The sequence below is a fragment of the Brachyspira pilosicoli genome, assembly GCF_008016535.1.
Taxonomy (GTDB): Bacteria; Spirochaetota; Brachyspiria; order Brachyspirales; family Brachyspiraceae; genus Brachyspira; species Brachyspira pilosicoli_A.
The window spans coordinates 57,672-115,342 of record NZ_SAXY01000030.1 but is presented as its reverse complement, the minus strand read 5'-3'; the positions used below and the strand labels follow the sequence as shown (position 1 = coordinate 115,342).

Here is a 57,671-nt window from a genome sequence, read left to right as displayed (position 1 = left end):
TTATCATAAGAAGTAATATTTTTTTAAAAAAAGTGCATATTTTTTGTAAAATTACATAGTTATTTAAGACATCTAACAATCTTTCCGTCAGACATTTCATATACATTTTTAGCATGTGCTGCTATATTATGGGCATGCGTTACCATAATGATTGTAGTTCCTTGATTATTGATAGTAGTTAATATTTCCATTAGTAAAGTAGTTGTTTCTGGGTCTAAATCGCTTGTGGGTTCATCTGCTATTAGACATTTACATCCATAGGCTAAAGCTCTTAGTATAGCTACTTTTTTCATTTCACCGCCTGATAGATGTGCTGCTTTTAGGTGCATTTTATCTTTTAGTCCGAATAGTTCTATATTTTCTTTGGTTTGATTTATTTTTTCATCTGTAATTTTATGTTTAAAAGCTAAAGGTATTAAAATATTATCTAGTACATTGATTGTAGGTATAATAACAGGGTATTGAAATATATAAGAAAAATATTCTCTTCTAAAGCTTGATAATACTTCTTCTGAAGGGTTATCAATTTTGTATGAGTCATAATATATAGAACCGCTTGTAGGCTTTAATATACCGCCTATAATACTTAATAGAGTGCTTTTACCACTTCCAGTATGCCCCACAAAACTTATAAAATCGCCTTGATTAATATCTAAACTAATATCTTTACAAGCATCTAATTTATTTACACCTATAGAAAAGGTTTTAGAAATGTTAATAATTTTTATATTCATAGTGTTCCTCTCAAATCTTCATAAGGGTCTCTTTTTAGAAGTACAGCATTAGTAATAAAAGCACCAAACATAAATATTAAAAACAATACTACATTAGCACAAAATATAGTAAAAGCATTATTTAAGACTTCAGCTGTGTTTATAATAGTTAAGATATAAGAGCGGTATCTAATATAAATAATAATAATTTCTAAACTTGAAATGATGTAAGAGATAAGAGGGTATAAAAAGCTTAAAGATAAAGAAAGCCTTTTTAAAGATAATTTAGCAGCCCCAAAGATTCTCAAAGTAGAAAACATACGGCTGTTTTTTGAGAATATATATATAATAGTGATAATAGCAATTAAAAGCACTACGATAAATAACACAATAAGAAGCGAATATATAGAGAAAGCCCTAAAGAAAGGAATATTTTCGTTTAGTAGTATTTCATATTTCCACATGAGTGCGAAAATAGAAGTAATAGTCATTAATTGCGACATTGCTATAAAGATGATAATAGAAAATAAGATATTACCTTTAATAATTTTAAGAGCATAGCCTACTACAGAATTATACACAAGAACACCTCTATAAGATAATAATTATAAAACTATTAATATATATTATAGTAAAACTTATCGATATAATAATTTATTACTTTAGTAAATTTGTATCTTATATATAGTATAAATTGACAATTATAAAGTTTTGATTTAATATTATTTATAAATTATGTAAAGTTTAGGTTTTATATGATTGATGAAGATTTAATAAATAAGAAAAAAAAGAAATTCAAAATTAGATATTTAACTCTTAAAGATTTAGATGATTTCAATAATTTATTAAGATACGCTTTTCAAGTGAGCAATAATGAGCTTATTACTTTAGGCTATGAGGTTGATGAAATAAAGCAGGCAAAATCGGCAGTATTAAGCAAGGCAAAAGTTTTAGGATGGTTTGACGGACAAAAACTCGCTTCTCAAATAGCAGTATACCCTATAAAAATGAATATACATGGCGTTATTTACAAAATGGCAGGTGTTACAGGAGTTGCCACATACCCAGAATATTCTAATCTTGGACTTATGAATGATTTGATGATAAAAAGTATTGAAAATATGAAAAAATAGGGTCAGACTATATCTGTATTATATCCCTACTCTATTCCTTTTTACAGGCGAAAAGGATGGGAAATAATATCCGACAAAATGAGCTTTACTATAAAAGACACTCAGCTTCCTAAAACTATGACAAGCGAAGGGAGAGTGGAGAGAGTTTCTACAGACAGTGAAGATTTGAAAGAGCTTTATAATAAATTTTCTTATGCTAGGCATGGTGCTTTAATTAGGGGCGATTTGGAGTGGGAAGAGTATTGGAGATGGGAAGTTGATGACACTATAGTTGCTTTATATTATAATGATAAAAATGAGGCTGAAGGTTATTTGGTTTATGTTATTGAAAATGATGTGTTTCATGTAAAGGAGATGGTTTATATTAATTTTGAGGCTAGGCTTGGGCTTTGGAATTATATATCTGCACATTTTTCTATGGTTGATGAGGTTAAAGGATATAACTATACAAATGAACCTATAGCATTCCTCCTTGAAGACAGCGAAATAAAAGAAACTATAAGACCATATATTATGGCAAGAATTACAGATGTTAAAGGGTTTATTAATAATTATCCTTTCTTAAGAAAACCTAAAAACAAAAAAATTAATTTAATAATTAAAGATGATATGGCTAAATGGAATAATGCGAGTTTTATGATTTATTGGAATAATAGTAATGAGGATAAAAAAACAGTATGTAAAAGAATAGCAAAAGAATATAAAAGAAACTCTAAAGACAGATATATTATAAAAATGGACATAAAAACTCTAACTGCTATGCTTATGAGTTATAAAAGCCCTTCATACCTTTATAAAATTGGAAGAATAGAAGCAACAGCTAAAGCAATTAAATTATTAGAAAGCATCATACCTAAAGAACAAGTTTATTTCTCTGATTATTTTTAATTAAATCAAAAAAATGTTGTTTAAAAAAAGCGAGAGGACTAAGCATGTTACTCAATCCTCTCTATAATGGTATTTTTTATATATATTGTGTTTTTATATATACTAAGTTTAATAAAAATAATTATAAGCAATATTGTATGAAACAATATAGATAATATACAATATTTAATATAAAAAAGCAATATAAAAGTGGTATTTACATAATAGTTTTGCAAAAATTATATTAAAATTATTATAATATACTTCTTATACATAATTTTATTTGATAAAACTAAATAAATATAATATACTATTTTTTAATAAAAAAACTAATGGATTTAATAAAAAATATGCAGGAAACTTTTTTTTCATCAGAAGAATCATCAGAAAATTTAAACAAAGAAGAAAAGCTCACACCAATGATGAGGCAATATAAAGAGATTAAAAATAAATATAGCGATAGTATATTATTGTTTAGAATGGGAGATTTTTACGAAGTATTTTTTGAAGATGCTAAGATAGTTTCAGATCTTTTGGGGCTTACCCTTACAAAGAGGGCAAATGTTCCGATGGCAGGTGTTCCATATCATGCCATAGATAATTACTTGTCAAAACTAGTAAAAAGCGGCAGAAAAATAGCAATATGCGACCAAATGGAAGACCCTAAAACGGCAAAAGGAATAGTAAAAAGAGAAGTTACTCAAGTGATAACACCGGGTACTATTGCAGAAAATAAATATTTGGAATCAAAGAGCAATAATTATTTAGTTTCTATAATAGTTTCTAAAAGTGAGAATAATATTGCTATTGGTATATGCGATATATCTACTGGTGAATTGTGTGTTACAGAAATTGAGAATAATAACAACAACATAAAAGACTTTTTGGGTGAAATATGCGAAGAAATTATAAGGTTTTCTCCAAAAGAGATAATGACTATAGAATCTGTAAAAGAAAGTAGGATAATAAAAGAAATACAAAACAGATTTTCAAATATATTTTTCAGCACTACCCCAAATTATACAGCAGAATATTCTTATGCATATAAATTATTAACTAATCATTTTAAGACAATATCATTAAAAAGTTTCGGCATAGAAGATAAGCATTTAATTATTTCACTTTTAGGCTCTTTAATATATTATTTACAAGAATTATCAAAAACATCATTAGAGCATATATCAAACATAAAACTCTACAACAGAAAAGACTCTATGACATTAGATTATGCTACAATATCTAGTTTAGAGATTTTGGAAACTATAAGAAATGACAATAATAAAATGACATTATTCGACACCATAGACAAAACAAAAACATCTATGGGGGCAAGATATTTAAAGCGAATAATAGTAGAGCCTTTGCTTAATATTGATGAGATAAATAAAAGGCTTAATAATGTTGAATATTTTTATAAGAATCAGAAGTTTATGTATATAATAATGGATATGCTTTCTGATGTTGGAGATATAGAGAGGCTTGCTTCAAAATTAGCACTTGGAAGAATTAATCCTAAAGAATTAGTATCTTTAAAGAGATTTTTATTTTCTTCTTTAGAGATAATTACAGAACTTGTGCTTAATAATTTTGATGATGTAAACTTTGAAGAGATAAACGATATAAAAATTATTACAGATTTAATTGAAAGAGCCATATTAGAAGATCCTAAAATTGTTTTAAACGAAGGCGACATTATAAAAGATGATTATGATGAAAAGCTAAAAAAATATAATGAAGCAAGGCGAGAGGGAAGAACTTGGATAAGTGAATTAGAAAATGAATATAAATCAATTACTACAATAAACAATCTTAAAATAAGATACAATAATGTTATAGGATATTATATAGAGATAACAAAATCTAATATATCATTAGTGCCGAAAGATTTTATAAAAAGACAAACATTGGTAGGAAGCGAGAGATACACAACAAGCAAATTAATGGAATATGAGAAGACTATAAACGAAGCCAATGAAAAAAGTTATGCTTTAGAATATGAGATATTTATAGAAGTTCGTAATAAGGTTAATGAATATTTAGCCTCTATATTAAAAATGGCAAAGATAATATCAGTAATAGATGTTTATGCTTCTTTAGCTTGCCTTGCTGCAGAAGAAAACTACACAAAACCTATTATAACCGATGATGGAATAATAGACATAAAAGAAGGAAGACACCCTGTAGTTGAAGCGAATTTAAAAAACGAAAGCTTTATAGCAAATGATACATATTTAGATAATAAAAATGAGCATTTGTTAATAATTACAGGACCTAACATGAGCGGTAAAAGTACATATTTGAGGCAAACTGCTTTAATAGTTCTTCTTGCACAGATTGGTTCATTTGTGCCTGCTAAGAGTGCTAAAATATCTATAGTTGATAGAATATTTACGAGGGTTGGGGCGAGTGATAATATAGCGAAGGGTGAGAGTACATTTTTGGTAGAGATGAATGAAACTGCTTATATACTCAATCATTGTACTGATAAAAGTCTTGTTATAATGGATGAAATAGGGCGAGGTACTTCCACTTATGATGGGCTTTCTATTGCTTGGGCTATAGTTGAGTATTTAGTAAATGAAGAGAATAAAAAATCAAAAACATTATTTGCTACGCATTATCATGAACTTACTATGCTTGAAGATTTGGAGGGTGTTAAGAATTATAAAGTATTAGTTGAAGAGTATAAAGATGAAATAATATTTATGAAAAAAGTTATTGAAGGGGCTGCTGAATCTAGTTATGGTATATATGCAGCAAAAATTGCAGGTACTCCGAATAAGGTTATACAAAGAGCTTCAGAGATATTAAAAAAGCTTGAAAATGAAGCGGGTATACAAGTTGAAAATATAGAGATAAACAATAAAAAATCTCCAGACATTCTTCCTTTTAATGCTAAATTTGATGAGAAAAAAGAAGAGAAAATAAACTCTGAAGAAAAAATAGAAAGCGAAATAGAAAAAGAAATTAAAGACTTAAATATTAATGATATCACTCCAATAGAGGCACTTAATTTAATTAACAAATGGAAGAGAGATTTAAATTAATTAATAATTTTTATGAATAAAAAACAGATTTTAGAGATAATATTAGCATCTTTGCTTGCCTTATTTTTGGCAGGCTTTATTAGAGTATTTTTCTTTGATACTTATATAGTAAGCAACAAGTCTATGGAGCCTACTTTTTATGAAGGCGATCAGATTTTACTTTTAAAAAACAATTTTCTTTTTAATAAGATTAAAAACTTTGATGTTATTGTTTTTAGAAGGGGGACTAATAATTTAGTGAAGCGTGTTATAGGAAAAGAAGGTGATAAAGTAGAGATTTTTGAAGGTGGGCTATATTTAAATGATGAGCTTATAAGGCATAAATATTATATATTTAGTGAAGAAGATAATGCAGTATATAATATAGGCAAAGGAGAATATTTTGTTTTGGGGGATAATATAGCTTCAAGCGAAGACAGTAGGCATTTTGGACTTATAAATAAAAAAGATATAGTAGGGCATATCATATTAATATTTAGCCCAAAAAGAAGATTTAAACTATTTAATAATTTTAAATCTCTTTCCAATTATTAATATTATCTAATCTCGGACTATAAACTTTATTATATAATGTTGTAATTATATTGTTATATTCATCTTTTGATTTTATTTCTCTGTTTGTCATGATTTGCATTTTCATTGTATCTTTTTTGCCGTCTTTTATACAAGGCATATCATAATCATAATCTGATAATATAAGTCCGAATCTTTTATACCAATCAATTCTTCTTTTTGCTATATCATTCAAATCATAAGGCTCTACTTCTATAACGATTAATTTATCATTATGCATATTAAATATTTTAGTTAATACTTCTGAGCCGTAATTTTTGCCTCTCAGGTTTTTATCTATAGCAAGATACTCTCCGTAATAAAACTCTTCAAAATTCCAAATCATAGTTAAGCCTATTGGTTTATCATCATTAAAAATAGAATAAAATTTATAACTTGAGTTGTTTTTGTTTTCAAGTATCATATCAAAGTTCCATCTCTCTTCTATTGGGAATGCTTCATTAAAAATTTGATGATATTTGTTTTTATTTTTTATATCATTTTTCATTTCTATTAATTTGATAATCATAGGCTTAATCCTTATATGGAATTAGTACGATTATATACTATTTTTAAAAATTAGCAAATTCATAAATTAATTATAAATTATGTAAAAAAATAGTTTCTTAAAATAGAAACAATCCATGCAAACAATTAAAACAAAAAAAGTTAAAAATTTGTAGTATATAGTAAAACAATTATTCTATATCAATTTTTTGTTGTTCTTTTTCCCGCGTAAGAGCTGTACCACCTTTCCGCACGGTAATGCTATGCTTTAATTATAACTTCTTAGTCGTGCGGGGGAGTGCATTTTAATGTACAATTAAATTATAAAATTTATAATAAAAATGCAGTTCTTTTGGTTCTTTCATACCAATAAAAGAAATAGGGGTATAGGAGCAAAGCCAGCACAAACCAAAAAATTTTTAGTATAATAAAAAATTATATTCCAAATCGCTTCATTATCACATCAATATTTCTCAAATAATATGCATAGTCAAAACAGTCATCAATTTCTTTAGAGCTTAAATATTTTGTTATATCTTCATCTTTGTGAACATTCTCTCTAAAGTCTTCATTGTTTAGCCATTTTTTCATAGCATTTCTCTGCACCCATCTGTAAGCATTATCTCTATCTATGCCTTTATTAACTAAACTTATTAATATTCTTTGGCTGAAAATTAAACCGCCTGTTTTTTCAATATTAGCTTTCATAGCGTCAGGGTAAATTAAAAGTTTGTCCACTATATCAATAAATTTATTAATAGCATAATCTACAGCAATTGTAGAATCTGGAAGTATAACGCGTTCTACTGATGAATGACTAATATCTCTCTCATGCCAAAGAGTGATGTCTTCCATAGAAGCTAATGCATTTCCTCTTACAAGTCTAGCTAAACCAGATATTCTCTCGCAAGTGATAGGGTTTCTTTTATGAGGCATAGCAGATGAGCCTTTTTGTTTTTCGCTGAAATACTCTTCTGCTTCTCTAATGTCAGTTCTTTGAAGGTTTCTAATTTCTGTAGCAAATTTCTCTAATGAACTAGCAACTATTGCCAAAGTGGTAAGATATTGTGCATGTCTATCTCTTTGTATTATTTGAGTGGAAACTCTGTCAGCTTCTATTCCCAATTTTTTGCAAACTATCTCTTCTATGCGAGGGTCAATGTTGCTGTATGTTCCAACCGCACCAGAAAGCTTACCAACGGATACTTGTTTTTTTGCTTCTTCTACTCTTTTAATATTTCTTTCATTTTCATCATACCATAAAATGAATTTTAAACCTAATGTCATAGGCTCAGCATGTATACCGTGAGTTCTTCCTATACAAGGAGTATATTTATGCTCTTTAGCTCTTCTTAATAATACTTCTGATAATCTTTTTAAATCATCTAATATAATTTCAGCAGATTTTTTCATCATCACAGCTAATGCAGTGTCTTTTACATCACTTGAAGTTAAACCTTTATGTATATACTGTCCGCCTTCGCCTACATTTTCTTGAACAGCTGTTACAAATGATATTATATCATGATTAGTTTCTTTTTCTATTTCAGCAATTCTTTCAACTGTGAAAGTAGCTTTTTCTTTAATATTTTTTACAGCTTCCTGAGGTATCTCTCCAATTTCAGCCATAGCCTCGCAAGCTGCTATCTCTACATCAAGCATTACTTGAAACTCATTTTGTAAGCTCCAAAGTTCTCCCATCTCTTTTCTAGTGTATCTTTTAATCATTTTATAATCCTAATATTTTGTTATTAAAATATTATATAAATTTTTAATTATAATTTCAATATAATTATTTATGCAATTAAAATAAAACTTATTATATAAAAATATTTTGACAATTTTGTTATTAGGTTATAAAATACAATATTGTATTTATAAGTTTATGAGGAAAATGATGAGTAAGATAGTTAAAGTTGGAAATATATTAATAGGCGGCGGAAATCCTGTTAGTGTGCAGTCTATGACAAATACAGACACTAGAAATATTAAAGAAACTGTACTTCAATTAAAGTCTTTAGAAGAGGCTGGCGTTGATATTGTGAGGCTTGCTGTACTTGATATTGAGGCTGCTAAAGCTATAAAAGAGATAAAAAAACAAACTAAAGTTCCTTTAATCGCAGATATACATTTTGATTATAGGCTTGCTTTAGAGAGTATGAAAAGCGGTATTGATGCTTTGAGGCTTAATCCCGGTAATATAAAAGATAAAGATAAAGTAAAAGAGGTTATAAAAGAGGCAAAAGACAGAAATTTAACTATAAGGGTTGGTGTTAATGGCGGAAGTTTAGATAGAGCTATATACAAAGAAGTAAATGCTCAAAATATGGTAAAAAGTGCATCTGACCATATAAAACTAATGGAAGACTTAAACTTTACAAACATAAAAGTATCATTAAAAGCATCTGATATAAAAACAACAATAGAAGCAAATACATTATTTAGAGAGAAATTTGATTATCCTATACATTTAGGTGTTACAGAGGCAGGTACATTAAGAAGTTCTTTAATTAAGAGTACAAGTGCTTTATCATATTTGCTTATGCAAGGGATTGGGGATACTATAAGATATTCTATTACTGGGGACCCTGTTGAGGAAGTGATGGCAGGAAAGATGCTTCTTAAGTTTTTGGGTTTAAGAAAAGAGTCTTCTGTTGAGATAATATCATGCCCTACTTGCGGAAGATGTCAGGTGAATGTGGAGGAGGTTGCTAGTTTTATAGAAAAGCATGTACAAAATATAAAGAAAAATATCACTATTGCTATAATGGGTTGTGTAGTTAATGGTCCGGGAGAGGCTAAGCATGCAGATTTTGGTGTGGCAGGAAGTACAGACGGAAACTTTATATATTTTGAAAAAGACAATGAGCCTATAAAAGTATCAAAAGAAAATATTATAAGTTTTATTACAAAGAAGATAGAAGAGTTTTAGTATAAATTTATTTTATTCAACTTTTTCCCGTAGCAAAAAGTTGCAAAAAGTACAAATACTAGATTTTTACATATTATCAATATATTTTAATAAAAAACAATATTTATATTTAGACTAAAATGCAGTTCTTTTGCTTCTTTTATACCAATAAAAGAAGTGGGGGTGCTGCACGGTGTGTGCTTCGCAAGGGGCTAGTCCCCGTAAATATCTAAAAATAAAAAATTTATTTTTGACAAAACATGGTTGTTTAACTATATTATAATTTAATAAGTTTATTAAAAAGAATAATTAGCATAGAGAGAAGATTTTATGACATCAAAGAAAAAATATTATCTATTAATTTTAGTTGCAGCAGCGGCATTAATTGTTACACTTTTTATTTATAGAAATAAAGAAAAATATATATCTACAACAATAGCAATAAGCGACACCATATTAAACATCACAGCTCAAACTACAGAAAAAAAAATGTATGATTTGGTTGCTTCTATAACAAATGAAATTAACAGAATGGATAATATATTAAATCCGTATAATGAAAAGAGTGAAATAGCAATTATCAATAAAAAAAGTTTAGAAAATAAAGAAGATGTTCTCAAAGTAGAAGTTTCTGAGGATATGGCACATTTATTTGAAACGGGGTTGAGATATTCTAAAATAAATCCTTCTTTTGATATAAGTGTGAGGCCGTTAATTGAACTTTGGGGTTTTGGTGTTAAAGAAAATCAGACTGTACCAAAGAGAGAAGAGATTGAAAGTGCATTAAAAAAAATAGATTATTCTAAAGTGAGCATTATAACTAACAACGGTAAAAAGTTTATAGAGCTTAGGGATAATTTAACTTTTGATTTTGGCTCCTACGGAAAAGGTTATATTGTTACAAAGCTAATAGATATATTTAAAAATTACAATATAAAAAACTATTTAATAGATTATGGCGGAGATACTTATGCTAATGGAGTAAACTCTAAGGGCAATCCTTGGGTGATAGCAATAAGGAATCCAAGAAATGATGAAGATGGATATTTAGCTTTAATACAGGCAACAAATTATACTATAGTAACAAGCGGCGATTATGAGAGATTTTTTACAGAAAACGGCACTAATTATCATCATATAATAGATGCTAAAATAGGCTCCCCTACTTATAATGCAATATCAGCTACCATTGTACACACCAATGCAGAGGAGGCTGATGCTTTATCTACAACTGCTTTTCTTATGGGCACTAATTTTTTCACTAATGAGAATTATAATTACAGAGAAGCCTATATAGTTGATTCTAATGGTGATTTATATATAGCAACTAACGAAAGTTTTTGATAATTTTGTAAATTAATATATCTGCGGGGCTTTATCTCCTGCGAAGCGTGCCCTTAGGGTACACACCCCCACTTCTTTTGTTGGCACAAAGAAGCAAAAGAACTGCAATTTTATATACTAAAATTATACTTAAAATTATATAACTAATTTTATTAAGCTCTTCTGAAATAAGTCTAATAAAAAGCCCTCCCTAATAAATATTAAGACAGGCTTTTATTAATATATTATTGTGCTTTTGCTAATGTTCCTTCATAAGTAGCTGAATATAATTGCACTTGATTATCCAGAGTAAATACTTCCCTAGTCCATACTAAAGTATCTTTAGGAGCATTATTATCTGTAAAATCAACTTTATGTTTTAAAGTCATTATTGTTCTACCTTTTACTCTTTTAGAAGTAAATTGAAATACATTATCAGATACTTTATTAATTTTATCTAAAGTTATTGTTTGTTGAGTATCGTTATCTTTTATACTGCCGTCTGCATTAATTGTAAACTCTGATCTAGTTGATTCTGGCATAATAGCATCACCGCTTATTTTTACTAATTCTCCCCTCCATGTTCCTTGAAACTTAACTTCTTCTTTTGTTGGCGGTGTAGGTGTAGGTTTAGGTGTAGGTGTACCTGATCCGTCTGTAGTGCCTGAGTTGTTTCCTCCTGTTCCTGTAGAATTCTCATTACTACAACTTACGCCGAATAATGATAAAGCCATTATCATTACAAATATTGATAAAATCTTTTTGTTCATATAGAACTCTCATTATTTATTTTTTTATTATAAACATTATTGCTAATGCTTATTGCAAAACTTGAAAAAGCAAACAAAATTGCTTTAGTGTGAATAATTGTCTTAATAGAATTGATTAACCTAGCAAAAGATTGCAATACAAAATATAAAAGTGTATTTAATAATTGATAATATTTTTTTAGAGAATTATGCTGTGAGCTGTGAGCTGTGAGCTGTGAGCTGTGAGCTGTGAGCTGTGAGCTGTGAGCTGTGAGCTGTGAGCTGTGAGAGTTAAGCTCATTGATGAAATACTAAATAATTTACTCTTAATCATATAGAAAATTATAGCAAATCTATAATTTTATGTCAATACCTTATATTAAAGAAGCAGGAGAAAAGGTACAAATAGATGTTCGCTGTGCGGACTTCGTCAAAGTTTTTACCCTATGGGTACGCTTCGAAGGGTGGGGCTAGTCCCCGTAAGTATTAAAAATAAAAAATTAAGTTTTTGATAAAATATAATCACTTTAGTAAATATTAAATCATTTGACTATATTCAAATTTTTAGAGTTTTAATTTATAATTGAACATATAGCTTTTTATTATAAAACATATTATGAAAGATTTTTTAGGTAAATTAAAAACTATAATAGTTAAAAAGAAAGATACTATATTCGCAGTAATAGTTGCATTTATACTTCATATATTTTTATGGAGTTTGGTAAATACTTATATAATGGAATCTTTGTTTGCGTATAATGATGAATTAAAAAAGATTTTAGAAGAAGAGAAAAATAAAAAAGATGATTATATGTTTTTAGTAGAAACTCCAGATGTAGAAGAAGAGGAAAACAACGAAGATACTCCATTTGCTTCAGACAAGTCATTAGTATCAAGAGGGGAAGTAAATGTAACACCTTCAAAAGTATTTTCAGATGCTTCAGTGTTTTCTTTTTTGGGGGACGGAGCTAACAGCCCAATAGTTGAAAGACGAGATAATATAACTCCAAATAATAATAACAATTTACAAAAACAAAATGATTTAGGTAATGATATAAGCAGAGAAGATATAGTTCCTTACAAGCCCAAAAATCCCGGTCTTAAAGGCGATACAAAGATACCTGCATCATTTGAAGATGGAGCAGACAGGGCGGTAGTATTATCCAGTGAAACAGGAAGCATACAACTCGGCACAAAGGCACAAGAATATTTTTGGTATTTTTATACTTTAGTTGGCTCTATAAGAGATTCTTGGTATTTAACTATTCCAAATCAGGCACATTTTTTGGGTCTTTTAAGAAGCGATGAAGTGGAAGTGCTTATATCAATAGATTTGGACGGAAATATTATTTTTGAGAAGTTTTTAAGTAATTCAAAATTGGGTCAAAGCAGTTTAGACAATTCATGCTCAAAGGCTATAGAATATGCTAAGAAATTAAAACCGCCTCCACAGGGTTTGGTACGTGATTATGCAGAAAACGGTAAAATATATATACCTTTTAAGTTTATATACCAAAATTTCAGCAGAGAGTGATAATTTTTTTAAAATTTATTTCTAAATAAATATTTATATTGTTTTAATATTTAGTATGTAAAATATAGTTAGTATTACTTTCTTAACTTGCACTTTTTGGTTCTTTTTGCTGTGGGAAAAAGAATAATAAGATTTTTATCTTTTTTATTGTTTGCAGGGCTTTGCCCCGCACCCCACTTCTTTTGGTGACCCAAAGAAGCAAAAAGACTACATTTTTATGAAGTATAGCTAAAAATATATGGTATTATTCATATATATTTTAAATACTTGCACTTTCGCGAAATGTATACGAATAAGCGAAATAATTTGTACTTTTTGCAACTTTTTGCTACGGGAAAAAGTTGATAAAATAACCTTTGAATTTTATTCACATTCCCGCCCTTTATTTTTTATGCTTTTTTTGAAATTATAATTTTATTAATATTTAAAATTATAATTTTATCTTAGCTTCCCCACCCAAGTTTTTATTAGTTTTAAAATCTGTTTAACGCACGGTTAATGCATATTTACTATCTAATAAAATTAGAATTGTAAATTTATTTATGTTGTTAATTTAATTCTGCGTGCGGTGAGTAAAAATTATTTTAACTCTAAAATTTATTCAACTACTCCAATATAAGGCAAGTTCCTGTATTTCTGAGCATAGTCAATGCCGTATCCTACAACAAACTCATCTTTTATATCAAAGCCGTTGTAATCAATTTTTATATCAACTTTTCTTCTTGACGGCTTATTAAGAAGTGTGCATATTTTTAATGAAGCCACATTTCTTGTTTTTAAAATTTCGCAAATCTTCTCTAAAGTATAACCAGTATCAATAATATCTTCTACTATAATAACATCTTTACCTGTAAGAGGTATGTCAACATCTTTAAGTATTTTAATTTCAGAACCTATCTTATCATTTCCATAACTAGATACTATCATAAAATCAACTTCTATATTTGTTTCAATTTCTCTTGCTAAATCTGCAATAAATACAAAAGAACCCTTAAGAAGCCCTATTAAACAAGGTGTTTTATCTCTATAGTCATTATTTATTTTTTGTGCTAATTCTTTAACTTTTTTATTTATATTTTCTTCAGATATAAGTACCTTTGATATATTTTCCTCTTTTTTCATAAATTATTCCTTAACTTATTTTAATAATTTTTTATTATATATTATCGTATATAAATAATGATTAAATTAAATTTCATTGTCTTTTATATAATTAAAAATTTTTTATAATATTTAGAAAGTTTTTTAATAAAATTGGGAATACAAAATTAATTATATTATTAAAAAAATAGCCAATAGATAAAAATATGTTCTATCTATTGGCTTTATTTTTTAATTAAAAGTTAAATTGAATTAATTAGCTTTTTTAGCTTCTATTGCTTTTGCTATCTCTTCAGCTAATAGAGGAAGTACTTTATTAACATCACCTACTATACCTAAATCAGCGATTCCAAACATAGGAGCATCTTTATCTTTGTTTATAGCAATAATGTATTCAGATTCTTCCATACCAGCCATGTGCTGAATAGCACCAGATATACCGCAAGCGAAATATATATTAGGTCTTACAGTTTTACCAGTTTGTCCAACTTGTCTAGATTGTTCTATAAATCCAGCATCAACAGCAGCTCTTGAACCAGAAACTATAGCACCTATTTTAGAAGCAACAGCCTCAAGATTTTTGAAGTTTTCTTTAGAACCAACACCTCTACCGCCAGATACCAATATCTTAGCTTCAGTGATGTCAATTTTTTTAGCAGTTTCTTTTACTACATCTAGGATTTTCACTTTAATTTTAGAAGCATCTATTGTTACAGGTAATACTTCAACTTCTCCTTTTTTACCTTCTTCTTTAGGCAGTTTTTGCATTACACCAGGTCTTACAGTAGCCATTTGAGGTCTATGGTCAGGACAAACAATAGTAGCCATCAAGTTTCCACCGAATGCAGGTCTTGTCATTCCGAAAACTTTTGTTTCGTCATCTATGTCTAGTTTAGTACAGTCAGCAGTAAGTCCTGTAGCAAGTCTTGAAGATACCCTAGGAGCTAAATCTCTTCCTAAAGTAGTAGCACCTAATAATACTATTTCAGGTTTTTTAGCATCTATTATTGCTTTTAAAGCTTGAGCATAAGCTTCAGTATCATATTGCTTTAAAAGTTCATTGTCAACAACTACTACTTTATCAGCACCATATTCAACTAAAGTTTGAGCTAAAGCTTCTATTTTATTTCCTATTAAAGCTGCTGTTACAGATACATTTAATTTAGCAGCAAGTTTTTTTGCTTCGCCGATTAATTCTAAACCTACGTTTTGAATTACACCGTCTCTTTGCTCTGCAAATACTAATATTCCTTTATAATCACTTAAATTCATTATCTATCTCCTTTTCTAAGGTTCTTTTGTTAATTAAAAATTAAAAATTAAATAACAAATTTTTCTTTTAATTTTTCAATTATGATATTAACAGCTTCTTTTGTATCCACTTCAAATACTTTACCAGCTTGTTTAGCTCCTTTAGTAAATGATTTTTTAACTTTTGTAGGAGAACCAGTAAGACCTATTAAAGAAGGGTCAATTTTTATAGTTTCTGAAGACCAGATTTCAATTTCTTTATCATAAGCTTCAACTATTCCTTTAACTCTCATATATCTAGGGCTGTTAGCTTCTGATAATACTGTTACTAATGCAGGTAATTGAACGTTTAATAAATAATATCCGTCTTCTATTACTCTTTTTATAGTTAATGATTTATCAGCATCATTATATTGAATTTCTTTAGCATAAGAAACTTGAGGTATTTGTAAATGTTCAGCTATTTGCGGACCAACTTGAGCAGTATCACCGTCTATAGCTTGTCTTCCTGAAATAATAATATCATATTCTAAAGATTTCAAAGCAACAGCTAATGTATTAGAAGTAGCTAAAGTATCAGCACCGCCGAATTTTCTATCTGTTATAAGGATAGCTCTGTCTGCTCCCATAGCATAAGCTTCTCTTAATATAGCTTCAGCTTGAGGAGGTCCCATAGTTATTACAGTTACATGGGCACCGTATTTATCTTTTAATTTTAGAGCTTCTTCTAATCCGCCTTTATCATCAGGGTTCATTATACTAGGAACTCCATCTCTTATTAATGTACCTTTTACAGGGTCTAGTTTAATTTCAGTTGTATCTGGAACCTGTTTTATACAAACTACTATTTTCATTTCTATTCCTCCATAAATATTTTATTTACTAATTGGCTTATCTTAAAAGGTTTCCTGCTATTACCATTCTTTGAACTTCTGATGTACCTTCATAGATTTCAGTAATTTTAGCATCTCTCATCATTCTTTCAACAGGATATTCTCTAGTATATCCGTATCCGCCGTGAAGCTGAACAGCTTTAGTAGTTACTTCCATTGCAGTTTCTGCAGCAAATAATTTAGCTCTTGCAGCATCTACAGAATATGGAAGATGGTTGCTTTCTCTCCATGCTGCTTTGTAAACTAAAAGTCTTGCAGCTTCCACTTTTACTTCAAGGTTAGCTAATTGGAATTGAGTGTTTTGGAAATTAGCTATAGATCTTCCAAACTGTTTTCTTTCTTTTACATAAGAAACAGTTTCATCAAGAGCTCCTTGTGCAAGTCCTAATGCCTGAGAAGCAATTCCTATTCTTCCTCCGTCAAGAGTCATCATAGCAATTTTAAAACCTTTTCCTAATTCGCCTAATAAATTATCTTTTGGTATTCTTGCATTTTCAAATATTAATTCGCAAGTTGCAGAACCTCTAATACCTAATTTTTTCTCTTTTTTACCAACAGTAAATCCTGGAGTTCCTTTTTCTATTATGAAAGCAGAAATACCTTTTAGTCCTTGTGATTTGTCTGTCATAGCAAATATTACATATACATCAGCATATCCTGAATTTGTTATGAAGATTTTAGAACCATTGATAACCCATTCTTGAGCAGCTTCATCTAATACAGCTACTGTTTGCTGACCTGCAGCATCTGTACCGGCATTAGGTTCAGTAAGTCCGAATGCACCAAGCCATTCACCGCTAGCCAATTTAGGTACATATTTTTGTTTTTGAGCATCTGTACCGAATTGTAATATAGGCCAAGTTCCAAGAGAAGTGTGAGCAGAAAGAATAACGCCAGTAGTACCGCAAACTCTTGATAATTCTTCAACAGCCATAGCGTACATTAAATTATCTCCGCCAGCTCCGCCATATTCTTTAGGAATAGGTATGCCCATAAGTCCAATTTCAGCCATTTTCTTAACAGTTTCAACAGGGAATCTTTCTTCCTCGTCAAGCTCTGTTGCTAAAGGTTTTACCTCTTTTTCAGCAAATTCTCTGATCATTTGTCTGAAAAGTTCATGTGTTTTAGACAAACTAAATTCCATTTCTAATCCTCCTGATAATTACTTTATCAATTTTTTTTATTTATTATAAATTATTTTTGTTATTTTTTCATTATAGTAGCTTTTCCGCTTAAAACAACTTTTCCATCTTGATTTGTACAAGTAGTAGAAAGAATTACTCTGTTTTTTTCAGGGATAAGTTCTATGATTTCAGCAGTAGCTGTAATCGTATCTCCAAAATATACAGGAGCTGTAAATTTCAACTCTTGCCCCATATAAATACTTCCTTCACCTGGAAGTTTTGTTCCTAATACAGCAGATACAAGTCCTGCAGTAAGCATTCCGTGAGCTATTCTATGTTTGAACATAGTTTGCTGTGCATGAGTTTCATTTAAGTGAGCTGGATTTGTATCAAGTGTAATTCCTGCATATAGGATTACGTCGGTTTCAGTTATAGTTTTAGCAACTTCAGCCTTCATTCCAACTTTTAAATCTTCAAATTTCATGATTATTTCTCCTATAAAAATATTATATGATATATTATACAACATAAATATAAAAATATAAATTAAATTTTAAATATTTGGCAAAATTTCTTTTCAGATATATTGCCAAATATTTAATGTTTTTTTATATATTAAATTATAATATATTATATATTCTATTTTTTAATCATACAACACCAAAGCTAGCAAGTACAATACAAATTGCAACAGTTATTACAGGAATTATGGCTGTACACACTGCAATATCACCATAAGATTCTCTGTGAGTCATTCCAGTAACAGCAAGAACAGTAATAACCGCACCGTTGTGAGGCATAGTATCGAGACCTCCGCAAGCCATAGAAGCTATTCTGTGAAGAACCTGAGGGTCTATGTTAGCAGCTAAAGCATCTTTCAAATATGTATCAGCAAGAGCTTCAAGTGCTATACTTAATCCGCCAGATGCTGAACCTGTTATACCAGCAAGAGCAGATACAGAAACTGCTTCTGATACAAGAGGGTTAGAAGAAAGTCCTAATAAAGCACCTTTTACAACAGCAAATGCTGCCATAGAAGCTATAACGTTTCCATAACCAACCTCAGAAGCTGTGTTCATTACAGCAAGGAATGAACCAGATACACCTTCAGTAAGAGTTTTAATAACATTATCCATTCTTTTGAAGTTAACAATAATTGCCACTACTATAGAAACTACTAATGCTATGATTAAGCTCCAGTTTCCTAAAACTTTACCAGCAGTAGTACCGTAACTTTCAAGATAAGAGAAATCTAATTTAGGGAATATTAATTTAGAAGTAACAAGACCTACAACTAAAACTAATATTATAGGAAGAATAGCAATTCCGAATGGGGGTATATTTTGTAAATTTTCATTATTTATTGTTGGCTCATTTTGATGTACTCCATATCCTTCACCTTTAGCCATAGCTTTTTTTGCTCTTCTTTGTAACCACATAATTCCGCTTGTTCCCATTATTATAGAACCAATTATACCAAGAACTGGAGCGGCATAAGCGTCAGTTCCAAAATATTGCATAGGAATAGCATTTTGAATTTGAGGTGATCCAGGCAAACCAGTCATTGTGAAAGTGAAAGCTCCGCAAGCGATTGCTCCAGGAATGAATCTTTTAGGGATTCTTGATTCTCTAAATAAAGCTGCTGCAACAGGATAAATAGCAAAAGATACAACGAATAAAGATACTCCGCCGTAAGTAAGTACAGCACAAGCAAGAACTATAGCAAGTATAGCTTTTTCTTTACCGAACTTATCACAAATAAAATATGAAATACTTTTTGCTGAACCTGTATGGTCCATTACCTTACCGAATATAGCTCCTAGTAAGAAAATAGGGAAATAATTTCTTACATATCCAGCTAAACTACTCATAAAAGTTTCTGTGTAGGTAGCTAAAATGTGGATACTTCCGCTATCAATACCGCTCATTATTGCTGCAAAACAAGCAAGAATAGGTGCTATAATTAAAACCGAAATTCCCCTATACGCTAAATACATTAAAAGTATTAGCGATAATATAATACCAATTGTTCCAAATACCATATGGATACTCCTTTTTTATTTTTTATTAAAATACTAATCCCATTTTCTTATCAATAAATATTTTTGAATCCATTTTCTTCAAGTCTTTAGGCACTATAGGCTTGAATTCCATTTGATCCAACACATCTTTTTGAAGATCTACGCCCGGAGCTATTTCTACAAGTTTTAATCCTTCTTTAACAAGAGTGAAAACAGCTCTTTCAGTTATATAGGTAACTTTTTTATTGTTTTTATTAGCAATATTACCGCTGAATGTAACTTGTTCTACATCTTTTACAAATTTCTTAACTTTTCCTTCCTGAAGAATTCTAAGTTCGCCATTTTCAACACCTATTTTTAATCCTCCAGTTGTGAAAGTTCCTAAAAATACTACTTCTTTTGCATTTTGAGTGATATTAATAAATCCTCCGCATCCTGCAATTTTTGGTCCAAATTTAGAAACGTTTATATTTCCATATTGGTCGCATTGTGCAAGTCCCAAAAATGCCATATCCAAACCGCCGCCGTCATAGAAATCAAATTGATATGGCTGATCAACTATTGCTGTTGCATTAAATGTTGCTCCGAAGCTAAGTCCTCCCATAGGAGTACCTCCAATTGCTCCTGGCTCAACAGTAGGTGTGAAATATTGTTCCTGACCTTCTTCATTAATTACCATTGCTATAACTTCTGGCATTCCTATACCATAATTAAGTATTTTTTTGCTCTTATCTAGAAGCATTGCACATCTTCTTGAAATAATTTTTCTCTCATCGAGTTTTACTTCTTTAAGGCTTCCTTCTACAACGAAGTTGTTTTTTACATATCCTTCATTAAAATATTCACCAAATGTCTGCATATGGTTATCAGGATTTTCAGCTACAACTACATAGTCTACCAAAATGCCAGGTATTTTTACTTCTTTTGGAGGAATAGTTCCTCTTTTTAGTTTTCTTTTAACTTGTACAAAAACTTTTCCCCCATTATTTTTAGTGGCAGTTGCTACGGATAAAGCTTCAAGTGTAAGTGCTTCTTCTTCAAAAGATATGTTTCCATCTTCATCAGCAGAAGTACCTCTTAATATAGCATAATCTAGTTTTGGAGCATGATAGAATAATAAATCTTTACCGCTAAATTTACATCTTTCAACAATATCTTCAGTTGTTACACTATTAAGTTTTCCACCTTGAAGTTCAGGATCAATAAAAGTTCCAAGACCTACATGTGAAAGAGCTCCAGGTTTTCCTGCTGCCATTTCTCTAAACATTTGGGAAATAACACCTTGAGGAAGATTATAAGCTTCGATTTCATTGTTGTTTGCTAATTCGCCAAGACTTGGAGCTAATCCCCAGTGTCCTGCAACAACTCTTTTTACAAGACCTTTATGACCAAAATGTCCTGCTCCTCTTCCTTTACTATCCCCAATTCCAGCAGCAAAAATGATGCTTAAATTATTAGGGCTTCCTTTTTCTAAAAAGGATTTTTCAATTTGAGTTAAAATTTCTTCAGCAGAGCCGATACCAACAAATCCGCATAACCCTATGAAAGAGTTATTAGCAATCAGTTCACCAACTTGATTTGCTTTTATAAATTTTACATTATCCATAATCATCACCTTCTAAAAATAATTGAACTAGTTCTCATTTGATTATAATACATTTTTTTATAAAAATCAATTCATAATGTGAGAAAAATAACTTTTTGTTTAACTTATAAATTAAAAATGTATTTCAAAAAAATATATTGTATTCAATAATTACTTATTTCTTCTATAATATGTAGTATATTATGCAATGCTATAATTTATATGTATGTATAAATACCATATTAAATAAGTTCCATAGATAATACAGATAATTATATTTTTTGTATTTTGCTTGCATTTTTTTTCATAATTGATTACAATAGTCAAATATCGTAAATGTTTATAATTACATAATTTATAAGTTAAGGAGATATCATGGCTGAAGATAAAAAACTTGACTCTCTTCTAGAACGTATATATCAAGACGGTGTTGAAAAATCTAATAAGAAAGCTGATGAAATAATTTCTAACGCTAAAAATGAAGCTGACAGAATTATAAAAGAAGCAGAATCAAAATCAGAAGAAATTATTAAAGAAGCACAAAGAAAATCAGAAGAGCTTAATAAGAACACTATAACTGATGTTCGTATGGCAGGTGAGCAGTCAATAAGTGCTTTAAAGCAAAGAGTAAAAGAATTGGTTACCTCTAAAGTATTGGAAGAAGGATTAAAGGGAGCTTTTGCTGATACTGCATTTTTAAAAGATTTAATTTTAGAGGTAGTAAAAAAATGGGATATAGCTTCAGGTAACTCTGATGTAACAGTATATTTCCCAGAATCAAAGAAAGCAGATATAGATGCAGCATTTGAGAAATCTATAAAATCTGCTATTAATAATGCTAGTATTAACTTTGATAAGAAATTATCAAATGGATTTAAAATAGTACCAAATAATGGCAATTATCAACTACAATTTACAGATGAGGATTTTGTAGAGTTTTTCAGTGATTATATCAAAGCTAAAACAGAAGAAGTAATATTTAGTAAATAAAAGGGGCGAGTATGGGATCATATTATTATCTTATCTCAGGTCTTCCAGAAGTTAAATTATCTGATGCTAAGGCTAAGTATGATATTAATGAAATTACTCAAAGTATATTATCTAGTTTAAGTGCTAAAGATGCTAAGTTTTTTAAATATCTTATTTATCAAAATGACAATAAAAATTTAGTAAATGCTATAGCAAAACAAAAGGGATTATTCAGCCCTTATACAAAGCATTTAGAGCCTTGTATATTTAGTAAAGAGGAGATACAAAAATACAATAATATATCTAATTTACCAACATATATGAGCAAATTTTTAGAAGATAATAAGAATGTTGAATGGGAAAGTGTTAGACATATAGAAAACAGTTTATTGAATTTGTATTATGAAGAGATGATAAATAGCGGTAATAATTTTATAAAGAATTATGCATTATTTATGAGAGATATGAAGAATGTTTTAGCAGCTTTAAATTGCAGGGCTTTAGGTTTTAATAGTGATAAGATAGCTAAAGAGCTTATAGGCGATTATTCTTTAATATCTGCATTAAGCAAATCTACAGCTTCCGATTTTGGTGTAGGTAGAGAGATACCTTATATTAACACTATTATAGAGACATTTAACTCATCAGATAAGGCTGATCCATATAATATGGAAAATATAGAATGTTCTTTGGTAGGGGAGTTTTTGGATAAGTTAACATCTATAAAATCTTTCACAACAGATAATATTTTTGCTTATTATATAAATCTTAACTATGCCGTTAGTATCAACGGAAGAGATGAAGAGGAAGGTAAGAAACATTTAGAGACGCTTGTAGAAACATTAAAAAGCAAAGCGTCATTATAAAATGTAAATTAATTAGGAGATAGAAATGACTAAAGGTAAAGTAACTGCTATTATATCAAACCTAATTTCAATAGAGGTAGACGGACCCGTTTCACAGAACGAGATATGTTTTGTATCTTGTGGGGAAGCCAAACTAATGGCAGAGGTTATTAAAATATCAGGTACTAGTGCTAGTGCTCAGGTATTTGAATCTACAAGGGGAATGAAATTAGGCGATGCCGTAGAGTTTACTGGTTCAATGTTAGAGATTGAATTAGGACCTGGACTTTTAGGTAAAAACTTTGACGGACTTCAAAATGACCTTGATAAATTAAAGGGTGTATTCTTAGAGAGAGGTAAATATAACAATCTTACTGAAGATAAAGATGCGAGATACGACTTTACACCTATAGCTAAAGTTGGTGAAGAAGTTGAGGCAGGAGATTGGATTGGTGCTGTTAAAGAGGGTTGGATTGACCACAAAATAATGGTTCCTTTCAAATTTGAAGGTAAAGGTGTTGTTGAAAGCGTAGTTTCTGCTGGAAATTATGGTTTAGAGGATGCACTTGCTGTTATAAAAGATTCTAAAGGCGAAAAAGTTAATGTAACAATGGTTCAAACTTGGCCTGTAAAACTTACTATTAAAGCTTACAAAGAAAAGCCAAGACCATTCAAATTGTTAGAGACTGGTGTCAGAACTATAGATACATTTAACCCTATTACTGAAGGCGGTACAGGATTTATTCCGGGACCATTCGGTGCAGGTAAAACAGTATTGCAGCACGCTTTGGCTACTAACGCTAATGCTGACTTGATTATAATGACAGCTTGCGGTGAAAGGGCTAATGAGGTAGTAGAAATATTTACAGAATTTCCAGAGCTTATTGACCCAAGAACTGGAAGAAGCTTGATGGAAAGAACTACAATCATCTGTAACACTTCAAACATGCCTGTTGCTGCCCGTGAAGCTTCAGTTTATGTAGGTATGACAGTAGCTGAATATTATAGGTCAATGGGACTTAAAGTACTTCTTCTTGCTGACTCTACTTCTCGTTGGGCACAAGCTTTAAGAGAGATGTCTAACAGACTTGAAGAGCTGCCAGGACCGGATGCATTCCCTATCGACTTGCCTGCTATTATTTCTAGTTTCTATGCTAGAGCAGGTTTCGTATACTTAAATAATGGAGAAACAGGTTCTATTACATTCATAGGTACAGTATCACCTGCAGGCGGTAACTTGAAAGAGCCTGTAACAGAATCTACTCGTAAAGCAGCTAGATGTTTCTACGCATTATCACAAAAACGTGCTGACAGTAAAAGATATCCTGCTGTTGACCCATTAGATTCTTATTCTAAATATATAGAATATCCAGAGTTTGTAGAGTTTTCAGATACTTATATAGAAAAAGGTTGGGCTGATAAAGTTATTAGAGCGAAAGATATTGCTAGGAGAGGTCAGGAAGCTAATGACCAAATAAGCATTTTAGGTGATGACGCAGTACCTCTTGAATATCATCAACGTTTATGGAAGGCGGAACTTATAGACTTTGTATTATTACAGCAAGATGCTTTCGATAAAGTAGATAAAAACTGTCCAATAGAGAGACAAAAAGAATTATTAAATCAAGTTATGAAAGTTGTAGAAGCTGATTACAGATTTGATGATTACAGTGAAGTAGGTACTTATTTCAAAAGACTTATTAACGCATTTAAACAGATGAATTATTCTATATATAAGTCTGAAGAACATAAAAAATACACAGCTGAGATGGAATCAATATTTGCTGAAAGGAGTATAACACATGCCTAAAGCATTTCAAAAAGTATATACAAAATTAGTACAAATTACTAAAGCAACTGTATCTTTAAGAGCAGAAAATGTTGGTAACGATGAGATGGCTCTAGTAGCCGGCAGACCTGCTCAGGTTGTAAAAATGATTGGAGATATTGTTACGCTTCAGGTTTTCCAAGGTACTGAAGGTATACCTACAAACGCTGAAGTTGTATTTTTAGGCAGACCTCCTATACTTAAAGTAAGCGAACTTCTTGCAGGAAGATTTTTTAATGCTTATGGCGAGCCTATAGACGGAGGTGCTGAAGTTGAAGGTAAAGAGGTAGAAATCGGAGGACCTTCAGTAAACCCTGTTAGAAGAAAACAGCCTTCTGAACTTATTGCTACTGGTATTGCCGGAATTGACCTTAACAACACACTTGTAACAGGACAAAAAATCCCATTCTTCGCAGACCCAGACCAGCCTTATAACGCAGTACTTGCACAGGTTGCTTTGAGAGCTGAAGCTGACAAGATTATCCTTGGCGGTATGGGACTTTCTAACGATGACTATTTATCATTTAAAAATACATTTACTGAAGCTGGAGCATTAGATAAAATTATATGTTTCATCAACACTACTGATGACCCTCCAGTAGAAAGACTTTTGATACCTGATATGGCTTGTACAGCTGCAGAATATTTCGCAGTTGAGCATAAGCAAAAAGTTCTTGTACTTCTTACAGACATGACTCTTTATGCTGACGCTTTAGCTATAGTATCAAACAAAATGGACCAGATTCCTTCTAAAGACTCTATGCCAGGTTCATTATATTCTGACCTTGCTAAAATCTACGAAAAAGCAGCTCAGTTCCCTGACGGCGGTTCTATTACTATTATCGCTGTTACTACTCTTAACGAAGGTGATATTACTCATGCTGTACCAGACAACACTGGTTACATCACTGAAGGTCAGCTTTACTTAAGACGTGACTCTGACATAGGTAAAACAATCATTGACCCATTCAGAAGTCTTTCACGTTTGAAACAGTTGGTTATAGGTAAGAAAACTAGAGAAGACCACCCTGCTGTAATGAACACTTTAGTTCGTCTTTATTCAGATGCTGCTAATGCTAAAATGAAGAAAGAAAACGGTTTCGACTTAACTGAATATGATGAAAGATGTTTGAAATATGCTGCTGAATATTCTGAAAGATTACTTGCAATAGACATTAACATTAAAATTGATGAGATGTTAGAAACAGGCTGGGAATTAATGTCCAAATACTTTAGTAAAGCAGAAGTTGGTATAAAAGAATCCTTAGTAGAGCAATACGGTAAATGGACAAATAATTAATTTTTAAAAGTAGGTTAAAAAATATGGCATTAAAGTTTCAATACAATAAAACGGCTCTTCAAAACCTAAGACGCCAGCTTTCCATTCGTGAGAAAGCTTTGCCTACTTTGAAAAGTAAAGAGGCAGCACTTCGTCTTGAGGTGAGAAAGATTACCGCTGAGATTGAATTACTTAAAGAAGAATATCAAGCCCTTGTGAAACAAAATCAAAACTATAATGGTTTTTGGACTGAGTTTCCTGAGATTGTTAAGATTAGAAATGTAAACTCTGAGAAAAAAAATATTGCGGGTGTTAAGGTTTCTATATTAACAGGAATAGACTTTGATATTGAAAATGTCAGCATGTTTAATATGCCTTCTTGGATTAGGCTTGCCATTAATATGTTTGAGCTGCTTATGACATTACAAATAAAAATTGAAATGACAGAAAATAGGCTTAATGCTTTGGCTTATGCTAGGAAAAAAACTACTCAGAAAGTTAACCTTTATGAGAAAGTACAAATTCCTGAGTATAAAACAGCTATAATCAAAATTAAAAGGTATATGGAAGATGAAGAAAATTTAAGTAAGTCTTCTCAAAAGATAGTAAAAGAAAGAAACAGAGCTAAGGAGGCGTCTTTATGATTAGAAAAATGAAGAAACTCTCTCTCTTTGTCTTTCATGAGGATAGGGAAAAAACTCTAAATGATTTAGCTTCTCTTGGAGTTGTGCATATAGAAATTGCTAACGGCGTTTCATCTGAAAATATAGAAAATATTGCCGCTCAAAAAAATGATGCTAATAGAGCTAAAACTATTATAAATAATGCTTTATCTGATGCTAAAAAAGCTAAAAAAGATATATCTAGCCTAAAAGCAGCTGATACTAATAAAAAAGCATCTGATGTAATAGACAATATTTTACAGTTATCTCAATCTTCTGATAAATTAAAAGCTGAAAGAGATAATCTTAAAAAAGAATTATCTATTATAGCTCCTTTTGGAAGTTTTAGCTTTGATAAGATTAACAACTTAAAAGAAAAAACTTCTTATGATATATCATTTTTTAATGCTCCTATAAAAGAGTATGAAGCTTATAATTTTGGCGGCATATTTACTTATGCTATAAAAGAAGAGGCTGGTAAGGTTTATTTTGTTGCTTTTAAAAAAGAGGGCAGCGAAGAGGCAATTGCTTTTGACATTATTAATATGCCTAATAAATCTTATGATGAATTAAAAACTCAAATATCTGAACTTGATAAAAAAATAGAAGATATTGAAAATGATATAATAAAAAATCAGGTATATATAGAAGCTATTAATAAAGAAGTTGATAGTCTTAATTTGCAGAATCATTTTGAAGAGGCTAAAGAGAGTTTTGTAGCTAGTGAGGTTACTGAAGGCAAGATACTTTATGTTGAAGCTTATGTACCTAAAGATAAAGAGAGCGAAGTTAAAACTTTACTCGACAGCAAAAAAATAGCTTACATAATGGAAGAGCCTACAAAAGATGATAATGTACCTGTTGAGCTTAAAAACAATAAGTATTCTTCTGCTTATGAGCTTATTACAAAGTTGTTCCAATTGCCTAATTATTTCGAGATAGATTTAACTCCTATGATAGCAGTTTTCTATCCGTTATTTTTCGCTTATTGTTTTGGGGACTCTGGTTATGGTTTAGTATTAACTATAGTAGCTTTAGTAGGATTATTTACTGTGTTAAAGGGACAATTAAGAGGTATTGGTATACTTGCTTTAACACTTGGAATATGTACTACTATTATGGGTATTATAAATGGAGGTAGTTTCTTTGGTGTGAGCATACCTTCTAATACTCAAATACCTTTATTTGCTACTTTAAGTAAGTATTTAATAATTACAGACATAAAAGAAAATTGGTTCTTAACTCCATTTAATACAGCATTACTTATAGGGGTACTTCATATATGTTTTGCTTTAGTAGTTGGTGTTATAGATAGAATTAAAACTAGTTCTATAGGTGATATATTTGGAGCTATTGGTAAACTTTTATTTATACCAAGCCTTGTTTTATGGTTCTTGGGTGATATGCAGAAAATGCAAGTTATCAAACAATTCAGCTCTATATATTATATAGCTATGATTGTTGGTTTGGTATTCTTAGTAATACTTTCTAATGTTGGTAAAAAGCCAGATGTATTAAACTCTATACTTGGTGTTTATTTTGCGGCAACTGGTATAATGGGGGACACACTTTCTTATATTCGTTTGTTTGCTTTAGGTGCTTCTGGTTCTATATTGGCATTAGTAATAAACCAAATAGGCATGAGTTTCAAAGCTATACCGGGTGTTGGTGCTGTTATAATGGTTGTATTCCTAGTATTTGGACACATAGCAATATTCGCATTAAACATACTTGGTGCTTTGGTACACCCTTTGAGATTAACATTTGTAGAGTTCTACAATAATGTTGGTTTTGAGGGCGGCGGAAAAGAGTATAAGCCACTTAAAAAGGTAGCTTAATTAGTTTTTTATATATAAATATTTAATAATTAAAAAAGAAAATAATCTAAAAAGGAGATTTTAACTATGGGTTTTACAATGAACACAGCACTTTTATTAGGATATATAGGAGCGGGTATAATGGTAGGTATGTCTGGTATTGGTAGTGCGGTTGGTACTTCTATTTCTGCTATGACTACTGTTGGAGCTTTGAAAAAAAATAAAGATGCATTTGGTAGCTGTCTTGTTTTAAGTGCTTTGCCTGGTACACAAGGTCTTTATGGTTTTGCTGCTTTCTTCATTATGCAGCCTTATTTGACTGCTGACATCACTATCTTCCAAGGTGCTGCTATATTGGGTGCTGGTATTGCTGTTGGTTTAGCTTGTATGGTTTCAGCTATATTCCAAGGTAAAGTTTGTGCTAATGGTGTTGAGGCTATAGGTAATGGTTATGATGTATTTGGTAACACTATCATCGTTGCTGTATTCCCAGAACTTTACGCTATCGTTTCTTTCGCTACAGCATTCTTAATCAGTGGTGTTTTAGGTGCTTAATATTAATTAATAAAAGTGAATAAATAAAATCCGTAGGAGTTATATACAAGCTCTTGCGGATTTTTTATTACACAAGAGTGAGTTATTATTGTATTTAAATACTACTTAATTTCTTAAAGTATAATGTATTCGTTTGTAATTGAAAAAAATCATCATATTTTTTATTTCAAATTAAATTTCTTTAAAGTTAATTCTTGATTGCAAAAGTTATAAAATTCTTTTTGGTCTTGTCTTTGTCTGCTTTATACTACAACTTATAACAAAGTGAAGCCACTGGAATATAAACTCTTTAATATAATTTTTATATATTTTTTGTATTATTTTTAGGTTTTTTGGTTTTATTTTTTATTTTACCTATTTCTTTTAATTGTTTCTTACATTAAGAATAATTTTTAATACCGATATTAAATTTTAAATCTTATAGTTTTTTATTTTTTACTATATTAATAATTAATATTAGCTTTTTTATGATTTATAGTACATTATTTTATAGATATTAATTTTTGTTTATTTCTAGTAATTTAAATTATAAGGAATATCTACTTTTTTAAACTAAAAAACGTGCAATATCTGTGGCTCCTAAACATATTATATTATTTTTTGTTATTGACAAAGTTAATATTTTGTAGTAGAATCAGTTACTATAAAAAGAAAGTAGGAAAATGATGAATAAATTTAAGAAACAAAATAAACCTCTTATCGTTTGGGAGTGTTAAATTATTTATTCATTATTCGTGGTTTAGCAATTTAAAAGCTCCCTTAAATATAGGGGGCTTTTTTATTTGAATGTAATATATAAAAAAATAGGAGTTACTCAAAAAATGGAACATTACGGTTTATTTGGTATTATACCGCCGCTTTTGGCTATAATACTCGCCCTTCTTACAAAAGAGGTAATAATCTCTTTAACGGTTGGTATACTTTCTGGTACTTTAATACTTTCACATGGAAACATATTTACTGCTATCACTATATTTACCGATAAAGTTGCTGCTATGACTGGGGATTCTTGGAATGTGAGAATACTTTTATTTTGTGCTTTGCTTGGTGCATTTGTTAGCATGCTTTCAAAAACAGGTGCTACTAAGGCTTTTGGTTTATGGGCTAGCAAATACCTTAAAACTAAAAAGAGTGTATTAATATTTACTTGGTTTTTTGGGCTTATTATATTTATAGATGATTATTTTAATAGTCTTTCTGTGGGTACTGTAATGCGTCCTGCTTTCGATGAAAAAAAGATTTCTAGGGCTAAACTTGCTTATATATTAGATTCTACTGCTGCTCCTGTTTGTATACTTGCCCCTATATCTACTTGGGTTGTAACGGTGATGAGTTATATTAGAGATTCTAATGGGTTTGAATCTTTGAATATGAGTGAGTTTATATTCTTTATAAAGATGATACCTTATTCTGTTTATCCTCTTTTAGCTTTGGCTTTTGTAGTTCTTATATCTTTGTTTTTTAAAGATTTCGGCCCTATGAAAAGAAGTGAAGATGATGCGGCTAACGGCAAATTATTTAATGAGGATTTGTATGGTTCTTGTCCTGGTAATTTAGAGACTATTTCAGGCGACAGTGCTAAGTGGTATGATATGGTTATAGCTATATTGGTATTAATATTGGCTTGTATAGCAATGTTCCCTATTACTACATATATGGGTTTAATTGGCTCTGACGGTATAGAAACTTTATCTCAAGCTTTTAACAGCACTACTGTTACAAATGCTTTTATACAAACAGATGCTTCTAAGGCTTTATTTTATGGAGCAGTTATTTCGCTTATGATAATGTATATTTATTATGTTGCAAGAAAACTTTTAAGTGTTCGTTCTGCTGGTAATGCCATAATGGAAGGTATAAAATCTATGGTGCCTGCTTTGGTTGTATTAGCTTTGGCTTGGACTATTGGTAATGTTATAAAATCATCACCAGAAGAAGGCGGTTTAGGATTAGCTTCTTTCTTATCTGAGGTGGTTAAAGGTGGCGGTTTCCCGCTTTGGCTGCTTCCTGCTATTGGTTATTTGCTTGGATGTGTTATAGCTTTCTCTACTGGAACAAGCTGGGGTACTTTTGCTATACTTATTCCTATAGTGATACCTATTGCTACAGGTCTTGCTAATGCTAATGGTTATACAGGAGATCAGCTTTTGAATGTACTACTCATTAGTGTAGGTTCTTTAGTTTCTGGTGCTGTATTTGGCGACCACTGTTCTCCTATATCTGATACTACAATACTTTCTTCTACTGGAAGTAACTGCCCTTTACTTGAACATGTTAGCACACAGCTTCCTTATGCAAGTTTGGTAGCTATTGCTTCATTTGTGGGAGTTATAGTTGGAGGTATCACTTTAAATCCTTTCTTCTCTTTGTTAACAGGTTTTGTAATAATGTGTATAATGGCAATATTAGCTCCTAAATTTTATAATAAAAAAATGTCTAATGCATTAAAAAAATAACTATTTTTAAATATTAAAAAATTTTAGAATCCTTTGATATTTATTATTATGGGGTTCTTTTATTATATTATGAAAATATATCATATTGAATTTTTTTTAGTAAATCTATATAATTACATTTGAAGTATAAACTAATTATTTAGTTTTAATAATTCAATTTTAGTATTAAATTGGAGGATTTTTAATGAGTTCTATAGAAGAATTAGAAAAAAAAGCAAAAAAATGCAGACAAATATTTCTTCAAATGGTGTATGATGCAAAAGGTGTTGCACATATAGGCGGATCTTTATCTGCTATGGATATGGCTGTTGCTGTATATGACAAATATATTAATTTTAAAGAAAGCGGCAGATCTCGTTTTGTATTATCTAAAGGACATGTTGTTGTTATGCAATATGCTATATTAGCTAATCTAGGAATTATACCTATGGAAGAGCTAAAAACATTAAAGCATATTAACAGTCATCTTCAAGGACACCCAGATATCAATAAGATACCAGAAACAGAGATGAATACTGGTCTTTTAGGTCAGGGGTTAGCTGTGGCTATGGGTATGGCTTATGCTAGAAAGTTTAACAATAACCCTAATAAGATATTTGCTTTATGTGGTGATGCTGAACTTCATGAAGGACAAATTTGGGAAACTACCCAACAAGCTGCTCATTTTAAATTAGACAATTTAGTTGCTATTATAGATAATAATGGACTATCTTCACATGACCCTGTTAATGAAGTTATTAATTTAGGCTCTTTAGAAGATAAATTCAAAAGCTTTAATTGGAATGTTATAACAGTAAAAGACGGAAACAATATGAAAGATGTTGTTGAAGCATTAGACAAATTAGATACATTAAGCGGAAAACCTGTTGCTATTATAATGAAAACTGTAAAAGGTAAAGGTGTTTCTTTCTTGGAAAATAACCCTAATTGCCATTCTTTAACTATAAATGATAAAGATTTTGAGCAAGCAAAAAAAGATTTAGATATGTAATAAAAAAGGGGAATAATATTTATGATAAACATAGAAAAAACTTCTGCTCCTAGAGCGGTAATAGGTAAACATTTAACTAGTTTAATAGAAAAAAATAATAAGATAATTGTAATAGATAATGATTTAGGTACATCAACATCTGCTTATGATGTAACTAAAACTTTTCCAAAAAATTATTGGGAATTGGGTATTGGTGAGCAAAGTTCTTTAAGTGCTGCTACTGGTTTAGCATTGGAAGGAATGTATCCTGTATATGTTAATTTTGCTATATTTGCAAGCGGTACTGTATGGACTCAAATTAGACAGGCTGCCTACACTAAAGCTAATCTTAAAATTATAGCTACTCACCCAGGTTTAGATGCTGGTCCTGACGGTGCAAGCCACCAAGCTACACAGGATATGGCTATAATACGTTGTATACCAAATATGAATGTACTTCTTCCTCTTGATGAAAATGATGTTAAATCTGCTATTAATTATGCTTTCAATAATAAAGGGCTTTATTATATAAGAGTATCAAGAGAGCCTGTACCTATTATTTATAACTCTCCTGAAGAGGCTAATTTTGATATTACAAATAAAGAAATAGCTAAAACTGGTGATGATGTTGCATTATTTTTTGATGGTTCTTCTTTTGAACAGGCAGTGGATGCTGTTAATTTATTAGAGAAAAATAACATCACTTATCGTTTAATACATGTTCGTTCTTTAAAACCTTTAGACACTAAAAATATAGTAGAAAATGCTAAACAAGTTAAATGTGTTGTAACTTTAGAGAATCATAGCGTTATAGGTGGTTTGGGAAGTGCTGTAGCTGAGGTGCTTGCTGAGTATAAAGATGCTGCTCCTTTAAAAATAGTTGGATGCAGAGACACTTTCACTGAATCTGGTAAATCTACAGAATTAAAAGTAAAATATGGTGTATCTGGAGAAAATGTTTTAAGCAGAGTAAAAGAAGTAATTAAATAATTATTCTTAAATTTTATGTAAAATAAAAAAGAGCATCATATAATATTATTATTATTGATGCTTTTTTTGTATTTTTTACTATATTTATTAAGGATTTGTTTTTTATAAGATACAAAAAATTGATGTATATTAGCTTGCAAAGTTAATTATATCATAGTATTATATTAAAAAAATATTATGTTAATTGGTGTATAATGATTAGTAAAGATAAAACTATAAAAAAGAAAAAATCAAAACTTAAAAAATTTTTAATAAGCATATTCATTGTTGTACTTTTAATCTCTGCTGTTGGCGGCATAATAGTTAGTTTGTATGTAGGAAATATTTATAAAGATTGGGGTTCTAAAAGAGATCAAAGTATGGCTATGCTTGAGGAATATTACAATATAATAGTAATAAGAGGAAATGAAAAGAGAATAAGATATTTTAATCCTCTAAACCCTTTTGGTGATTCTCCTCCTACAAAGATTTATGATAAAAACAATATACTCATAGGGGAATATATGCCTCCTGCTTATGAGGTTGTAAATGTTGATGATATTAATCCACTATTAGAAAAAACACTTCTTTTAATGGAAGACCAAAAATTTTATTCGCATAAGGGTATAAACTATTTTAGGTCTGCATATTTAGCAATACAGACTATTCTAACGAGAAAGATAGTTGGAGGAGGTTCTACTCTCACACAGCAATTAGCAAAATTATTATTTACAAAAAGTGAAAGAACAATAGAGAGAAAATTATTTGAAATGTTTGCGGCAAGAGAAATAGAGGCTAAATATACAAAAAAAGAAATACTTGCTATGTATTTTAATACTGTTTATTTGGGAGATGGAAATTATGGTTTTGAGGCAGCTGCTAATTATTATTTTCAGAAACCTTTAAGGCAATGCAGATTATTAGAATTTGCCATAATGGTTGGTATGCTTCCAAACCCTACATATTATTCTATAGTAAATAATCCAGACAACAGCAGAAAAAAAGTTGAACAAATTTTATCAAGACTCGTTAAAAATAAAGTGATAGATGAAAACACTAAAAATGCAGAATTAGAATTATTCGACCAAAAATATACAAACATTAGCAAACAGGTAAAAGGTGCTCAGTGGAAAATGACTGTAAACAGAACACCCTATGCTAATGAATATGTTAGGCAAGAGCTTTTAAATTATTTTAACAAAGATGAGCTTGCTTTATCTGGGCTTAAAATATATACAACAATAAATGAAAGATATTACAGAGTGGCAGATGCTGTGATGAAAGAAAAAATAAGAAATCTTCAAGCATCTGCTTCAAACAGAAGCTATCAAGGTGCAATGGTTTCTATAGACCCTAAAACAGGCGGTGTACTTGTAATGATAGGAGGGGACGGATACACTTTGCAAAACCAGTTTAATAGGGCAGTGCAGGCAAAAAGACAAATAGGAAGTGTAATAAAGCCTTTTATATATTTGTATGCATTTGAAGGAGGTGCTCAGCCTTTTTCTACTATGCTTGATACAAATTACAGTTACCCGCAAGGACCGGGTAAGCCTGCATATTCTCCTAGAAACTTTAATAGAAGATATATGGGCGAAATTACTTTAGAAACTGCTTTAACAAAATCTATAAACACTGTTGCTGTTAAATTATTAAATGATATTGGGCTTACTTATTTTGTTGATCATGCGAGAGAGTTTTTTGGAGATGATGCATATATACCAAATGCATTGTCTATTGGATTAGGTACTATAGAGATGAGTCCTTTAGATTTAGCTACTGCTTATGGGGGGCTTGCTAATAATGGCGTAAGATACAATAACTATATAGTAGATAAAGTAATAGATATAGATGGAAATGAATTAAGTGTAACAGCTCTTGCAGATAGAACTCTAAAAAAAATAAGCTCAACTTCACAAGCATCATATTATTTTTTAAACTCCACTCTTCAAAAAGTAATAGCTCCCGGAGGCACAGCATATAGAAGTGCTAGTACATATGGTTTTCAAAGTCCTTCATATTCTGCTAAAACAGGTACTACAAGTGAGCATAGAGATAACTGGTTTGTTGCCTATAATGATGAGATTGTAACTGTTGCTTGGATTGGAAGCGATAGAAATGATGTTCTTCCTAATAATGTTACAGGAGGAGCTACTACTGCTTTGGCTACATTTCAATATTTAGATGCTATTACGCCTCTAGATAAAAGAGAGTTTCATTGGAAAGTGCCAGAAGATGTTTTTATTGTAGAGATTTGTCAGGATTCTGGACTTCCTAGAAATCATACTTGTATTAATACTACTCCTCTTACTGTTGGAGGAAATATTGACCTTAGCACTCAATGTAATATTGACCATATAAGAAGCGGTACTAGAAGAAATAATAATAATGATATAACTAATATGGCAGATGAAGAAGAAGATTATTATTATGCTCCGTTAGATGAAAATAATGTTTATACAAATGAAAGAAATAATCAAAATAACAATATATATACTCTTCCAGAAGAAGTAATATACGACCCTACTGTTGGCAATATAAGAAGTTAATATTTCTAAAAATTTAAAAATTTGTAGAAAGCTAGTTTTTTAATATTGTTTTATTAACCAATATATGTGTATATAAGAAGTATATGTAAAGTGCAACAAAAAGTAGATTGTATATATATAATCTGCATAAGTTAATAAAATGATTTGTGTATAAATTAAATATTATAACTTGAATGTATTGATATATATTCTTGACTTATATCTGTAAAATAATAATAGTCTTCAAACTTTGTATTATATCCGCACTCTAATATAATATGATGTTCGTTTTTATCTTTATTTAAACTATTATTTAATATTTTTAATTCATCTTGATTTTCATTTATTTTACCATTTTTACAAATATTAATATTATCTACTGTTATAGACATTTTATCTATATTAACGTTCATATTACCTATAGTTGATAATAGCTTACGATAATCTATTTCATTTGATATAAATAAAATTTTTACAAGATTAGAATTTGATATTTGTCTTGCTATTTCCAAAGCATCTTTTTGAGTTTTAGCCTTTTTTACAGATACCATAATAGTTTTACTCATTCCCTCACCATCTAATAGTATCATCTTAGATATAACGGCACATATCTCTTCTAATTTTTGCTGTAATTCCAAAAATAGCTTTTTGTTTTTTTCATTAATAGCTTTATTTTCTAATGCTCCGTTTGCCATTATTAAAGCCATATCATTAGTTGATGTTTCTCCGTCTATTGATATTCTATTTAATGTATGCTCTACTGCATATTTAAAAGCTTTATTTAAACTCTTCTTCTCTATATTCAAATCTGTAAATATAAACAATAACACAGTAGCCATATTAGGATGAACTATTGAACTTCCTTTAGCTATTGCTAAAAAATTTGCAGTTTTATCTTCTATTTGAAGTTGTGTTTTATATACTTTATCTATTCTATCTCTAGTTTGAATTGCTTTTATGATGTTTTCATCAAAGCCTGTATTTAATATAGCATTACTAATAGCATTTTTTATCTTTTCTACTTCCAAAGGAATGCCTATAATACCAGTGGAAGCCATCATCATATTTTCTTTTTTACACTTAAAAATATTACTAGAATGTTTAGCAATATCTAAAACATCTTGATAGCCTTTTTTACCAGTGAGAGAATTAGCGGATTTACTATTTACTATTAATAATTCAATTTTATTTTTATCATTATTTTTAGAAAATTGTATAGGAGCTGCCTGTAATTTGTTTTGTGTATATAATGCAGATATAGTGCTTGGTAATTCACTTTTTATTATAGCAAGGTCATAATCATTGTTTTTTAGACCTGCTTTTATTGCCGCTGAGGAAAATCCCTTAGGCATATTATACATTAAATAAATCCTCCTCTTCAGGATCGGAATCGTCTTCTACCTTTTTAACTTTTCTATTTTCGTAATTTATTCTCTTTCTTACAAAAAGTTTAGTGCCTTTAGAATTTTTCCTCTCTTGTATGATTCCAAAAGTACCAGAGCCTAAATAAACTATTTTATCATTTTCTTCCATTTCTTCTTCATTACTGCTTTTTATTTCTTTTAATATACATTCAAAATGTGCTAGTTTATTTGTAGTATTATGTGTTATAGCTTCTTCTGGTATATATATAGGCTCATTACATATAGGGCATATAGATTTCTCTGATTTATCTTTCATCTTATTACTAAGATATATTTTTTCATATTCTTCTATAGTTTTTTTATTTCTATATTGATTATGGTTATTTTTCTTTCTATTATTATAGGAATTATCTTTTTTTTTCTTGTTATGGAAATTATTATAATTTTTAAATCTATTATTATTTCTTTCAGCCATTAAAAAACCTGCAATTACAAGCAATATTAATATTCACTATTAATATTGCTTAATAATATATTATTAATCTTCATCATCATCGAAATCATCGTCATCGAAATCATCGTCATCGAAATCATCGTCATCAAAGTCATCATCAAAATCATCATCATCATAGTCGTCATCATCATAGTCGTCATCATCATCATAATAATCATCATCATCTAAATCATCATCATAATCATCATCAAAATCGTCATCAAAGTCATCATCAAAGTCATCATCAAAGTCATCATCATCATAATCATCATCATAATCATCATCATAGTCGTCATCATCATAATCTTCTTCATCGTCATAATCATCATCGAAATCATCATCAAATTTAGCAAAATATCCATTTAATATCTCTATAATATTAAAAAAACTAAAACATTCTAATTTTTCCATATTTACTCCATTTTATAGTAATTTTAAGGCTATCATAATACAATACTTTTTTTTGTCAAGTCATTTTTTATAAATTATATATAACCTTTTTAATTATCATTTTAAAATAAAAATATATTATTTTTTAGAAGCATATTTCATATCATATTTATCTAAATTCTTTTTCATATTTTCAAGTTTATCTTTGAATGTTACTGATATACATTTGAAATCTTCCATAGCATCTTCTAAATCTTTAGTTTCCATTTTTTTGCAATCTTCTATAAAACATTTCTCTATAGCATGCTGAATAATAGACTCAATATCAGTACCTGAATAACCTTCTGTTTTATCAAGTAAGCTAATAATATCCAATTTTGAAATATCCTGATTTCTTTTCTTCAAATGAAGTTCAAAAATCTCTTTTCTTTCTTTTGAATTAGGAAGCTCTATTCTAAATAATTCATCAAATCTCCCCTTTCTAAAAAACTCAGCAGGAAGTTTTGTTATATCATTTGAAGTGGCAACCACATAAACAGTAGAATCTTTCTCCTGAAGCCAAGTAAGTATATAGCCTAAAAGCCTAGTTGTTATATCGCTTGCACCTCCTGTTCCGCCTATACCAGCAAAAGCCTTTTCAATCTCATCAATCCATAAAACGCATGGAGTAACTGCCTCAGCTATTTTTATTGCCTTTCTTAAATTCTCCTCACTCTCACCCACATATTTACCCATTAATTTACCAATATCAAGCCTTAAAAGCGGTGTTTTAAAAATATTAGCTATTGATTTGGAAGCTAAAGATTTTCCGCAGCCCGGAAGCCCTACAAGCAAAATACCCTTTGGAATATCCACTCCAAACTTCATTGCCTTCCCCAAACTTTGGAATATATGAGCCTTATCTATAATATAATCTTTTAAATTATCAAGTCCTCCTATATTATCAAGTCCGCCTTTATAATTTACTATCTCTATAATGCCAGATTTTTTTATAGTCTGCTCTTTTTCCTTTAATATTAAACTTTGGTCTTCTAAAGATATAAATCCTTTTTGCTGATAAGCCAAATTTAATATTTGCTTAATTTCAAATTCGCTTAATCCTCTTAATGAAGCTGTTATCTCATCTCTAACTTCTTTTTCAAGAGTAAGATTAAAATTTTCTATATATTCATCTAATATTTTTGAAATATCATCATATTTAGGATAAGGTATATCAAGAATTGTAGTATATTTCTCTATTTCATTAGGTATGTAAAGAGAAGAAGAGATTATAAATATAGTAACATTATAATCATTATCTTTCATATTTTTATGGGCTATATCTGTAAGCCATGATAAAACTTCATTATCTTTTAAATGGTTGTTAATATTTTTAAAAACTATAAAATGATTGCCGTCATTGTCATGTTCCAATTTTAAAAAACTTGTTATATCTTTGGAAGTGGAAAATTTTTTAATTAATTCTCCAGTTTCTTTATCTTTCTCCCATTTATAAGTGAGATTAGTATTTACCCATTCATAAACTTTATATCCATTTGAAACATCAAATATAATTTTATCAATCTTTTCAAAATCAAAATGATTAATATAAATTATTGGTCTTAAAGCATATATATACGAAGCTAATTTTTCTTTTATATCATTATTTTCCATATCATATCTCCATATATATTAATTGTGCAGAATCGCTAGTACCCATATAAGTAATACCGTCTAATATTAAAAACTTATTATTAATATCATCAGAAGAATATTCTTTGCTCTTGTCTTTAAAACTAGTTACATTACACCCGCTATCTATATGAAGTATTAAACATTTTTTATTTTCAACAACTGTAGAGAAATGTTTTTTTGTATTTTGTGAGTAAATTTGTATTTTTTTTAACAAATAACTATCATTATCCAATTTATTTTCATACAATCCAAACCTAGATTTTTTTTGTACCTGAAACTGAATATGAATGTGAAAACATTTCATTTAGATTTTTCATTACATCCTTATCTTCTGTAAAATATTCTCTAGTTTTTTTGTTTGATAATATTGATAGTATAGAAAAATAATTATCTTCTTTATAAAGATTTAAAAATAAATCAAAATAATTATATTTAAATGCATTCATAAAATTATCACTGATATTTTTTACAGATGATTTTATAAATTCATAATCTTCTTTTTTTTCCATTATAAGATTAATTATGTCTTCATAATTTTTAAAATAATTATCAACTACTTCTTTTTCCTTAAAATTATTTTTGCTGAAAACTTCTAAATCGTCTTTTCTTTTATTTTCAAACTCTATCATGTAGGTAGCTTCTTTTGACATTTCTTTTATATTGTTTTCATCTTCATAAAATATTTCCATCAAGCTATTAACTCTTTTATAAATATCTGCATTTTTATCAATAGCTGATACTTTTTCATTAATATCATTTAAATTCTGTGCTGTAAGCCATTTCTCTAAAATACCCTTATCAAAATAATCTAATATATCATGAATATTAAAATTATTTTTTACCTCATCAATATTTTTGCAGTACTTGTTTCCAAGCAAAAGATTAAATTTAATTCTTTTCAACATTTAATGAACTCCTTAATTTTATCTAAATATTAAAAACCAAAGAAAGATGCAACCCTTCTTATAGCACTGCCCACAGCTCTCACAGCTCCGCCTATAGCTCGTCCTACTGCTTTTACTGCACCGCCTACTATCTCAATTCCTTTTTTAACTACTCCGCCTATAGCTTTTCCTATAGAACTTCCTGCAACTGCTCCCACAACCGCACCAGCTGCAGCTCCTATAGGTCCTAAAACACTTCCTATTGAGTCTCCTATTGCACTGCCTGCATATTTTCCAACTGCAGTTCCTACTACTGTTCCAACCGCCGTTCCAGCAGCAGTTCCTATATTAGTTCCTATAACCGTTCCTGTAGTTGTTGTCGCTTCTTCTATCTTTGTACTCACTATCTCGCCAACTTGTGCAGTGGTTCTATCAACTGTATAATCAATTACCTCTTCTGCATCTATTTCTCCAGTAGCAACTTTGTATGCAACCTTCGTAGTTGTTAAAGAATTATCAACTATACGGGCAATATCGTCAGGTTTTTTATCTTTCATTTTATCGCCTAAATATCCCTTTTGAGAAGCTATATATGTTGCTGTACTTACAACCTTTTTTACATCTTCATCTTTTTCATCATCTATATTTGATGTTATATATTCCTTAAGTTCTTTTATTTCTTTATGATCCGTATTTATTTTTATTTTGTCATATCCATCCGAAAACTCAATAGCACCTATTAGAGAATTATCTCTTATATCATTAGCTGTATCTTGTAATAATGCTTTTCTTCCTTCCTCTGTAGTTAAATCATATTCATTATTTTTTATTTCTTCTGACATACTATCCCCCAATTTAATTATTATTTTCTTCTTTCATTTTTTTAGATTTTTCAAGTATTTTTAAATGCTCGTTTTTAGCTTCTTTTAAAGCTTTATTGACACTTCCTAGTATGATAGTTTTATCCTCTTCTTCTAAACCTTCCATGCTTTTTTCTAAATCCTGATTAAGCCATTGGGCATTTGATTTTCCTTTATTTTTAAAACTAATGAGGCTTTTGAATTTATCTGCAATTCCTCTTAATGTAATACCAAATTTAGATATTATAGAATTCCTTTCTTCATCGCTTTCTCCAACTCCATACTCTTTTAGTTTTTCCTGTAAATATGTGTCTAAATCCTGTTTATTCTCTAATTTCTCATATCCTTCAAGTATATCAGCCATAATCTTTTGAAACTCTTCTGTTTTTATTTTGTCTTCCATAAATAAATTCCTTCATATTAATATTCATAATTAAGTATATGTAAAAAATGTTAAAATTCAAATCTTTATAATATAATTTAAAAATAAAAACCCCAAGCATTATATAAATAATACTCGGGGGAAAACTATGATTTAAATATATTAATTAGAAGTTAACAGCATTACCATAATAAGCAGCTTCTAATACTTTTTTCATATTAGCAGCATCAGTTTCTCTTGGATTAGAACCAGTACAAGGGTCAGCAACTGCATTCTTAGCTATATCATCGCATTTTTGTTTGAAATGATCTTCAGTTACGCCGTTATCTTTGTAAGTTTGTTTAATGCCTAATTTAACATTCAATTCTTTAACTTTATTTACTAAAGCAGCAGTAAGTTCTGCATCAGTATTTCCAGAAAGTTTAAGCATTCTAGCTATATCAGCAAATCTGTCAGCACAAACTTTTGAGTTATACTCTATAACATAAGGAAGAAGTATGGCATTACATCTGCCATGAGTTATATGAAACTCAGCCCCTGTTTTATGAGCTAAACTGTGTACTATACCAAGTAAAGCATTAGAGAAAGACATACCAGCTAAACATTGAGCAACATGTAGTTTAGCTCTTCCTTCTTTATCGCCTTTAACTGCTTTTTCTATATTATGAACAATCATATCTATTGCTTTCATAGCTAAAGCATCTGTTATGTCAGTTCTAAGTCCTGCTACATAAGCTTCTATAGAGTGAGTTAAAGCGTCCATACCAGTGTCGGCAGAAACTGTTTCAGGCATTGTCATAGGAATAGAATAATCAAGTATAGCAATGTCTGGAGTAATCTCAAAGTCTGCTAAAGGGTATTTAATGTTTGTAGAATAATCAGTGATAACTGAGAAAGCAGTAACTTCTGAAGCTGTACCGCTTGTAGAAGGAATAGCAGCAAAAATAGCTTTCTTTCTAAGTTTAGGCATAGTGAAAGGAGTTTTAATATCATCGAATTTTTTCTCAGGATATTCATAAAACACCCACATAGCTTTAGCAGCATCTAAAGCAGAACCGCCGCCTAATGCCACTATTACATCCGGATTAAACTCTCTCATAGCCTCAGCTCCTCTATAAACTGTCTCTATAGAAGGGTCAGGTTCTACACCATCAAATATTTTAACTTCTAAACCAGTATCCTTTAATATCTTTTCACATTTATCAAGGAATCCACCTCTTTTCATAGATGAACCGCCTGTAACTATTATAGCTTTTTTATAACCTTTTAAATTTTTTAACTCTTCCATAGCATTATCGCCATAGTATAAATCTCTAGGAATTGTAAATCTTGACATTTTTTTATCTCCTAAAATATGTTTTATTGTGCCAAATTATAACATTTATATATACTATGTCAAGTATATTGTAATATATTTAATAATTATAATATAATACAACTCTCATATTGTGTTAAAATTGTATATAAAACATATAATTATTAAATATTTTATATGTATTTTTCAAGTTTAGAATCTTATATATAAAATTTTATGTAAATATTTTAATATATAAAAAGTATATAATATTTTTAAAACTATAATTAATATTTAGTTTTTTGATTATGTACTGAATTATAGTATTTAAAATTTTTTATTTGTTTCAAGTAATTAAGATTTTATTATCTTTAGGTTTATAAAAAGCATTATATAAAAAATAAACTATTAATTTTTCTATAAATTTTATAATATAGATACAATTAAAATAACATATATATTATATTTTTATATTAAAACTCAAAAATCATTGCTTTTGTGATGTAACATCTTTTAAGTTAATACCCATAATAAATAGGAATATAAATCCCACTATAGTAATAGGTACAATACCCATCATATGATAAACCAAAGCATAAGGAGCTGCTACAGTTTTTTCTACTCCTATTAATGAAAGCCCAAAAATAATAGCCCATTCAAAAGGTCCTATTCCAGAAGGTGCAGAAGGTACAGCAAATCCAAAGCCTCCCATAGCAAATACGTATAATGCTATAATTGGAGAAGATTTTATATTAAAAGACATTAAAAGGAAACCTATAGTAAGTATCTGACCTATAAGATAAAGAATTGTATATAAAAATATCAAAAATATATGTTTAGGATCATTTTTTAACCCTATGCCGTCTATAAAGTTACAAGAGAACTCTATTAGCTTAGAGGCAATTTTTTGAGGCAGTATACCAAACACTTTATGAAAAACTTTATGAGCAAACTCTCTCTGCCATACTAAAAACATTAATACCAAAAAACCAACAATTGATACAACAAATAAAAGAGTAGCAGCATAAGTTACAGTTTTTGGAAGATTTGGAATAAATGCCACTGAAATAGTAAGTATAACTCCTCCAACAATAACATCAAATAATCTCTCTGTAACAACAGAAGCTATTAAAGCAGATTTACTAACGTCCTCTTTAATTCCTAATATATAAGCTCGTGCAACCTCACCAAGTTTAGCTGGAAGTATATTATTAGCCATAAAACCTATATAGGTAGCCATTACAATAGTTCTCTTTTTAATAGGCTTATTTAAAGGTATAAAGCATTCCCATCTTAAACCTCTTAATGTAATTATAGCCACACTTAATATTAAAGATATAATAAAATATGTTACATTAATATTTTTTACTACTTCAATAGACCCTTTTATATCAATGCCTCTAAAAGCAAAGTATAAACAAATAATACTTATAATTATACCAATAGTAATGTTAATAGCTGTTTTATATTTTTTATACATACGAACTCTCTAAATATTTATTATCATCTTACAAAGTTTTTTAATAATGATATAAAGTTTTCAAAATCATCAAGCATTTCTTTAGCTATATTTAAATTGAATCTTTCTAAAGTAGGTATTTTATTAGCATTAAGAATTTCATTTTTACTGCCATTATTATAGTCTTCTATAACATTTTTTACTATACTTGTTAAATCTAGTACAGAATTATAAGCATTAATAATAATTTTGTTTCCCTCTTCATCTAATTTTTTGACCATAACTTCTATTAATTCTCTGCTTGTTAGGGCTTTATTTTTTGTGATAGTCCAGCCCTTAAATCTTTTGAAGTTTTCAGATTCTGGGCTTAATTGTGCATCAAAATTAACAATTTCTGTATTAGAATCGTTTAAAGTATAGAAAGCATCAAGCCCCATAGAGTTTCTCTCTTTATTAACAAAATCTACTCCCAAAAACATATCATTTAAAGGAGCTTTATATTTTATATCAAATATCTCTACAACAAAAGTTTTTATATATTCTAAAGGCTCTATACAAGTAAAAGTGTTGCATTCATATTTTTCTAAAAGCTCATTTTTATCATCATTAATATTACTCATCTTCATTATTTCAATTCCGCTGAAAGTCTTTTCTCTCATACTAGTAATTTTATTAGCTTTTATTTCGGAAACTATTTCATTCATATCTCTTTTTAAATTATTTGTACAATCTGTAATATAATTTACAAAGATATTCACATTAGATGAGTTTGATGGAGATTTATATGTGAAATCTTTTAATAAATAAACAATGATATCACTTAATAAATTTGGGGTTTGCAAATATTTTACTCTAGCCAAAAAAGTTTTTATATTATTTTCAGGTATTTCTGGCACACCTATGTATTTTTGAAATATTTTTAAAGCAGTAGCTAATTCTTTTCTTATTACTATGCTTTTTACAGCTTCATCTAGCCTTATTAAATCATCCACTACCTGAATATTTGATGTATTTTTAAATGTAGGATTAGAATTATATGCTCCGTCTACAAAAGAAGGACAAAAAGCTCTTAAAAATAAAAAGAAGTCAAAATTTGATATTGTAGCAAAATCTTTAAGCAAATTAAATGTTAAATTTATTTCCCTTCCATTATCGCTGCTAATAAACTTTTTGAACTTACTGAAATTGTTCTTCACATCATTAAATACATCATTAATTTTCTCTCCGCTATTAAGTTTTTCTGTCATATATTCTTTATTAAGCGTGAGATATAGATTTTTTATTTCATCATTAAAAGATACTTCTATTAAATAATATGAAAATTGTTTACCGTCTTTAATAATAAATTCTTCTTTTAAAGAATGTAGAAGCGGACCAACGACTTTATACATATCAAATACAAACTTAGCTAGTGTATCTGTTAAAGCACCTGTTTTTAAATCTACAAAATGATATTTATTATTTTGTATTCTAGCAGCATATTCCTGTAAACGTACCTTTTCTACCAAGCTCGGAGTTCTTATATTAAAAAAATTGTATTTTATATAATCTAAAACGTTCATATTATTTTATATACTCCTAATGTTCTATTAAATAAAATATTTATTACAAGATTTCATAAAACTGTTAATCATCAGCAAATAAATCTATAAAAACAATATATAAAGCACAAATTTCATCATTATCATCATAACCAAAGTATGAAGGATAAAAACCATCACCATATCCGCTTTGAAACAAAACTATATTATATTTACTTTCTGGTATATCAAAATTAAGCCAATCGCCATATTCACTTTGGTATTTAGGATATTTTTTAGCATTATCTTCTAATAAATCTGCAAATAAATCATCATACCTATTATAATCATCTCCTTTTGATTCTATTAATTTATCTTCAAATTTTATAAAATCATTAAGAGCATTATAATCGCATATACAAGCCATACCCGCATCTACAGGAAAACCAAAAAAATCCCCATCTTCTACATGTTTTAACTCTTCTACGCCAGTTAATGCCAAATCATAATATTTAGGGGCTTTGTCTGATATTTGAAGTTTTACAATAGCATATCTCTCTTCATCTTCTAACACACCAGCAAACACTTTATATTTATTTGGTTTAATTTCTTGTATAAAGGATAAGGATTCTTTATCTAAATAAGCCAAGGGATCGCATACTACAATTTTTCCGCTTTCTATATTAACTTCGCCTAAATCTAATATTTCTAATTTTGCATCATTTATTTCTTTTTTTGTGAATGCTTCTTCTAAATTATCTTGTGCTTTTAGCATATTTTTTATTTTAGAATATTTTTCAAGCCACTCTTTAGAAACTTGCATAGTATCCTCTATATAAAAATAAAATAATCCTATATACAATAAATGAAATTTGTAGATATATTAAAATATAGTTTATTTTATAGTAATAAGTAAAAAAGTCAACAAATTTAATTATAATGTTTAGGAGCCACAGATATTGCACGTTTTTTTAGTTTAAAAAAGTAGGTATTCCTTATAATATATATAGTTTAAATTTAAAGGAATACCTATGAAAGAATATACTTCAAATCAAAGAAAAAAGATAGTTATAAAAATTAATAAAGTTAAGAATAAAGAAATATTAGCTTTAAAACATAAGATTAGTATTAGAACATATTACTATTGGAAAAGACAATTAGAAACTTGTTCTATTATAAAACCTAAATCTACTAAACCTAAAACTAATAAGAATAAATTGAAAAATAAAAAGATTATTAAAAGAATAATTGAAATAAGAAAATTATATGGTTATGGTAAATTTAAAATAAAAAAACAATTAGAGTTAGAATACATTAAAGTAGGAACAACAGCTATAGAAACTGTTCTAAAAGAAAATAATTTGTATAGGAGCAAAAAGAAAAAAATTAAGAGGAAGCATAATGGAAAACATGCACAAAACTTTAAAGAAGCAGGAGAAAAGATACAAATAGATGTCACGCTCTGCGGACTTCGTCATATGCTTTCTTTGGTGAAATACGTTATTATCAGTTTACTGCTGTAGATATAGCAACGAGAATGAGCTTCAGATATTTATATGATGAAAAAAGTCCTTACAGTACCATTGATTTTATGAAACGACTTGTAGATTATTTTCCTTTTAGAATACATTGTATTCAAAGTGCGACCGAAAGAAGTGCCTGTGGTAATAATGGTACAGAATTTACTTACCGTAAACATTCATTTAATACCAAACATCCATTAGATATATTTTGTAAGAAGAACTATATTAAGAGAGTTTACAGCCCAGTAGCCTCCACTTGGTATAATGGTGTAGTAGAGAGTACACAAGGACAAGACCAAAAAGAATTTTATGATTTTTGTACTAAAGAACTAACTTTACAGAAAGCAAATAAAAACATACAAAAATATAATCATTTTTTCAATTAGGCGAATGCCCGCAGATGCGTAAACGAATACACTCTGCTTTAAATTATGATACACCTTTTGTTTTCTTTAATAAATTAAGGAATTCCTAACTGCAATATGTTTGGCTCCCGTGCATTATAAAATTTATTAATTATTATACTTTAGTTAAAATAATGAGCATACTATTATACATATACAAGATTAATTATATATTCATAATAATTATTTTATATTTATATATAAAATCCATAGTAAAAATATTAAAAAATATAAATATTATTTACTTAAAAATTGACAAGCATATATTTATTTACCATACTATCAAGTGTAACAGTACACGCATAGGTAAATTATGAATAAAAAAACGAATATATTGCTAATCACCGCAGACCAAATGAGGGCTGATTCTATAGGCTATATCAATGATGAAGTGAAAACACCAGTATTAAATGAATTAGCAGAAAACGGAACTATATTTGAGAATTCTTTTTGTACAAGTCCTGTATGTACGTCTTCAAGAGCATCTATTTTTACAGGAAGATATCCTATGAATATAGGTGCTTGGAATATAGGTACAGAATTAAATGAAGATGAAATAACATTGGCAGATTATTTAAAAAAAGAGGGTTATTTCAATATAGCTGTAGGAAAAATGCATTTTAGACCACAGTTAAAGAACCTTAATTGGGAATTCGAGGATGTAGCAAAAAGGGATAGAGTAAGAGAAAGAGATAATACATATTACGGATTTGATATAACTCATATAACAGAAGATGATAAACAAGGCGAATATTTAGATTTTGCTAACAGTTACGGGTGCAATTTAGAAACAGGTAAAGGAACTAATGGAATTAATCCTATAAAAGAGGAATTTCATCAAACATATTGGACTGCACAAAAGGGTATAGAAGAGATAGATAAATTTAATTTTGAAAAGCCTTTATTTATGTGGGTTAGTTTTGTTGATCCGCATCATCCATTCGACCCTATAAAAAAATATTATGATATTTATAAAAACATAAAACCTAAAGACCTTAATAGTAAATTAAAATTGGATAAAAACAGACCAGAACATTTAACTAAACAGGGAGATAGGGGATATTGGCCAGGCGGCGGAGAAGAACATGCTCATAGTGAAGAAGAGATAGAAGAGATAAAAAAACTTTACTATGGAATGATAAGTTTTATAGATGCCCAAGTAGGAAGAATAATAGATAAGTTAAAAGAGAAAAATGAACTTGATAATACAATAATAATATTTACAAGCGATCATGGAGAATATTTAGGAGATTATGGACTTTTAAGAAAAGGACCTTTTATGTATGATTGTTTGATAAAAGTTCCATTATTATTTTATGGTAAGGGTATAGTAAAAAACAGAAGTGATGAGATAATAGAAAATATTGATATAGTACCAACAATATTGGATATGTTAGGAAAAGAAATTCCTTATGGTATACAGGGATATAGTTTAAAGAATATTTTAACTGGGGAGAGTAAGAATAAAACCTATGAGAAAGGGGCTATTATTACTTATGATGCTCATGACATAGGTATATTTATTAAAACTTATAGAACTAAAAGATATAAACTTTCAATATTTTTAAATGAGGGATATGGAGAGTTTTATGATTTAGAGAATGACCCTAATGAAGAAAATAATTTATTTTTTAATAAAGATTATGATAGAATAAAGAATAAATTATTATTAGAGATGTGTCATAAGATGATAGAGTGCAGTGATCCTCTAAACGAAAGATATGCTAATTGGTAATTCTTTTTTATATGGTAAATTAGTAATTTTTAAATAAATAATTTTAAGGGGATATCAAAATGAGAAAATCAGGAAAATTATTACTTCATTAGTTTTAATCACATGTTTGTTTTTATTAGCTTCATGTGCTAATAAAGGTGCATCATCTTCTGGAGATGCAAAAACATTAAAAGTGGCTGTAATGCCTTTTTTAAACTCAGTACCTATTGAGTATATGATTAATAACAAATTAGATGAAAAATATGGTTTTAAGATTGAAACAGTATATTTTCCATCAGGCGGTCCTATGAATGAAGCATTAGGTGCTGGTTTATGGGAGGTTGGTACATTAAGTGCTGCTTCTGTATATTCTTTGGCTAATTATAATGCTCATGTAGTTGCAGATATAGGACACTCTGAAGGCGGTATAGAAGTATTAGTTAATCCTGATTCTGATATATTAACAGTTAAAGGCGTTAATAAAGATTTTCCAGAAGTTTATGGAGATGCTGCTACTTTAAAAGGTAAAACTATAGCTGTGCCTACTGGAACAATATCACATTTAAATGTTATACATTGGCTTAGAGCTATAAATGTTGATCCTAATACAGTTAATATAGTTCATATGGAATTCCCTCAAGCATATCAGGCTTTAAAAGCTAAAAAAATAGATGCTGCTGCATTAAATCCTCCAACTTCTTTCTCTGCCGAAGCTGATGGAATGAAAATAGTTTCTAGTTTAACAACTTTAAATATACCTCAGTACGACTCAATAATAGTATCTGATGAAGCTTTTAAAAATAAAAAAGATACTATAGTTTTATATATTAAAGCATTTTTAGAATCATGCGATGCATTACAAGCTGACCCTAATATGGCTGCTCAAGAATTATTGAATTGGTACACAAAAAACGGTTCAACATCTACTATAGAGGCTTGTCAGTCTGAAGTTAAAACTCGTCCTTTTGTTACAACTGAAGAGATAAAAAATATAAAAATAGGAGATTCTGTTAGAATAACAGCCGATTTCTTTGCAAGCCAATCACTTATCACAGAAGATAAATTACCAGTTGTAGATAAAAACGTAGATACAGAATTATTGTCAAAAGCTTTAAATTAATAAATAATTTAATAGACAATGATACTCGCTTAAATTAAGCATAAATATAAGGGGAACATTATGGAAGAGAATATGATAAATATTTCATTAGAAGAAAAAGAAAAAATTGTCATAGCATCCAAAAAGAAAGAGAGAAATAAGTTTTTTATTATATCTGTAATATCTGTCATAGTATTTCTTATAATATGGCAATTAATAACAGATGTATTTAAATTATTTCCTTCATATTCTCTTCCAAGTCCCTATACTGTTTTTAAATCTTTTATTTATAAACTTACAAATAAAGCACCAGATAATGGTACATTGTTTCAACATATATTTGCTTCTTTACAGGTAGCATTAACAGGTTATTTTTTAGGAGCTTTTATAGGTATACCTATTGGAATATGTATGGCTTGGTTTAGAAAATTTAATTTAGTAGCAACACCATTATTTGACCTTATAAGACCAATACCTACAATAGCTTGGATACCTATGATGATATTATGGTTTGGAATAGGATTAGGAGCAAAATCTGCAATAGTGTTTATGTCAGCATTTGTACCTTGTGTAATTAATACTTACAGCGGAATAAAAGCCACTACTCAAGTGCATTTATGGGTAGCACAAACTTTTGGGGCATCAAGAAGACAGATGCTTAAAGAAGTAGCCATACCAACGGCTTTGCCTTATATATTTACAGGTCTTAGAGTGTCATTAGGAGCTTCTTGGACTTCATTGTGTGCTGCTGAGATGCTTACTGCAAGCAGAGGGTTGGGATTTATGATACAATTAAACAGACAGTTAGCTAGAGCTGATTTAATAATAGTAGGTATGCTTACAATAGGGTCTGTTGGAGCAATTTTATCTGTTGGTTTAGGTTATTTAGAAAAGAAATATGTTAAAAGATAATTAGAGGTTAGTTTATGAAAAATAAAGATAAAAAAAGAGTTAAATTATCTGATTTTGAAAAACCTATTTGGGCGGTTATTTCCATTATAGGGTTTCTTGTTGTATGGCAATTATTAACAACTTATACCCCTATTAAAATTACTACTCCTAAACCGTTAGAAGTATTTAAGTTTTTAATATGGAGCTTGACTAATGATATAGGTCAGCAAACTATATTAGGTCATATATTAATAAGTATATTTAGAGTATTAACTGGTTTTGCTATAGGTGCTGTGAGCGGTATTATATTAGGAATATCTATGGGAGTTAATAAATATGCAAGGGCTATAGTAAGACCATTTTTTGAAGTATTTAGGCAAATTCCTCCTATAGCTTGGATACCTATGGCTATACTTTGGTTTGGAATAGGGGAAGTGCCTAAGGTGTTTATAATATTTATTGGTACTTTTGTTAATGTTACTTTAAACTCTTATGCTGGAAGTTCTCAAGTTAATCCTACTCTTATAGGGGCTGCTAGGATGTTGGGTTCTAATGATACGGATATATTTTTGCATGTTATATTGCCTGCTTCTGTGCCTCAGATATTTAATGGGATGCAGGTTGGTTTTTCTGTAAGTTGGATGGGAGTATTAGCGGCAGAGATGGTGAGTTCTTTTGCTGGTGTAGGTTGGGTTATAATAAGAGGTTATGATACGGCAAATATACCTCAGGTTTTAGCTGGTATGATAACTATAGGATTAGTTGGTTTATTATTATCTTCTTTAATGAGATATATAGAAAAGAGATTAACAATATGGAATTCTACTAGTATTTAATTAATTGAGGTGGGTTATAATTTATGGAAAATAAAAATATTATAAAAATGAATCATGTTAATAAAGTATTTTTTAGTGAACATGGTTATAAAGAAGTTATTAAAGATATAAGTCTTGAGGTTAAAGAAAATGAGTTTGTTGTATTATTTGGACCAGGACAATGCGGAAAAACTACTTTAATTAATTTGATAGCTGGGCTTGAAACAACAGAGAATTCTGATATAGAAGTTAATGGAAAAAAGGTAACCGAACCTCACCCTGAAAGGGGAGTTGTATATCAGACTACTGCTTTATTTCCTTTTTTGACTGTTATGGAGAATGTGGAGTTTGGTCCTAGGGCTAGAGGAATATCAAAGAAAGAGAGAAGAGAGAAGGCAAAATATTATATAGATTTGGTAGGGCTTAATGGGTTTGAGAATAGTTACCCTAATCAATTATCTGGAGGTATGCGTCAGAGGGTAGGTATAGCTAGAGCGTATTGTAATGAGCCTGTGGTTATGCTTCTTGATGAGCCTTTTGGACATTTGGACGCTCAAACTAGATATATGATGGAAGAAGAGATTGAAAAGATTTGGCAGAAAGAAAAAAGAACTGTTGTGTTTGTTACTAATAATATAGAAGAGGCTGTTTATTTGGGCGATAGGATAATACTTCTTACTAATTGTCCTACTGTAGTAAAAAAAGAATATATTATAGATTTGCCTAGACCTAGAAAATTAACAGACCCTGATTTTTTGAAGATTAGAAATGAGATAAATGACAATATGGATATAACTTTATAATTAATCATATTCATTAAAAGGATATATTTATGACAAACGATAATAGAGAAGTAAAAGTAAAAGTTTCAAGATTAACAAAGAAGTTTGGAGATTTATTGGTTTTAAATGATATATCATTTAATGTTATGAAGGGTGAGTTTTTATGCATAGTAGGTCCTACAGGATGCGGAAAAACCACATTTTTGAATAGTCTTACTAAATTATACAAACCAACTTATGGTGCTATACAAATAGACGGAGAGCATGTTGATTTAAAAAAGCATGATATAGCATATATATTTCAAGAGTATTCCACTATGCCTTGGCTTAAGGTTGAGGAGAATGTTAAATTTGGTTTGAAAATAAAAAAACTTCCTCAAGATATAATAGAAGAAAGAGCTGATAAGGTAATAAAAATGGTTGGACTTGAAAAGTTTAGAAATTTCTATCCTAGTGAACTTTCTGCTAGTATGCTTCAAAGGGTTGTTATAGCGAGGGCATTTGCTGTTGAGCCTGAGCTTTTATTGATGGATGAGCCTTATGGACAATTAGATGTTTCTTTAAGATTTAAATTGGAAGATGAGCTTTTAAATATATGGAAAACTTTAGAAACTACTATTATATTTATTACACATAATATTGAAGAGGCTGTATATTTAGGAGAAAGAGTGTTAGTGTTGACTAATAAACCAACTACTATAAAAAAAGAAATACATATAGATTTGGAACATCCTAGAAATATAGCTGACTCTAAATTCGTTGAGTATAGAGAAGAGATAACAGAATTAATAAAATGGTGGTAAATTAATTTTATTATTTTTATAAATTATAATAAATTTTCTCTAAATATAACTTGTGTTTCTATATATGTAGATTTTTTAGCTGGAATTGTTTTTGTAAGAAGGTATTCAAATAAAACTTTTATTGCTTTATATCCTTGTTCTTTAGGGTTTTGCGTTATAGAAGCTATTATTCCTCTGTCTAAAAGCCCATCTTTTACAACATCAGAAAAATCATAGGTGATAATTTTTATTTTTTTATATAATCCTAATTCTTTAATAGCATTTATAACATATTTACTTGTTTCAGCACCCGGGCATATAACAACATCTGTATCCATATATTTTAATAAATTATCTTTGCTTTTATTAAAATTAAGATTATTATCTTTTTCCATTTCTATTATATCTTGTATATTTATATTTTCATAATCAGATTTTAATCTTATTACTAAACTATCCACACGTTTTTTATTACCAAGCATTTTATTAAAATTATTTGAAAAAACTAATAAATTAATATTATTTCCGTTTGATATGATGTTTAAAAGCGAAGCTGCTATCTCACCTGCCAAATCATAATTGCATCCCACATAAGCTATGCAATCTTTAGTATTTATAAAAGAGTTTAAAAGCACTACAGGAAAGTTATTATTATGAAGTTCAGATATTTTATTTATAACTTTCGCATCATTTATAGCAACTATTGCCATAGCATTAGCGCCTTCTTTTATTGCTTCTTCAATAAGTTCTAATTGATTATCTGCATCAAAGTCTTTACATCGTTTGATGATAATGGACATTCCAAATTCTTCTATTTCTTTTTTAGCCATTTTTATACCTTCAATAATATCTTCAAAAAAGATATTATTATAAGTATTAAGAATAGCTGCTATTTTTAGTTTCTTTTTTACTTATAGCTAGAGATTTAGCAATTTTATTAGGTTTATAATTTAATGATTTAGCTATATTAAGTATTTTTTGCTCTACATTAGGATCTATTCTGCCTCTATTATTTAAAGCTCTATCAACTGTTGCTATAGAAACACCTGCTATTTTAGCTATTTCTCTTATTGTTGCCATATAAATAAAATCCTAATAATATTTTTAATTTTTTAACTATAATATTTTTGTGTTTTATGTCAAATATTTTTTATCTAGAACATAAAAATATTTGAAAAGTATATATATTTAATAAATATATCGGAATTATTTTTTATATAAAAATAGTTGTTTTGCACTTGACAAAAAATATAATTGTAGTATAATGGTTAAACTTAAAAAGTTTTTTGGAGTTGTAGCTCAGTTTGGTTAGAGCGCCTGCCTGTCACGCAGGAGGTCGCGGGTTCGAGCCCCGTTAACTCCGATTTTTATTTTAACTATTTTTCATTGGAGTGTGATGAATGCCTAATATTAAATCTGCTGCTAAGAGATTAAGACAGAACTCTACTAGAAATCTTTATAACAGAAAAATTAAAAGTTTTTTAAATACTCAAAAAAAGAAAGTATTAAAATCTATTGATGCTAATGATAAAAATGCTTCTATAGCTGAATATAATAAATATGCTAGTGCTTTAGACAAAGCCGCTAGAAAATCTGTTATTCATAGCAATAGAGCTAGTGTTAAAAAATCTGAGATGATGAAAAAAATTAATGCTTTGAAATAATTTTTAAGATAATTCTCAAGTTGTGTGTTCATATTGAGGCTATGGCTTTATGCTGTAGCCTTAATTTTTATATAATATAATTAAATTAAAATAGATAAAATACGAATATATAAATAAAAAATATATATAATATTCGCTTTTTTACTAATATGAAGAAAGTTTTACTGTTTTTTATAATTTTGTATTCCTTTTTATACACACAAAACCTTACAGAGGCTTCTTTACCGCTTCAGGCTAAGAATTTTATTAATCTTAATTTAGAGGGAGATAGTGTAGATACTGTTAGCTTGTATCAAAATGGCGGTGGATATGAAGTTAATACTAAATTGGGCTTTAATATTATATTTTATCAAAGCGGACTTTGGAAAAGCATAAAAATAGACAATTTAGAAAATAATCCAAATGGGATACCGAGAAGCTGTATACATAGAAGCATGGTTAAGGTAATAGATAATGAATATCCTTTTTCAAAAATAACTTCTATAACCAGAGAAGATAAGTTTTTTACTATTGTGCTTAATGATAATGTAGAATTAGAAATTACAGGTTATGGCATTATAGTCTCTAAGAAAAATTTAGAAGAGCAGTAAAGATTATTATAATTATAAATTCATTGCTTTTTTTTAATACGATTGTTATAATGTTTTAATATTTATACTGTAATTAATTATTGTAGATGACGATAATTATTATAAATTTGTTAATTAGTATATAGAAAACAGGAAAGAAGATGTATATAAAGAATCTTAATTTGCACGGATTCAAATCATTTGCCATAGAAACTAATATAGAGTTTAATGAGGGCGTTACTGTAGTGCTTGGTCCTAATGGTATAGGAAAGAGTAATATAGTAGAGGCCTTTTTATGGGTAATGGGAGAGCAGTCTGCCAGCAGATTAAGAATTGATAGTTCTAAAGGGCTTGAGAGTGTTATATTTCATGGTACAGACACTAGAAAACCATCTTCTTTGGCTCAAGTAGCTTTAACATTGGATAATACTTCAAGATGGATAAAAAAATATGACAAAGATGAGATAATAGTTACTAGGAAGTATTATAGAAAGGGCTTATCAGAATATTATATTAATGATGAGCAGGTGAGGCTTAAAGATATAGTGGATATGTTTCTTGACACAGGGCTTGGTAAAAATGCATATTCTGTAATTAAACAGGGAACAGTTTCTGAAATTGCCAAACAAAAGCCTGAAGAGAGAAGAAGTATAATAGAAAATGCTGCGGGTATTAGTAAATATCTTGAGAGAAGAAGAGAGGCTACCAAAAAGCTTGAAGATTCTGAGAGAAACCTTGATAATGTTAAAATAGATATAAAAAATGCTGAAAAAAATTATAAATCATTGAAAGACCAAGCGGCACGCACAGAGAAGTATTATTCGCTTATAGATGATAAGAAAAAGATAAGCATAAGCATAAATGTTAATCAAATAAAAAAGGCAAAAATTACTTTAGAGGATTATAATAAAAATCTTGA

The 57,671-nt window shown here is 29.3% G+C and carries 51 protein-coding genes, 1 tRNA gene and 2 pseudogenes (1 of these 54 only partly in view); 28 read left to right on the top strand and 26 right to left on the bottom strand.

The features are described from left to right. Positions 1–59 precede the first annotated feature (59 nt). Both EPJ72_RS04915 and EPJ72_RS04910 read right to left on the bottom strand, forming a co-directional pair. On the bottom strand, positions 60–734 hold the full coding sequence (locus tag EPJ72_RS04915; protein WP_147731101.1) for an ABC transporter ATP-binding protein: 675 nt from the start codon (positions 732–734) through the stop codon (positions 60–62). Next, positions 731–1,294, bottom strand: a complete 564-nt coding sequence (locus EPJ72_RS04910; protein ID WP_147731100.1) for a hypothetical protein — start codon at positions 1,292–1,294, stop codon at positions 731–733. The genes EPJ72_RS04915 and EPJ72_RS04910 overlap by 4 nt, the downstream gene beginning before the upstream one ends. Positions 1,295–1,468: 174 nt before the next feature. On the opposite strand from EPJ72_RS04910, the pseudogene EPJ72_RS13725 reads away from it, so the two are divergent. The 3 genes and pseudogenes from EPJ72_RS13725 (at position 1,469) to lepB (ending at position 6,294) form a co-directional block, all read left to right on the top strand. Further along, positions 1,469–2,734: pseudogene (locus EPJ72_RS13725) on the top strand (GNAT family N-acetyltransferase). 329 nt (positions 2,735–3,063) lie between these two features. Continuing rightward, on the top strand, positions 3,064–5,760 hold the full coding sequence (gene mutS / locus EPJ72_RS04900) for a DNA mismatch repair protein MutS (RefSeq protein WP_147731099.1): 2,697 nt from the start codon (positions 3,064–3,066) through the stop codon (positions 5,758–5,760). A 12-nt stretch (positions 5,761–5,772) separates the two neighbouring features. Beyond that, complete coding sequence (gene lepB / locus EPJ72_RS04895; protein ID WP_147731098.1) at positions 5,773–6,294, top strand: signal peptidase I; 522 nt, start codon at positions 5,773–5,775, stop codon at positions 6,292–6,294. Here lepB and EPJ72_RS04890 read toward each other — a convergent pair. Both EPJ72_RS04890 and purB read right to left on the bottom strand, forming a co-directional pair. Further along, a complete protein-coding gene (locus EPJ72_RS04890) occupies positions 6,272–6,841 on the bottom strand; it encodes a GNAT family N-acetyltransferase (protein WP_147731097.1) in 570 nt (189 codons plus the stop codon). The two genes, lepB and EPJ72_RS04890, sit on opposite strands and share 23 nt — an antisense overlap. Before the next feature lie 413 nt (positions 6,842–7,254). Then, complete coding sequence (gene purB / locus EPJ72_RS04885) at positions 7,255–8,547, bottom strand: adenylosuccinate lyase (RefSeq protein WP_147731096.1); 1,293 nt, start codon at positions 8,545–8,547, stop codon at positions 7,255–7,257. A 166-nt stretch (positions 8,548–8,713) separates the two neighbouring features. Between purB and ispG the strand changes: the two genes are divergently transcribed. After that, positions 8,714–9,751 (top strand): flavodoxin-dependent (E)-4-hydroxy-3-methylbut-2-enyl-diphosphate synthase, encoded by a 1,038-nt coding sequence (gene ispG / locus EPJ72_RS04880; protein WP_277871908.1) that lies wholly within the window; start codon positions 8,714–8,716, stop codon positions 9,749–9,751. 309 nt (positions 9,752–10,060) lie between these two features. Continuing rightward, complete coding sequence (locus EPJ72_RS04875; protein ID WP_147731094.1) at positions 10,061–11,074, top strand: FAD:protein FMN transferase; 1,014 nt, start codon at positions 10,061–10,063, stop codon at positions 11,072–11,074. A gap of 224 nt (positions 11,075–11,298) precedes the next feature. On the opposite strand, the gene EPJ72_RS04870 is transcribed toward EPJ72_RS04875, so the two are convergent. Continuing rightward, positions 11,299–11,823: a hypothetical protein gene (locus tag EPJ72_RS04870; protein ID WP_147731093.1), complete on the bottom strand. Its 525-nt coding sequence runs from the start codon at positions 11,821–11,823 to the stop codon at positions 11,299–11,301. A 595-nt stretch (positions 11,824–12,418) separates the two neighbouring features. Here EPJ72_RS04870 and EPJ72_RS04865 point away from each other — a divergent pair. After that, entirely contained in the window at positions 12,419–13,336 is a 918-nt protein-coding gene (locus tag EPJ72_RS04865) for an energy transducer TonB family protein (RefSeq protein WP_147731092.1), read from the top strand. A 597-nt stretch (positions 13,337–13,933) separates the two neighbouring features. Here EPJ72_RS04865 and hpt read toward each other — a convergent pair. From hpt to EPJ72_RS04830, 7 genes are all read right to left on the bottom strand, one after another. Continuing rightward, complete coding sequence (gene hpt, locus EPJ72_RS04860) at positions 13,934–14,458, bottom strand: hypoxanthine phosphoribosyltransferase (protein ID WP_147731091.1); 525 nt, start codon at positions 14,456–14,458, stop codon at positions 13,934–13,936. Positions 14,459–14,689: 231 nt separating this feature from the next. After that, complete coding sequence (locus tag EPJ72_RS04855) at positions 14,690–15,709, bottom strand: electron transfer flavoprotein subunit alpha/FixB family protein (protein WP_147731090.1); 1,020 nt, start codon at positions 15,707–15,709, stop codon at positions 14,690–14,692. Between the two features lie 47 nt (positions 15,710–15,756). Continuing rightward, the gene (locus EPJ72_RS04850; RefSeq protein WP_147731089.1) at positions 15,757–16,542 is read right to left on the bottom strand and encodes an electron transfer flavoprotein subunit beta/FixA family protein; all 786 of its coding nucleotides are present in this window, start codon (positions 16,540–16,542) and stop codon (positions 15,757–15,759) included. A gap of 37 nt (positions 16,543–16,579) precedes the next feature. Continuing rightward, complete coding sequence (locus EPJ72_RS04845) at positions 16,580–17,725, bottom strand: acyl-CoA dehydrogenase (protein ID WP_147731088.1); 1,146 nt, start codon at positions 17,723–17,725, stop codon at positions 16,580–16,582. 59 nt (positions 17,726–17,784) lie between these two features. Beyond that, complete coding sequence (locus EPJ72_RS04840) at positions 17,785–18,189, bottom strand: MaoC family dehydratase (RefSeq protein ID WP_147731087.1); 405 nt, start codon at positions 18,187–18,189, stop codon at positions 17,785–17,787. A 166-nt stretch (positions 18,190–18,355) separates the two neighbouring features. After that, positions 18,356–19,747, bottom strand: a complete 1,392-nt coding sequence (locus EPJ72_RS04835) for a GntP family permease (RefSeq protein WP_147731086.1) — start codon at positions 19,745–19,747, stop codon at positions 18,356–18,358. Positions 19,748–19,772: 25 nt separating this feature from the next. Further along, complete coding sequence (locus EPJ72_RS04830; RefSeq protein WP_242004923.1) at positions 19,773–21,338, bottom strand: acyl CoA:acetate/3-ketoacid CoA transferase; 1,566 nt, start codon at positions 21,336–21,338, stop codon at positions 19,773–19,775. A 348-nt stretch (positions 21,339–21,686) separates the two neighbouring features. Between EPJ72_RS04830 and EPJ72_RS04825 the strand changes: the two genes are divergently transcribed. From EPJ72_RS04825 to EPJ72_RS04775, 11 genes are all read left to right on the top strand, one after another. Continuing rightward, positions 21,687–22,301 (top strand): V-type ATP synthase subunit E, encoded by a 615-nt coding sequence (locus EPJ72_RS04825; RefSeq protein WP_147731085.1) that lies wholly within the window; start codon positions 21,687–21,689, stop codon positions 22,299–22,301. A gap of 11 nt (positions 22,302–22,312) precedes the next feature. Then, the gene (locus EPJ72_RS04820) at positions 22,313–23,146 is read left to right on the top strand and encodes a DUF2764 family protein (protein ID WP_147731084.1); all 834 of its coding nucleotides are present in this window, start codon (positions 22,313–22,315) and stop codon (positions 23,144–23,146) included. 25 nt (positions 23,147–23,171) lie between these two features. After that, positions 23,172–24,935 carry a V-type ATP synthase subunit A gene (locus tag EPJ72_RS04815; RefSeq protein ID WP_147731083.1) on the top strand — a complete coding sequence of 588 codons (1,764 nt, stop codon included), beginning with the start codon at positions 23,172–23,174 and terminating at the stop codon, positions 24,933–24,935. Further along, the gene (locus EPJ72_RS04810) at positions 24,928–26,253 is read left to right on the top strand and encodes a V-type ATP synthase subunit B (RefSeq protein ID WP_147731082.1); all 1,326 of its coding nucleotides are present in this window, start codon (positions 24,928–24,930) and stop codon (positions 26,251–26,253) included. The genes EPJ72_RS04815 and EPJ72_RS04810 overlap by 8 nt, the downstream gene beginning before the upstream one ends. 23 nt (positions 26,254–26,276) lie before the next feature. Then, a complete protein-coding gene (locus tag EPJ72_RS04805; RefSeq protein WP_101504041.1) occupies positions 26,277–26,876 on the top strand; it encodes a V-type ATP synthase subunit D in 600 nt (199 codons plus the stop codon). After that, entirely contained in the window at positions 26,873–28,732 is a 1,860-nt protein-coding gene (locus EPJ72_RS04800; RefSeq protein WP_147731081.1) for a V-type ATP synthase subunit I, read from the top strand. Before EPJ72_RS04805 ends, EPJ72_RS04800 begins: the two co-directional genes overlap by 4 nt. A 66-nt stretch (positions 28,733–28,798) precedes the next feature. Beyond that, positions 28,799–29,266 (top strand): V-type ATP synthase subunit K, encoded by a 468-nt coding sequence (locus EPJ72_RS04795; RefSeq protein WP_013243976.1) that lies wholly within the window; start codon positions 28,799–28,801, stop codon positions 29,264–29,266. Positions 29,267–30,087: 821 nt separating this feature from the next. After that, entirely contained in the window at positions 30,088–31,722 is a 1,635-nt protein-coding gene (locus EPJ72_RS04790) for a Na+/H+ antiporter NhaC family protein (protein WP_147731080.1), read from the top strand. Between the two features lie 184 nt (positions 31,723–31,906). Beyond that, a complete protein-coding gene (locus EPJ72_RS04785) occupies positions 31,907–32,713 on the top strand; it encodes a transketolase (protein WP_147731079.1) in 807 nt (268 codons plus the stop codon). 21 nt (positions 32,714–32,734) lie between these two features. Next, a complete protein-coding gene (locus EPJ72_RS04780; RefSeq protein ID WP_147731078.1) occupies positions 32,735–33,682 on the top strand; it encodes a transketolase family protein in 948 nt (315 codons plus the stop codon). A 194-nt stretch (positions 33,683–33,876) separates the two neighbouring features. Then, positions 33,877–36,210: a transglycosylase domain-containing protein gene (locus tag EPJ72_RS04775; RefSeq protein ID WP_147731077.1), complete on the top strand. Its 2,334-nt coding sequence runs from the start codon at positions 33,877–33,879 to the stop codon at positions 36,208–36,210. A 155-nt stretch (positions 36,211–36,365) separates the two neighbouring features. On the opposite strand, the gene argJ is transcribed toward EPJ72_RS04775, so the two are convergent. The 12 genes from argJ to EPJ72_RS04715 form a co-directional block, all read right to left on the bottom strand. Continuing rightward, positions 36,366–37,550 (bottom strand): bifunctional ornithine acetyltransferase/N-acetylglutamate synthase, encoded by a 1,185-nt coding sequence (gene argJ, locus EPJ72_RS04770; RefSeq protein WP_147731076.1) that lies wholly within the window; start codon positions 37,548–37,550, stop codon positions 36,366–36,368. Continuing rightward, a complete protein-coding gene (locus EPJ72_RS04765; RefSeq protein ID WP_147731075.1) occupies positions 37,543–38,028 on the bottom strand; it encodes a hypothetical protein in 486 nt (161 codons plus the stop codon). The genes argJ and EPJ72_RS04765 overlap by 8 nt, the downstream gene beginning before the upstream one ends. Before the next feature lie 63 nt (positions 38,029–38,091). Beyond that, entirely contained in the window at positions 38,092–38,457 is a 366-nt protein-coding gene (locus tag EPJ72_RS04760) for a DNA primase (protein ID WP_147731074.1), read from the bottom strand. Positions 38,458–38,574: 117 nt separating this feature from the next. Continuing rightward, a complete protein-coding gene (locus tag EPJ72_RS04755) occupies positions 38,575–40,089 on the bottom strand; it encodes an AAA family ATPase (protein WP_147731073.1) in 1,515 nt (504 codons plus the stop codon). Between the two features lies 1 nt (position 40,090). After that, entirely contained in the window at positions 40,091–40,357 is a 267-nt protein-coding gene (locus tag EPJ72_RS04750) for a hypothetical protein (protein WP_147731072.1), read from the bottom strand. A 7-nt stretch (positions 40,358–40,364) separates the two neighbouring features. Continuing rightward, positions 40,365–41,015 (bottom strand): hypothetical protein, encoded by a 651-nt coding sequence (locus EPJ72_RS04745; RefSeq protein WP_147731071.1) that lies wholly within the window; start codon positions 41,013–41,015, stop codon positions 40,365–40,367. A 29-nt stretch (positions 41,016–41,044) separates the two neighbouring features. Continuing rightward, entirely contained in the window at positions 41,045–41,836 is a 792-nt protein-coding gene (locus tag EPJ72_RS04740; RefSeq protein WP_147731070.1) for a hypothetical protein, read from the bottom strand. 13 nt (positions 41,837–41,849) lie between these two features. Continuing rightward, positions 41,850–42,257, bottom strand: coding sequence for a hypothetical protein (locus EPJ72_RS04735; protein ID WP_147731069.1), 408 nt, complete (start codon positions 42,255–42,257; stop codon positions 41,850–41,852). Between the two features lie 145 nt (positions 42,258–42,402). Beyond that, positions 42,403–43,572 carry an iron-containing alcohol dehydrogenase gene (locus EPJ72_RS04730; protein WP_147731068.1) on the bottom strand — a complete coding sequence of 390 codons (1,170 nt, stop codon included), beginning with the start codon at positions 43,570–43,572 and terminating at the stop codon, positions 42,403–42,405. A 445-nt stretch (positions 43,573–44,017) separates the two neighbouring features. Beyond that, positions 44,018–45,010, bottom strand: a complete 993-nt coding sequence (locus EPJ72_RS04725) for a lysylphosphatidylglycerol synthase transmembrane domain-containing protein (protein WP_147731067.1) — start codon at positions 45,008–45,010, stop codon at positions 44,018–44,020. A 23-nt stretch (positions 45,011–45,033) separates the two neighbouring features. After that, positions 45,034–46,551, bottom strand: a complete 1,518-nt coding sequence (locus EPJ72_RS04720; RefSeq protein ID WP_147731066.1) for a DUF5312 family protein — start codon at positions 46,549–46,551, stop codon at positions 45,034–45,036. A 64-nt stretch (positions 46,552–46,615) separates the two neighbouring features. Further along, entirely contained in the window at positions 46,616–47,332 is a 717-nt protein-coding gene (locus EPJ72_RS04715) for a DUF4241 domain-containing protein (protein WP_147731065.1), read from the bottom strand. 208 nt (positions 47,333–47,540) lie between these two features. On the opposite strand from EPJ72_RS04715, the pseudogene EPJ72_RS13720 reads away from it, so the two are divergent. The 7 genes and pseudogenes from EPJ72_RS13720 to EPJ72_RS04680 all read left to right on the top strand — a co-directional run bounded on the left by EPJ72_RS13720 (position 47,541) and on the right by EPJ72_RS04680 (position 54,540). Next, positions 47,541–48,507, top strand: a pseudogene (locus EPJ72_RS13720) (transposase). Positions 48,508–48,749: 242 nt separating this feature from the next. Continuing rightward, the gene (locus EPJ72_RS04705; protein WP_242004916.1) at positions 48,750–50,171 is read left to right on the top strand and encodes a sulfatase family protein; all 1,422 of its coding nucleotides are present in this window, start codon (positions 48,750–48,752) and stop codon (positions 50,169–50,171) included. Between the two features lie 40 nt (positions 50,172–50,211). Next, positions 50,212–51,270 carry an ABC transporter substrate-binding protein gene (locus EPJ72_RS04700; RefSeq protein WP_439897260.1) on the top strand — a complete coding sequence of 353 codons (1,059 nt, stop codon included), beginning with the start codon at positions 50,212–50,214 and terminating at the stop codon, positions 51,268–51,270. A gap of 60 nt (positions 51,271–51,330) precedes the next feature. Further along, on the top strand, positions 51,331–52,161 hold the full coding sequence (locus EPJ72_RS04695) for an ABC transporter permease (RefSeq protein WP_147731062.1): 831 nt from the start codon (positions 51,331–51,333) through the stop codon (positions 52,159–52,161). Between the two features lie 14 nt (positions 52,162–52,175). Beyond that, the gene (locus EPJ72_RS04690) at positions 52,176–52,976 is read left to right on the top strand and encodes an ABC transporter permease (RefSeq protein ID WP_147731061.1); all 801 of its coding nucleotides are present in this window, start codon (positions 52,176–52,178) and stop codon (positions 52,974–52,976) included. 23 nt (positions 52,977–52,999) lie between these two features. Beyond that, positions 53,000–53,758 (top strand): ABC transporter ATP-binding protein, encoded by a 759-nt coding sequence (locus tag EPJ72_RS04685; RefSeq protein WP_147731060.1) that lies wholly within the window; start codon positions 53,000–53,002, stop codon positions 53,756–53,758. Positions 53,759–53,787: 29 nt separating this feature from the next. Continuing rightward, on the top strand, positions 53,788–54,540 hold the full coding sequence (locus EPJ72_RS04680; RefSeq protein WP_147731059.1) for an ABC transporter ATP-binding protein: 753 nt from the start codon (positions 53,788–53,790) through the stop codon (positions 54,538–54,540). 23 nt (positions 54,541–54,563) lie between these two features. Here the strand turns inward: EPJ72_RS04680 and EPJ72_RS04675 are convergent, their stop codons facing one another. Beyond that, positions 54,564–55,355: a substrate-binding domain-containing protein gene (locus EPJ72_RS04675; RefSeq protein ID WP_242004922.1), complete on the bottom strand. Its 792-nt coding sequence runs from the start codon at positions 55,353–55,355 to the stop codon at positions 54,564–54,566. Positions 55,356–55,395: 40 nt separating this feature from the next. Continuing rightward, positions 55,396–55,599 (bottom strand): LacI family DNA-binding transcriptional regulator, encoded by a 204-nt coding sequence (locus EPJ72_RS13355; RefSeq protein ID WP_242004915.1) that lies wholly within the window; start codon positions 55,597–55,599, stop codon positions 55,396–55,398. A gap of 208 nt (positions 55,600–55,807) precedes the next feature. On the opposite strand from EPJ72_RS13355, the gene EPJ72_RS04670 reads away from it, so the two are divergent. The 4 genes from EPJ72_RS04670 to EPJ72_RS04655 all read left to right on the top strand — a co-directional run. After that, a tRNA-Asp gene (locus tag EPJ72_RS04670) sits at positions 55,808–55,882 on the top strand. A gap of 37 nt (positions 55,883–55,919) precedes the next feature. Beyond that, a complete protein-coding gene (gene rpsT / locus EPJ72_RS04665) occupies positions 55,920–56,183 on the top strand; it encodes a 30S ribosomal protein S20 (protein ID WP_147731058.1) in 264 nt (87 codons plus the stop codon). 149 nt (positions 56,184–56,332) lie between these two features. Continuing rightward, positions 56,333–56,773, top strand: a complete 441-nt coding sequence (locus EPJ72_RS04660; RefSeq protein ID WP_147731057.1) for a PepSY-like domain-containing protein — start codon at positions 56,333–56,335, stop codon at positions 56,771–56,773. A 140-nt stretch (positions 56,774–56,913) separates the two neighbouring features. After that, positions 56,914–57,671: the beginning of a chromosome segregation SMC family protein gene (locus tag EPJ72_RS04655; RefSeq protein WP_147731056.1), read on the top strand. 2,101 nt of this gene lie beyond the right edge of the window; only the first 758 of its 2,859 coding nucleotides appear in the window; the start codon lies at positions 56,914–56,916; the stop codon falls past the right edge of the window.

Bases quoted from the DNA above. Each gene is read 5' to 3' on its own strand.
- EPJ72_RS04835 (WP_147731086.1), bottom strand. From the start codon at position 19,747: ATGGTATTTGGAACAATTGGTATTATATTATCGCTAATACTTTTAATG.
- EPJ72_RS04660 (WP_147731057.1), top strand. From the start codon at position 56,333: ATGAAGAAAGTTTTACTGTTTTTTATAATTTTGTATTCCTTTTTATAC.
- EPJ72_RS04840 (WP_147731087.1), bottom strand. From the start codon at position 18,189: ATGAAATTTGAAGATTTAAAAGTTGGAATGAAGGCTGAAGTTGCTAAA.
- hpt (WP_147731091.1), bottom strand. From the start codon at position 14,458: ATGAAAAAAGAGGAAAATATATCAAAGGTACTTATATCTGAAGAAAAT.
- EPJ72_RS04890 (WP_147731097.1), bottom strand. From the start codon at position 6,841: ATGATTATCAAATTAATAGAAATGAAAAATGATATAAAAAATAAAAAC.
- EPJ72_RS04725 (WP_147731067.1), bottom strand. From the start codon at position 45,010: ATGTATAAAAAATATAAAACAGCTATTAACATTACTATTGGTATAATT.
- EPJ72_RS04865 (WP_147731092.1), top strand. From the start codon at position 12,419: ATGAAAGATTTTTTAGGTAAATTAAAAACTATAATAGTTAAAAAGAAA.
- EPJ72_RS04730 (WP_147731068.1), bottom strand. From the start codon at position 43,572: ATGTCAAGATTTACAATTCCTAGAGATTTATACTATGGCGATAATGCT.
- EPJ72_RS04715 (WP_147731065.1), bottom strand. From the start codon at position 47,332: ATGCAAGTTTCTAAAGAGTGGCTTGAAAAATATTCTAAAATAAAAAAT.
- EPJ72_RS04680 (WP_147731059.1), top strand. From the start codon at position 53,788: ATGACAAACGATAATAGAGAAGTAAAAGTAAAAGTTTCAAGATTAACA.
- EPJ72_RS04780 (WP_147731078.1), top strand. From the start codon at position 32,735: ATGATAAACATAGAAAAAACTTCTGCTCCTAGAGCGGTAATAGGTAAA.
- EPJ72_RS13355 (WP_242004915.1), bottom strand. From the start codon at position 55,599: ATGGCAACAATAAGAGAAATAGCTAAAATAGCAGGTGTTTCTATAGCA.
- EPJ72_RS04775 (WP_147731077.1), top strand. From the start codon at position 33,877: ATGATTAGTAAAGATAAAACTATAAAAAAGAAAAAATCAAAACTTAAA.
- lepB (WP_147731098.1), top strand. From the start codon at position 5,773: ATGAATAAAAAACAGATTTTAGAGATAATATTAGCATCTTTGCTTGCC.
- mutS (WP_147731099.1), top strand. From the start codon at position 3,064: ATGCAGGAAACTTTTTTTTCATCAGAAGAATCATCAGAAAATTTAAAC.
- rpsT (WP_147731058.1), top strand. From the start codon at position 55,920: ATGCCTAATATTAAATCTGCTGCTAAGAGATTAAGACAGAACTCTACT.
- EPJ72_RS04870 (WP_147731093.1), bottom strand. From the start codon at position 11,823: ATGAACAAAAAGATTTTATCAATATTTGTAATGATAATGGCTTTATCA.
- EPJ72_RS04815 (WP_147731083.1), top strand. From the start codon at position 23,172: ATGACTAAAGGTAAAGTAACTGCTATTATATCAAACCTAATTTCAATA.
- EPJ72_RS04790 (WP_147731080.1), top strand. From the start codon at position 30,088: ATGGAACATTACGGTTTATTTGGTATTATACCGCCGCTTTTGGCTATA.
- EPJ72_RS04720 (WP_147731066.1), bottom strand. From the start codon at position 46,551: ATGAACGTTTTAGATTATATAAAATACAATTTTTTTAATATAAGAACT.
- EPJ72_RS04785 (WP_147731079.1), top strand. From the start codon at position 31,907: ATGAGTTCTATAGAAGAATTAGAAAAAAAAGCAAAAAAATGCAGACAA.
- EPJ72_RS04830 (WP_242004923.1), bottom strand. From the start codon at position 21,338: ATGATTATGGATAATGTAAAATTTATAAAAGCAAATCAAGTTGGTGAA.
- EPJ72_RS04740 (WP_147731070.1), bottom strand. From the start codon at position 41,836: ATGTCAGAAGAAATAAAAAATAATGAATATGATTTAACTACAGAGGAA.
- EPJ72_RS04875 (WP_147731094.1), top strand. From the start codon at position 10,061: ATGACATCAAAGAAAAAATATTATCTATTAATTTTAGTTGCAGCAGCG.
- EPJ72_RS04705 (WP_242004916.1), top strand. From the start codon at position 48,750: ATGAATAAAAAAACGAATATATTGCTAATCACCGCAGACCAAATGAGG.
- EPJ72_RS04765 (WP_147731075.1), bottom strand. From the start codon at position 38,028: ATGGCTGAAAGAAATAATAATAGATTTAAAAATTATAATAATTTCCAT.
- EPJ72_RS04800 (WP_147731081.1), top strand. From the start codon at position 26,873: ATGATTAGAAAAATGAAGAAACTCTCTCTCTTTGTCTTTCATGAGGAT.
- EPJ72_RS04735 (WP_147731069.1), bottom strand. From the start codon at position 42,257: ATGGAAGACAAAATAAAAACAGAAGAGTTTCAAAAGATTATGGCTGAT.
- EPJ72_RS04845 (WP_147731088.1), bottom strand. From the start codon at position 17,725: ATGGAATTTAGTTTGTCTAAAACACATGAACTTTTCAGACAAATGATC.
- EPJ72_RS04820 (WP_147731084.1), top strand. From the start codon at position 22,313: ATGGGATCATATTATTATCTTATCTCAGGTCTTCCAGAAGTTAAATTA.
- EPJ72_RS04755 (WP_147731073.1), bottom strand. From the start codon at position 40,089: ATGGAAAATAATGATATAAAAGAAAAATTAGCTTCGTATATATATGCT.
- purB (WP_147731096.1), bottom strand. From the start codon at position 8,547: ATGATTAAAAGATACACTAGAAAAGAGATGGGAGAACTTTGGAGCTTA.
- EPJ72_RS04810 (WP_147731082.1), top strand. From the start codon at position 24,928: ATGCCTAAAGCATTTCAAAAAGTATATACAAAATTAGTACAAATTACT.
- EPJ72_RS04855 (WP_147731090.1), bottom strand. From the start codon at position 15,709: ATGAATTTAAGTGATTATAAAGGAATATTAGTATTTGCAGAGCAAAGA.
- EPJ72_RS04760 (WP_147731074.1), bottom strand. From the start codon at position 38,457: ATGGAAAAATTAGAATGTTTTAGTTTTTTTAATATTATAGAGATATTA.
- argJ (WP_147731076.1), bottom strand. From the start codon at position 37,550: ATGTATAATATGCCTAAGGGATTTTCCTCAGCGGCAATAAAAGCAGGT.
- EPJ72_RS04915 (WP_147731101.1), bottom strand. From the start codon at position 734: ATGAATATAAAAATTATTAACATTTCTAAAACCTTTTCTATAGGTGTA.
- EPJ72_RS04690 (WP_147731061.1), top strand. From the start codon at position 52,176: ATGAAAAATAAAGATAAAAAAAGAGTTAAATTATCTGATTTTGAAAAA.
- EPJ72_RS04805 (WP_101504041.1), top strand. From the start codon at position 26,277: ATGGCATTAAAGTTTCAATACAATAAAACGGCTCTTCAAAACCTAAGA.
- EPJ72_RS04850 (WP_147731089.1), bottom strand. From the start codon at position 16,542: ATGAAAATAGTAGTTTGTATAAAACAGGTTCCAGATACAACTGAAATT.
- EPJ72_RS04685 (WP_147731060.1), top strand. From the start codon at position 53,000: ATGGAAAATAAAAATATTATAAAAATGAATCATGTTAATAAAGTATTT.
- EPJ72_RS04745 (WP_147731071.1), bottom strand. From the start codon at position 41,015: ATGTTGAAAAGAATTAAATTTAATCTTTTGCTTGGAAACAAGTACTGC.
- EPJ72_RS04695 (WP_147731062.1), top strand. From the start codon at position 51,331: ATGGAAGAGAATATGATAAATATTTCATTAGAAGAAAAAGAAAAAATT.
- ispG (WP_277871908.1), top strand. From the start codon at position 8,714: ATGATGAGTAAGATAGTTAAAGTTGGAAATATATTAATAGGCGGCGGA.
- EPJ72_RS04825 (WP_147731085.1), top strand. From the start codon at position 21,687: ATGGCTGAAGATAAAAAACTTGACTCTCTTCTAGAACGTATATATCAA.
- EPJ72_RS04795 (WP_013243976.1), top strand. From the start codon at position 28,799: ATGGGTTTTACAATGAACACAGCACTTTTATTAGGATATATAGGAGCG.